The following is a 56,432-nucleotide window of genomic DNA, read 5'->3' as shown; positions in this document are numbered from 1 at the left end:
TGCCCGCCGTATAAAGTGCGCCACCCGCTACCAGCCACCTCAGGCCCGGTGCAGGCAGCGCGGCCGCCAGCGGCCCCATGGCAATCAGCACCAGCCAGCCCATCACCACGTAGATCAGCAGTGAGAACAAGCGGGTGCGGCGGCCGATCCAGAGTTCCTGTGCAATGCCGATGGCCGCCAGTGCCCAGTTGACCCCAAACAGCGCCCAGCCCCAGGGGCCGCGCAGCGTGACGAGCGCAAACGGGGTGTAGCTGCCGGCGATCAGCAGGTAGATGGCGCAATAGTCGAGTCGCTGGAAGATCGCCTTGGCCGGGCCGCGCAGGCTGTGATACAGCGTGGAGATTGTGTAGAGCAGGACCAATGTGGTGCCGTAGACCACGGAGCTGACCACCTTCCAGGCATCGTGGTGCAACGCTGACGAGGTCACCAGCACGGCCATGCCGGCGGCGGCAAGAATGGCGCCGGCCAGGTGGCTGACGCCGTTGAAACGTTCTCCGTGATACATGCACAGATCTCCGGGAAAGCTCGGTTGGCGTAGATCGGGACGAATGCAAGGCTCCATTCTTGCACGCGTTCGAACAGCTTGATCGCCGTGCGCCGCGATGTCACGGCCCGCTCTCTTACAATCCCCCAATGCCCGATACCGCCCTCAACGTCACGCCGCATCTGTCCATTCCGGAGTCGGAACTGGTCGAACGTTTTGTTCGCGCGAGCGGGCCGGGCGGGCAGAACATCAACAAGGTTTCAACGGCGGTGGAACTGCGTTTTGACGTTGCCCGATCGCCTTCTTTGCCGGAGCCGGTGCGAACCCGTCTGTTGGCAAAGCGCGATCGCCGTCTGACCGAGGAGGGGGTGCTCGTGATCGACGCACAGCGGTTCCGTACCCAGGACCGCAACCGGCAGGACGCGCGCGAACGCCTGGCCGCGTTTATCGCGACCGGGCTGCCTGTGCCCAAGTCGCGTATTGCCACCAAGCCAACGCGCGCTTCCAAGATTCGCCGTCTGGACGGCAAGCGCGCACGTAGCGACATCAAGCGTGGGCGCTCCGGTTCCCACTCCTGGGATTAAGCGCGCTCGGGCGTTTTGATATGCGAGGACTCACGTCCATCTCGCGTCGCGCGTCTCCCGCATGCAGAGCACGCCGATCAGGCTGACCACGGCCGCCGTCGACACATACATCCCCACCCAGCTCAGCCCGCCCTGGGCCGCCAGCACTTGCGCGATATACGGCGCAATCGACGCGCCCAGAATGCCGCCCAGGTTGTACGACACGCCGGCGCCGGTGTAGCGCACGTTGGTCGGGAACAGTTCGGGCAGCAGCGCACCCATCGGCGCGAAGGTCACGCCCATCAGGAACAGCTCGATGATGAGGAACAGCGCCACCAGCGGCGTCTGCCCACTACCCAGCAGCGGCGCCATCGTGAAGCCCGACAAGATGGCCGCGACGATGCCGACGATCAGCACCGGCTTGCGCCCAACGCGGTCCGAGGCCCACGCCGACAGTGGCGTCGCCAGCCCCATGAACACCACCGCCAGGCACAGCAGCCCCAAGAAGCTCGGGCGCGAGAAGTGCAGCGTGCCCACGCCGTACGACAGCGAGAACACCGTCGAGATATAGAACAGCGTGTAGCAGACGACCATGGCCAGCGCGCCGAGCAGTGTCGGCCACCAGTGGTGCGCCAGCAGTTCGGCCACGGGCACCTTCACGCGTTCCTGCCGATCGATGGCGGCTTGGAAGGCCGGGGTTTCGGCGATCTTCAATCGCACATACAGGCCCAGTGCCACCAGCACTGCGCTTACCAGGAAGGGCACGCGCCAGCCCCAGCTGCGGAACTGCTCGTCCGATAGCGCGATCGCCAGGCCGAAGAACAGCCCGTTCGATGCCAGGAAGCCCACCGATGGCCCCAACTGCGGAAACATGCCAAACCAGCCGCGCTTGCCCGCTGGCGCATTCTCGGTGGCCAGCAGCGCCGCGCCGCCCCATTCCCCGCCCAGGCCGATGCCCTGGCCAAAACGCAGCACGCACAGCAGGATCGGCGCAAGCGTGCCGATGCTGTCGTACCCCGGCACCAGCCCGATCAGCGTGGTCGAAATGCCCATTACCAGCAGCGATGCTACGAGCGTCGACTTGCGCCCGATCCGATCACCAAAGTGGCCGAACAGGAACGAGCCGATCGGTCGCGCAATAAACGCGATGCCGAACGTAACGAACGCCGACAGCGCCTGTGCCGTGGCAGACCCGTGCGGAAAGAACACCGGGCCGATGACCAGCGCCGCGGCTGTCGCATAGACATAGAAATCGTAAAACTCGATGGCCGTACCGATGAAGCTCGCAAAGACGATGCGCGAGCGGCTGGCGTCGGAGGCCGCACTGGGGGCGGAGGGCGCCATGGTTGGCGAAGTCGAAGAGGACATGCGGGTCTCCGGTGAGGTTCGCGTTGTTGTCGTTATGAAGCGCCGCGCGTTGCTGAGCTGTCGTCTGGCTGTCCGGCGGCGGGCTCGATCGCAGGAGCATAGCGCGCGGCCATGCAAAAAGGCACCCGAAGGTGCCTTCCTGCGCCCGCCAAGGAGAGGGGCGGCGGGCAAAAAACGCGGTGTGCGTCAGAACTTGTGGCGCACACCCACTGCCACGCCAACCTGGTTATCCGAGTTCGGCGTGATGAAGTACGTTTGCGATGCGGCCGGCAGATACCCAACCGATGTCTGCGCGCCCGTTGCCGGGTTGGTCACGTAGCCGATCGAATCCCAGTTCAGCGAGCCATTGCGCGAATACGCTGCCGTCAGGTACACGTCGGTGCGCTTCGAGAAGTTGTAGTCGGCAATGAAGTTCCACTGCTGCGGGTTGCGCGGGTTGATCGTGGCGCCGCCAATGGTCGCTTCCTTGATGTTGTCGTAGTAGTACGACAGCGTCAGGCCCAGGGCCGGGGTGGCCTGGTAGTTCACGCCCAGCCAGTAGAGGTCGTCGCGGTGCGGCGTCAGGGCTGCAGCGGCGCCGCTGCCAGGCGCTTCGGTGTTGCCGTAGCGGAAGCCGGCCATCACCTTGACCGGGCCCGTGGTGTAGCTGGCCGCAATGGCGGCGCGCTTGTCGCGGGCATATTCGTTGCCGCCCGACAGGCCCAGGGCTTCCGCAGCCGTCAGTACCTTCACTTCGTCATACGCGACGCCCAAGCCAAACGGGCCAGCGAAATAGTTCGCACCAACACCGTAGGCCGAGTTGGCCGTGTTGCTGCCCGTGCGCTCGCCAAACGCCCAGTGGCCTTCGACCGTCAGCGGACCGAACGCGCCGGTGTACTTGATCGCGTTGTCTTCGCGGAAGTTCGGGCCCAGCAGGCCGACCACCGGCTCCCACTGCGTGGCGTAACCGCTCGGCGAGAAGTTCGCCATCATGTCGAAGATCGTCGTGTACTGACGACCCAGCGTGATCTTGCCCCAGTTGCCCTGCAAGCCCACAAATGCTTGCCGGCCGAACAGGCGGCCACCTTGCTGCAGCGTGCCGGTGTCCATGCCGAAGCCCGATTCCAGTACGAACAGGCCCTTGAGGCCGCCACCGATGTCTTCAACGCCGCGCAAGCCCCAACGGTTGGAAGACAGCCCGCCTGCCTGCATTGCAAGGCGCGAACCGCTGCTGCCCGGAATGGCGACGCCTGCCGCCGTTACGTTTTGCTCGTGGTTGACGTATTCGACGTTCGCGTCGACCACGCCATACAGCGTCACACTCGACTGAGCCTGCGCAACACCCGCAAACGTGCCCAGCACTGCCAATGCCAGCAGCGATTTCTTCATCGGTCGGTCTCCAGATCCTTATTTATTGAGTTCGGTGGCAGGTAGACCCTCCGCTCTTGTCTTCCCGCCCCATGACTTTCAAACGAAGTCGCTGACTAATGTAGCAACGCGATACCGGGCTCGGTCGAAATTTGCGAACGAATGTTCGTAAACGCGCGTTTGCTGTCTGATCCCGGCAACAGGCTGTTTCCGAATTTGAAATAGATCGCGGATGAGTGCGGGCGATTCGTTGCGGTTTCTGATGCGATCCGCGCACCAACAGGGTTATCCCGTACAGTAGTGTTTGGTGCGTGGTCTTCTGATCGCGCGCAGGGTCTCGCCCGATGGCGGCCTTACAATGACGATTGCGCCGCACGCCATTGCCGACGGCGCCCGTATCCATGCTCGACCGCTTCCTCTCCGAATTCGACCGCGCCTTGCGCGCCGTGGCGGGCGTCACCCGCGCCAGCCGACCGAACCCTGCTGATGCCGTTATCGCGTCCACCTCCGTGGATACGGCCGATAATGCGACCAAGCTTTCCGAGGCTGACCGCCGCCATGCCGCCGGCCTGATGCGCGTGAACCATGTCGGCGAGGTCTGCGCCCAGGCCCTGTACCAGGGGCAAGCGCTGTTTGCCCGGGATCCGGCCATCCGGGCCCAGCTCGACGAAGCCGCACGCGAAGAAGAGGACCACCTCGCCTGGTGCGCCCAGCGCCTGCAGGAGTTGAACGACCGCCCGAGCCTGCTCAATCCGCTGTGGTATGCCGGCGCTTTCGCGATTGGCGCTGTGGCCGGGCGCCTTGGCGACAAGATCAGCCTCGGTTTCGTGGCGGAGACCGAGCGCCAGGTCGAGCATCACCTCGATGGCCATCTCGATGCATTGCCCGAACAGGACACCCGCTCGCGCGCGATCGTCGCCCAGATGCGCGACGACGAAATCCGCCACGGCGACAACGCGCGCGAGGCCGGCGGTATCGAACTCCCTGCGCCGATCCGCCAAGCCATGCGTGCCGCGTCACGCGTCATGACCACGGCCGCCTACCGCATCTGACGCGCGTATCGCGGCCCGAGGGCCCGACGACATACCGCCCGCTCCTCCATTTGCCCGACCTTTCCCGTCTGCGGTCTGTGCCCCCGCACCGCAGGCGGCGCTGCGTGCTGTTCTCTCACGTGGTTTCTACATAAACCACGCTATCTCCTTCATTTGATTGAGAAAAGTGACTCGCCTCCTCTGAGGGGGTGCGCTAAGTCATTGTTCTGATTGCAAATTTTCCGTCTCGCAGGCCCCCGCAAGCCTTGACCGCCTAAAGTCGTTCCTCTAAAGTGGGAAACAGTGTCAGAAAGTGTAGTTTTGTGGTGTAAAGAGGCCGTTTGCGGGCCAGTTGACGGCAAGGTGAGTGGCGATCGAGTCGCCACACGGAGAGAGAAACCAACGTGTTCCAGGGTGCGTCGGCGCTAACGCTGGATGCCAAAGGGCGGATGTCCATTCCGTCGCGGCACCGCGAAGCGCTCCAGCTGCAGGCCGAGGGTCGGGTGACTGTGACCAAGCACCCGGACGGTTGCCTCATGCTGTTTCCGCGCCCGGAGTGGGAACGCTTTCGCGAGCGAATCGCCGCGCTCCCGATGGAAGCCCACTGGTGGAAACGGATCTTCCTGGGCAGCGCCGCCGATGTCGAACTCGATACCGCCGGCCGCGTCCTCATCACCCCGGAACTGCGCACGGCCGCCAGCCTTGAACGCGACGTGATGCTGCTCGGCATGGGCAGCCACTTCGAAGTCTGGGACGCCGCCACGTACACCGCGAAGGAGCAAGCCGCCATGGCGCAAGGCATGCCCGACGCCCTCAAGAATTTCTCCTTTTGATGACGCACGATGACAACCCAAGCCAGTACGGGACTGCGCCATCAGACGGTGCTCTTAGACGAAGCAGTCGATGCGCTCATCTGGCGCGACGACGGCATCTATATCGATGGAACCTTCGGGAGAGGCGGGCACAGCCGGCTCATCCTGGAACGGCTGGGGCCCGGCGGCAGACTCGTCGCCTTCGACAAGGACCCGGCAGCAATCACCGAAGCGGGCACCGTAGAGGATGCCCGCTTCGCTATTGAGCATGACAGCTTCGCGCAGATGGCCCGGTGCCTGGACGCGCGTGGCGTGGAACGGGTGGCCGGCGTGCTGCTCGATCTCGGCATCAGCTCGCCGCAGATCGACGAAGGCGCACGCGGCTTTTCGTTCCGTATGGATGGCCCGCTCGACATGCGGATGGACACCACGCGCGGCATCACCGCAGCCCAATGGCTGGCCGAGGCTGATGAGCGCGACATTGCGAGGGTGATACGGGACTATGGGGAAGAACGGTTTGCTGTACAGATTGCAAAGGCGATTGTTGCTCGCCGGGGCCAATCCGGGGATCGAGGTCCTCTCGATCGCACATCCGAGCTTGCCGCGCTCGTGGCGCAAGCCGTCAAAACACGCGAGAAGGGCCAAGACCCTGCGACCCGCACCTTTCAAGCTTTACGGATTCACGTCAATCAAGAGCTTGCGGACCTCGAAACCGGTCTGAAGGCGGCCTTTGAACGCCTGGAACAGGGGGGACGTCTCGTCGTGATCAGCTTCCATTCGCTGGAAGACCGCATCGTCAAGCGCTTCATGCAGGCCCTGGCGCGCCCGGAGCAATCCGCCGCGCCGGAACTGCGTCGGGCGCCGCTGCGTGCACATGAACTGCCGGCGCCGCAGTTGCGCCTGCTTGGCCGTGTGAAGCCGTCGGAGGCCGAGGTGTCGGCCAACCCGCGTGCGCGCTCGGCCATCATGCGCGTGGCAGAGCGTTGCTGAGCCGACGGAGACGCATGCCATGAACCGCCTGAACATGTTCCTGCTGACCGCGCTGGTGCTGTGCGCGCTGTCGCTGGTCAACGCACAGCATCAGGCGCGGCAACTGTTTGTCGCGCTGGATCGCGCGCAGGCGGAAGAAAAGCAACTCAACACCGACTGGTCGCGCCTGCAATATGAGCAGAGCGCGCTGGGCAAGAGCGCTCGCATTGCTGATATCGCGAGCAAGCAATTGAAGATGTCGCCCGCGCAGGCGGGTCGCACGCAGTACCTGCAGGGGTTTGCCGATTTGCCGGCGGCCGGGATGCCCTCGGGGGCTTCCTCGGCGGCGGCCAGCGCGCCCACGGCTTCCGGAGTACAGCCATGAGCGGCGCACGCAAATCCAACGGCACCACGGCGCGCGCGCGCCTGGGCCAGTTTTCCGCCAGCCCGGTGCTGGGCCTGCGCTTGCCGATGTGGCGCTCGAAGCTGGTCGTGTTCCTGATGTTCGCGGCGTTCCTGGCGCTGATTGGCCGCGCGCTGTGGATTCAAGGTCCCGGCAACCGCTTCTATGAAGCCGAGGGCAAGAAGCGCTTCCAGCGCACGCTGGAGTTGCCGGCCACGCGCGGCAAGATTCTCGATCGCAATGGCCTGGTGCTGGCCACCAGCCTGCCGGTGAAGGCCATCTGGGCCGTGCCCGAAGACGTGCCCAACAACGTGCCTGGCGAAGACATGAAGAAGCTCGCCAAGCTGCTTGGCATGAACAACAAGGAGCTTTCGGGCAAGCTGGGCGAAGACAAGGGCTTCGTGTACCTCAAGCGCCAGGTGCTGCCCGAGGTGGCTGACCAGATTGCCGCGCTGAAGATCGAAGGCATCTACCAGACGCGAGAGTACAAACGCTTCTATCCGGAAGGCGAAGCGATGGCGCATATCGTTGGTTTCACCAACGTTGAGGACAAGGGCCAGGAAGGCATGGAGCTGGCGCGCGAGTCCGACCTCGCAGGCGCTGCGGGTCAGCGTCAAGTGATCAAGGATCGCCTGGGCCGCGTGGTGGAAGACGTGGGCGTGCTCAAGGCCCCGCGTGATGGGCATGACCAGACGCTGTCGATCGACGCCAAGATCCAGTATCTGACCTTCAATGAACTGAAGGCCGCCATTGAGCGTACCCACGCCAAGGCCGCCAGTGCCATCGTGCTGGATGCCCAGACCGGCGAGGTGCTGGCGCTTGCCAACTACCCGACCTACAACCCGAACGACCGCAGCCGCCTGTCGGGCGAGCAATTGCGCAACCGCGTGTTGACCGACACCTTCGAGCCCGGCTCGATGATGAAGCCGGTCACCATCAGCCTGGCGCTGCAGCTCAAGCGCGTGACGCCTACCACGCTGGTGCAGACCAACGGCAAATACAGCTTTGAAGGCGCAACCATTTCCGATACCGGCAACTACGGCACGCTCACGGTTGCGCAGGTGATCCAGCACTCCAGCAACATCGGTACGACCAAGATCGCGATGATGCTCAAGCCGCAGGAAATGTGGGATATGTTCACCAGCGTCGGCTTGGGTCAGGCGCCGAAGATCGGCTTTCCGGGCGCGGTGGCAGGGCGGCTGCGGCCGGCAAACAAATGGCGCCGCATCGAGCAGGCGACCATGTCGTACGGCTACGGCCTGTCGGTGTCGCTGTTCCAGATTGCACATGCGTACACCATCTTCGCGCACGATGGCGAGCTGATCCCGATCACCATGTACCGCACCGATGGCCAGCCGCCGCAGGGCGAGCGCGTGATCTCGCCGGAGGTGGCGCGGCAGGTCCGCCAGATGCTGGAGACGGTGACGGCGCCCGGCGGTACCGCGCCCCAGGCCCAGGTGATGGGCTATCGCGTGGGCGGCAAGACCGGCACGGCATGGAAGCACACCGGACGCGGCTATGACCGCTCCAAGTATCGCGCCTCGTTTATTGGCCTGGCGCCGATGTCGAACCCGCGCATCATCGTGGCGGTGAGCGTGGACGAGCCCACGGTGGGTAACCGCTATGGCGGCGGCGCGGCCGGCCCGGTGTTCTCCCAAATCGTGGGCGGCACCCTGCGCGCGTTGAACGTGCCACCGGATTCGCCGGTGCGCCAGCTCGTGATGACCCCGGACGTGCCGGAAGAGCCGGTGGGGGGCTTGCAATGACAGCCAAGCCCACCTCCGATCGTCCGACGATCGCTGCGCGCCTCGCGCCCGTCGTGGATTGGCTGCGCGCCCAGGCTCCGGCCGGTGCCGACCTCACCAGCGACACGCGCAAGCTCAAGACCGGCGATGTGTTCGTTGCCTACGTGCTCGGCAATGTGCGCCAGCGTGGCGATGGCCGTCCGCATATTCCGCAGGCCATCGAAGCTGGTGCTTCTGCCGTGCTGGCCGAAGCCCATGGCTACGCGATGCCCGCCGACGCGCCCGTGCGCATCCTGCCGGTGGACGGCCTGGCTGAACTGGCCGGACCGCTGGCCGCGCAGTGGTACGGCGTGCCGGGCCCGCAAGCGCTGCGTGTGATTGGCGTGACGGGCACCAACGGCAAGACATCGTGTTCGCAATGGATTGCGCAGGCCCTGACCAAGCACGGCGAGCGTTGCGCAGTGGTGGGTACGCTCGGCACTGGGTTTGTCGATGCGCTGGCCGCCACCGGCTTTACCACGCCGGACGCCATTCAACTCCAGCGCAGCCTTGCCGATCTGCACCGTGCAGGCGCCCGCGCCATTGCCATGGAGGTGTCGTCGCATGGCCTGGAGCAAGGCCGTGTGGATGGCACCTGCTTCGACGTCGCGGTGTTTACGAACCTGACGCAGGATCACCTCGACTACCACGGCACGATGGCCGAGTACGAACTCGCCAAGGCGCGCCTGTTCGGCTGGCCAGGCCTACGCGCAGCGGTCATCAACCGCGACGCCGCCGCCGGCGCCCGCTTGCTCCAGAACGCCCGCGCCGATGTCCAGACCATCGAATACGGCATTGACGGCGAAGCCGCTGCGCAGCACGGTGCCAGGCAATGGCTGCGAGCCAGCAACGTGCGCGCGCATCGCACCGGCACGACGTTCGAGGTGGATGGCAGCTTTGGTCATGCGACCGTCCATGCGCCGACCGTTGGTCTGTTCAACGTATCAAATCTCCTGGGTGTGCTGGGTGCACTGCTGGCGGCTGGCTTGCCGTGGCAGGACGCCATCGCGCGCCTGGAAAAGCTGCAACCCGTGAGCGGCCGCATGGAGCGTTTCGGCGGCGAAGACGGTCCGCTGGTGGTGGTCGATTACGCCCACACCCCCGACGCACTGGAGCAGACGCTGCGCGCACTCGCGCCGATTACCGAAGCGCGCGGCGGCAAGCTGTGGGCCGTGTTCGGCTGCGGTGGTGATCGCGACCCCGGCAAGCGTCCGCAAATGGGCGCCATCGCCGAGCGTCTGGCGCCGCACGTGGTGCTGACCTCCGACAACCCGCGCAGCGAAGATCCGCAGCACATCCTCGACGAGATCGCGGATGGCATGGACAACCCGCGTGGCGCCACCCAGATCGAAGACCGCGCGGCTGCCATCCTGCACGCTGTGCGGCATGCAGATGCGCATGACGTGATTGTCGTGGCTGGCAAGGGACATGAATCGACGCAGGAGATTGCCGGTCGCAAGCGACCGTTCTCCGATCAGGAACATGTGCGCCTGGCGCTCGCAGCCCGTGGGGTGAATGCATGAGCGCCCCGACCGTGATGATGCACGCGACCGACGCCGCTGCCTGGATGACCGGCGCCTATCTGGCCGGCCCCGACGCGGCCATCCTGCGCGTGACGACCGACAGTCGCGCCGTGCAGCCCGGCGACCTGTTCGTCGCGCTGATCGGCGAGCGTTTCGATGCGCACGATTTCCTGCCCGAAGTGGTGGCGCGCGGCGCTGCCGCCGTGCTGGTGTCGCGTGCACCGGCGGCCACGCTGGATGTGACCAACGTGGCCGTGCTGACCGTCGCCGATACGCGCATCGGGCTCGGCCAACTTGCCGCCGGATGGCGTCGCCAGTTCCCGATTCCGGTCGTCGCCGTGACGGGCAGCAACGGCAAGACCACGGTCAAGGAGATGATCTCCGCGATCTTCGCGCAGGCCGTGGGTGAAGACGCCCGCCTGGCGACCGCCGGCAACTTCAACAACGACATCGGCCTGCCACTCACGCTGTTCCGCTTGAACGCGCAACACAAGCTTGCCGTGCTTGAACTCGGCATGAACCATCCGGGCGAGACGGCCGTATTGGCCGCCATTGCCCAGCCGACCGTGGCGATGATCAACAACGCCCAGCGCGAGCACCAGGAATTCATGGTCAGCGTGGAAGCGGTTGCTGAAGAACATGCCGCTGTGCTGGCCGCGTTGCCGGCCGATGGCGTGGCGGTGTATCCGCGTGATGCGGCCAACGGCGGCGAGTATGCGCCGGTGTGGCAAGCCGCGGCGGGTTCGCGTCGCGTGCTCGATTTCGGTATCGAGGCCGGCGCCGTGACGGGCACGGTGGAGGACACTGCCGACGGGCAACGCATTGATGTGCAGGCCCCCGGCCAGCGCTTCGTCATTACGTTGCCGCTGCTGGGTTTGCACAACGCACGCAACGCGCTGGCCGCGACGGCATGTGCGCTGGCTGCCGGTGTTGCTCCCGAGGTGATCGCACAAGCGCTGGGCAACTTTGCGCCCGTCAAGGGGCGGTTGCAGCGCAAGCAGGGCACGCACGGCGGCCTCGTCATCGACGACACGTACAACGCGAACCCGGATTCGATGCGCGCGGCGATCGATGCGCTTGTCACGCTGCCGGCGCCGCGCTGGTTGGTGCTGGGTGACATGGGCGAGGTTGGCTCGCAGGGCCCGGCCTTCCACGAAGAGATCGGCGCCTATGCGCGCGAGCACGGCATCGACGCGGTGCTGGCAACCGGCGAGCTTGCGCGCCACACAGTCGATGCCTTCGGCGCGGGTGCCCAGCATTTTGCGTCGGCGGAAGACCTGATTGAGCACGGCGTGCCTGCCATTGCGCCGGCCGCGACGGTATTGGTGAAGGGCTCGCGCTTCATGCGGATGGAACGCATTGTGGAAGCGCTGGTCTTGAAAGACCCGGTAGCGGATTCGCCGGCCGGTTCCAGCACACAACAGCAGCATTAAGGGAAGCAAGAACCCATGTTATTGGCATTGGCGCAATGGTTGCAGAACGACTACGGCTTCCTGCGCGTCTTCAACTATCTGACGTTCCGCGCCGTGATGGCATCTCTCACGGCGCTGGTGATCGGCCTCGGGTTCGGGCCGTTTGTGATCCGTCGCCTGACGGAACTGAAAGTCGGCCAGGCCGTGCGCAGCTATGGTCCGCAGACGCATCTGGTCAAGGCCGGCACCCCTACCATGGGCGGTGTGCTGGTGCTCATCGGCATTGCCGTGTCGACGCTGCTGTGGGCGGACTGGGGCAACCGCTTCATCTGGATCGTGCTGCTGGTCACGCTCGGCTACGGTGCGGTCGGCTGGGTGGATGACTACCGCAAGGTCGTGCACCGTGATCCGAAGGGCATGTCTTCGCGCGAGAAGTTCTTCTGGCAGACCGTGATCGGCCTGTTTGCGGCTGCGTATCTGGCGTTCTCGGTGTCCGAGACGAGCAACATGCGCGTGCTCGAGCTGTTCATGGACTGGGTGCGCAGCGGCCTGTCACTGAACCTGCCGGCCAAGTCGCACCTGATCGTGCCGTTCTTCAAGGAAGTCAGCTACCCGCTGGGCGTGTTCGGCTTCATTGTGCTGACGTACCTCGTCATCGTCGGCTCCAGCAACGCGGTGAATCTGACCGATGGACTCGATGGCCTCGTCATCATGCCGGTCGTGCTGGTGGGCAGCGCGCTGGGCATCTTCGCCTACGTGATGGGCAGCGCCGTCTACAGCAAGTACCTGCTGTTCCCGCACATTCCGGGCGCGGGTGAGCTGCTGATCTTCTGCTCGGCGATGGCAGGGGCGGGGCTTGCCTTCCTGTGGTTCAACGCACACCCGGCGCAGGTCTTCATGGGTGACGTCGGCGCGCTGGCGCTGGGTGGCGCGCTCGGCACCATCGCCGTGATCGTGCGTCAGGAAATCGTGCTCTTCATCATGGGCGGCATCTTCGTGGCCGAGACCGTCTCGGTGATGCTGCAGGTGACGTGGTTCAAATTCACCAAGAAGCGTTATGGCGAAGGCCGGCGCCTGTTCCGCATGGCGCCGCTGCACCATCATTTCGAGTTGTCCGGCTGGAAAGAAACGCAAGTGGTCGTGCGCTTCTGGGTCATCACCATGATGCTGGTGCTGATCGGCCTGTCGACCCTGAAGCTGCGATGAGCACGGACATGATCGACATGACCGACCCCACCACCCCGGACGACGACATGGCCGCCACGCAGCCGGAAGCGGCCGTGGACGCCGTGGTCGCGACGCTCGATTCTGCCGAGCCGATGCCCGCTGCTGAAACCGCGCAGGCGCCGCGCATGTTCGGCGAGTTCGAGGCGCCGGTGGTGCTGGTGCTCGGCCTGGGTGAGTCTGGCCTGGCGATGGCGCGCTGGTGTGCCCGTCATGGCGCACGCGTGCGCGTGGCCGATACGCGCGAGGCACCGGCCAACCTGCCGACGCTGCGCTCGCACGTGCCGGACGCCGAATTCGTGAGCGGTCCGTTCGCCGTATCGCTGCTGGACGGTGTGACGCTGGTGGCGATCAGCCCCGGCCTGTCGCCGCTGGATGCCAACGTCGCGGCGCTGCTGAGCGCCGCCAATGCGCGCAGCGTGCCGGTGTGGGGCGAGATCGAATTGTTTGCCCGCGCGTTGGCGGGTCTGAAGGCCGCGCAAGGCTACTCGCCGCGCGTGCTGGCCATCACCGGCACCAACGGCAAGACGACCACCACGGCGCTTACGGGCGCCTTGGTCGAGCGCGCCGGCAAGACCGTCGGCGTGGCAGGCAACATCAGCCCGTCGGCGTTGGATAAGCTCGGCGAATGCGTTGACGCCGGCACCCTGCCCGACGTGTGGGTGCTGGAGCTTTCCAGTTTCCAGCTCGAAACCACGCACACGCTGGACGCAGATGCCGCCACCGTCCTGAACATCACGCAGGATCACCTTGACTGGCACGGCACGATGGACGCCTATGCCGCTGCCAAGGGCCGCATCTTCGGTGCCAAAACCGTGCGCGTGCTGAACCGTCAGGACGCCGGCGTGATGGCCTTCGCCAGCAAGAGCGGTGGCGATATCACCTTCGGGATCGACGAGCCGAGCACGCCCGATGCGCTTGGCTTGCTGCGCGAGGGCGGCATGCCCTGGATCGTATTGGCCGAAGCCGATGAGGACGATCTGCCGAAGCCCGCGCGCCGCAAGAAGGGTGACCCGGCGCCCGCCGCGCCGGTGCCGGTGCGCCTCAAGCGCCTGATGCCCGCCGACGCACTGCGCATCCGTGGCTTGCACAACGCGACCAACGCGATGGCCGCGCTGGCACTGTGCCGCGCGATCGGCCTGCCAGTGAGCGCACTGCTGCACGGCCTGCGCGATTACGCCGGCGAACCGCACCGCGTCGAGCTGATCGCCGCGTTTGACGACATCGAATTCTTCGACGACAGCAAGGGCACCAACGTCGGTGCGACCGTGGCCGCACTCTCGGGCTTGTCCAAGCATGTCGTGCTGATTGCGGGTGGCGATGGCAAGGGGCAGGACTTCTCGCCGCTGGCTGAGCCGGTCGCGCAATACGCACGTGCCGTGGTGCTCATCGGCCGCGATGCGCCGCTGATCCGCGAGGCGCTGACCAATACCGGCGTCAAGCTGGTCGACGCCCCGACGCTGGAAGCCGCCGTGCAGGAAGCCGCTGTGCACGCGCAACCCGGCGACGCCGTGCTGTTGTCTCCGGCGTGCGCCAGCTTTGACATGTTCCGCAACTACGAACACCGCGCCCAGGTGTTTCACGAGGCCGTGGCCGCATTGGCGGCAGACCGAGGAGTCCTCCTATGAGCGACACCCAGATCAAGCGCAGCGGCTTCATCGGCGCGACCATCGGCAACGCGTGGGATGGGCTGCGCGATGCCGTTTCGGGCGTCAAGCCCACGCGCTCCAAGATGATGGAGTACGACCAGCCGCTGATGTGGGTGGCGATCGTGCTGCTCGGCCTCGGGCTGGTGATGGTGTATTCGGCGTCGATCGCGTTGCCGGATTCGCCCAAGTACGCCAACTACAGCAACGGCCATTTTCTGATTCGCCACATCTTCTCACTGGTGATCGGGCTGGTCGGTGCGATCGTCGCATTCCAGATTCCGGTCAAGTTCTGGGACAAATACGCTCCCAAGCTCTTCATCATCGCCTTGGTGCTGCTGGTGCTCGTGCTCGTGCCGCACGTGGGCAAGGGCGTGAACGGCGCACGCCGCTGGCTGCCGCTGGGCATCATGAACTTCCAGCCGTCCGAGCTGATGAAGCTGGCGGTGGTGCTGTACGCCGCCAACTACACCGTGCGCAAGCAGGACTGGATGCAGAGCGTGCGCAAGGGCTTCCTGCCCATGGGTGTGGCCGTGGCGTTCGTCGGCTCGCTCCTGCTGTTGGAGCCGGACATGGGCGCGTTCCTGGTGATCGCGGCTGTGGCCATGGGCATCCTGTTCCTGGGCGGCGTGAACGGCAAGCTGTTCGGTGGGCTGGTGCTGACTGCGATTTCAACCTTCTCGCTGCTGATCGTGGCGTCGCCCTGGCGGCGCGAGCGGATCTTCGCGTACCTGAACCCGTGGCAAGAGGAATACGCACAGGGCAAGGCGTACCAATTGACGCACTCGCTCATCGCGTTTGGCCGTGGCGAGTGGACGGGCGTTGGCCTGGGCGGCAGCATCGAGAAGCTGCACTACCTGCCTGAAGCGCATACCGACTTCATCCTGGCGGTGATCGGCGAGGAGCTGGGCTTTGTCGGCGTGCTGATCGTGATCCTGCTGTTCTATTGGATGGTGCGCCGCGCGTTCGAGATCGGCCGCACCGCGCTGCAGCTCGACCGCACGTTCGCCGGCCTGGTTGCCAAGGGCCTGGGTATCTGGGTCGGCTGGCAGGCCTTCATCAACATGGGTGTGAACCTCGGCTTGCTGCCGACCAAGGGCCTGACGCTGCCGATGGTCAGCTACGGCGGCTCGGGCATCCTGATGAACTGCGTGGCGCTCGCGCTGCTGTTGCGTATCGATTATGAAAACCGCGTGCTGATGCGGGGGGGCAAGGTATGACGGCACGCAATTCGGCCGATCTGGCGCCGCGCACGCTCCTCGTCATGGCCGGTGGTACGGGGGGTCATATCTTCCCTGCATTGTCGGTAGCCAAGCTGTTGGCCGCGCGTGGCTGGAAGGTGGTGTGGCTCGGCAACGCGAACGGCATGGAAGGCCAGTTGGTGCCCAAGCACGGCTTCCCTCTGGAGTCGGTGCAGTTTGGTGGTTTGCGTGGCAAGGGCCTCGTCACCAAGTTGCTGCTGCCGCTCAATCTGCTGCGCGCGTTCTGGCAGAGCCTGGGCGTGGTGCGCCGTGTGCGTCCCAACGTGGTGCTGGGCATGGGCGGCTATATCACGTTCCCGGGCGGCATGATGAGCGTGCTGCTGGGGCGCCCGCTGGTGCTGCACGAACAGAATTCCATTGCAGGTCTAGCCAACCGCGTGCTCGCGCGCGTGGCCGATCGCGTGCTCTGCGCGTTTCCGAATGCGCTGTCCGGCGCCGAGTGGGTCGGCAATCCGATCCGCGCCGATCTGGCAATGCTGGCTTCGCCGCAAGCGCGCTACGCCGAGCGTACCGGCCCGCTGCGCGTGCTGGTCGTGGGCGGCAGCCTGGGCGCGGCGGCGCTCAACGATGTGGTGCCCAAGGCGCTGGCGTTGCTGCCAGCCGATACGCGCCCGATCGTCATCCACCAGGCCGGCGCCAAGCAGATCGACACGCTGCGCGCCAACTATGCCGCCGCCGGCATTGATGATGCCCACGCGCAGCCGGTGCCCTTCATCGACGACATGGCAGCCGCGTATGCGCACGCCGATCTCGTGATCTGCCGCGCGGGCGCAATGACTGTTTCAGAAGTGGCCGCGGCGGGTGTCGCGGCGCTGTTCGTGCCGTTCCCGCATGCCGTGGACGATCACCAGACCACCAACGCGCGCTTCCTCTCCGAACGCGGCGCGGCGCTGTTGGTGTCGCAGCAGGAACTGGGTCCGGCATCGCTGGCAGATACACTCGCGTCCCTGACGCGTGCGCAATTGGCCAATATGGCGGCTAAAGCACGTGAGCAGGCACGGCCCGCAGCGGCCGAGCGTGTTGCCGACGTGTGTGTAGCGGTGGCACGGGCATAGGGAATCGAATCGATATGAAGCACATCGTCAAGAACATCCATTTTGTAGGCATCGGCGGCGCCGGCATGAGCGGCATCGCCGAGGTGCTGCTTAACCTGGGCTACCGCGTGACAGGCTCCGATCTGGGCAGCAGCGCGACCACGCAGCGCCTGGCAACGCTTGGCGCGACGATCATGCAGGGCCATGCGCCGGAACATGTGATCGGCGCCAATGCCGTGGTGGTGTCCACCGCCGTGCGCGGCGACAATCCGGAAGTGCTGGCCGCGCGCGCCAAGCGCATCCCCATCGTGCCGCGTGCGGTGATGCTGGCCGAGCTGATGCGCCTGAAGCAGGGCATCGCCATTGCCGGCACGCACGGCAAGACGACGACCACCAGCCTGGTCGCATCCGTGCTGGCCGAGGGCGGCCTGGACCCGACCTTCGTGATCGGCGGGCGCCTGAACTCGGCCGGCGCCAACGCGCGGCTGGGCACGGGCGATTTCATCGTCGCCGAGGCCGACGAATCCGACGCGTCGTTCCTCAACCTGTTCCCCGTGATCGAGGTCATCACCAATATCGATGCCGATCACATGGATACCTACGGGCACGACTTCGCGCGCCTGAAGCAGGCGTTCATCGAGTTCACGCAGCGTCTGCCGTTCTACGGCATCGCCGTGCTGTGCGTGGATGACCCGAACGTGCGCGAAATTCTGCCGTTCGTCTCCAAGCCTGTCGTGCGCTACGGTTTTGCCGAAGATGCGCAGGTGCGTGCCGTCAATGCGCGCGCCGTCGATGGCCGCATGGAATTCACCGTGATCCGCCAGCTTGACGGCCATGCCGAGCCGCCGCTGTCGATCACGCTCAACCTGCCGGGCCTGCACAACGTGCAGAACGCGCTGGCTGCCATCGCCATCGCGACTGAACTGGAAGTGCCGGACGAGGCTATCGTCAAGGCGCTGGCCGAGTTCACCGGCGTGGGCCGCCGCTTCCAGCGCTACGGCGAAGTGCCGACCGCTGACGGCACGGGCCGCTTCACGCTCATCGACGACTACGGCCATCACCCCGTCGAGATGGCTGCAACGCTTGCCGCTGCGCGCGGTGCGTTCCCCGGTCGCCGCCTCGTGCTGTCGTTCCAGCCGCACCGCTTCACGCGCACGCGCGATTGCTTTGAAGATTTTGTGAAGGTGCTCGGCACTGTCGACGCGCTGCTGCTGGCCGAGGTGTACGCGGCCGGCGAGCCGCCCATCATCGCCGCCGACGGCCGTGCGCTTACGCGTGCGCTACGCGTGGCGAACAAGATCGAACCGGTATTCGTGGAACAGATCGAAGACATGCCGCAAGCGATCCTGGCTGCGGCGCAGGACGGCGACGTGGTCATCACCATGGGCGCTGGATCGATCGGACAGGTGCCCGGTCAGGTGGTTGCGTTGCAGGCTCAGGCGCGCACGGCAAACGTCGTGGATCTGAACGGAGGCGCCGCAGCATGACGACCGGTCCGTTTGTTCCACATCCGACGATTGATCCGAAGTCCCTCGGCAAGGTGGGCGTGCTCATGGGCGGTCGTTCCGCCGAGCGCGACATTTCGCTGATGTCCGGCAACGGCGTGCTGGCAGCGCTGCGCGCACGCGGCGTCGATGCGCACCCGTTCGATCCGGGCCAGCAGGCCGTGGCCGATCTGGCCAAGCAAGGGTTCGACCGCGTGGTGATCTCGCTGCACGGCCGCTTTGGCGAAGACGGCACGATCCAGGGCCTGCTCGAGCAATTCGGCATTCCTTACACCGGCAGCGGCGTACTCGCGTCTGCGCTGGCGATGGACAAGGAAGCCACCAAGCGCCAATGGCAGACCCACGGCCTGCCCACGCCCGATTTCGTGATGCTGCACGCCAGCGCTGACTGGCAAGCCGTGGCCGACCGTCTTGGCCTGCCCCTGATCGTCAAGCCGGCGCGCGAAGGCTCGTCGATCGGTCTGACCAAGGTCACGAGCGTCGCTGAACTGCCCGCCGCCTACGAAAAGGCCGCGCGCCTGGACCGCGACGTGATGGCCGAGCAGTTCATCGAAGGCGACGAGCTGACCTGCCCGATCATCGGCGAAGGCGAGAGCGCCACGGCATTGCCGCTCATCCGCATCGTCGCGCCGCAGGCCAACTACGACTACCAGAACAAGTACTTCACCGACGACACGCGTTACGAATGCCCGGCACCGATTCCCGCCGATGTGGCCGCGCGCGTGCAGGGGCTGGTGGTGCAGGCGTATCGCGGACTGGGCTGCCGTGGCTGGGGCCGCGCCGACATCATGCTGCGCAAGTCCGACAACGCGCCGTTCCTGCTGGAGATGAACACGTCGCCGGGCATGACCGGCCATTCGCTGGTGCCGATGGGCGCACGCGCTGCCGGCATCAGCTATGAAGACTTCGTGTTGCAACTGGCAGCGAGTGCATCGCTGGAGCTGCACGCGAGCACCGACTGGAAACCCGAGTAAGCGAAACCGGACTGCACAACGTTATGTGGCACAACACCCGTCTCCTCAACGCCGTCGCGAGTGCGCTGTACGCGCTGCTCGCGTTGGGCGCATTGGGCGTGGGGGCGGTCTGGCTGATGCAGCGACCGATGTTCCAGCTGCAGCAGGTGCGTGTGATGCCGATGGCCGGCAGCGAGTTGCGCCACGTGAATGTGCCCAGTCTGCGCGCCAACGCGCTGACCAAGCTGCGCGGCAATTTCTTCTCGCTGAATCTGGATGAGGCGCGTGCCGCGTTCGAATCGGTGCCGTGGGTGCGGCGTGCGAGCGTGCGCCGCGTTTGGCCAAACGGGCTGCTGGTGGAAGTGCAGGAACACGAAGCGCTTGGCACCTGGGGTGGTAATGAGTCCGGCAAGCTGGTCAACACGTATGGCGAAGTCTTCGTGGCCAACCTGGCCGAAGCCGAGGACGACACCGACCTGGTTGCGCTGGCCGGCCCCGAAGGTACCGAACAGGATGTGGTGGACAAGCTGGAGACCATGACCGAGTGGTTCAAGCCGATGAACGTCGAACCGCTGAGCGTGACGCTCACCGACCGCTACGCCTGGCGCGCGCGGTTGTCCAACGGCACGGTCATCGAGCTGGGCCGTGAACTGAATGACGATGACCGCACCGCGCTGGCCGCGCGTGCCCGCCGCTTTGTGCGTGCGTGGCCCGAGGTGACGAAGCGCTGGGGCGGTCAGATCGAATACGCCGATCTGCGGTATCCGAATGGGTTCGCAGTTCGGGCGGCGGGTGTGCGCTTCCTGACCGATGCGCAGGCTGCGGTGCTGGCCAAGGGGGGCAAGCTGCCCGGCACCGGCAATGCTGCAAAGCCGAAAGCAAATGCAGCGGCCAACAACAAAGCAACGCGAAGCACAGAGAAAACGCGATGAGCAAGGAATACAAGGATCTTCTGGTCGGGCTGGATATCGGCACCTCCAAGGTGGTGGCGGTGGTGGCCGAGCTGCGTCCTGACGGCGCCTACGAGGTCATCGGCATGGGCCAGACCGAATCGAAGGGGCTGAAGAAGGGCGTGGTCGTCAACATCGAGGCGACCGTCCAGTCGATCCAGAAGGCGCTCGAAGAAGCCGAACTGATGGCCGACTGCAAGATCAGCGAGGTCTTCACGGGCATTGCCGGCAGCCATATCCGCAGCTTCAACTCAAGCGGCATGGTGGCGATCAAGGACAAGGAGGTCACCTCCACCGATGTGGCCCGTGTGATCGAGACCGCCAAGGCCGTCAACATCCCGACCGATCAGCAGATCCTGCACATCCTCACGCAGGAATTCATCATCGACGGCCAGGAAGACGTGCGCGAGCCGATCGGCATGAGCGGCATCCGGCTTGAAGTGAAGGTGCACATCGTGACCGGCGCGGTGAGCGCGGCGCAGAACATCGTCAAGTGCGTGCGCCGTTGCGGGCTGGAAGTGCACGACCTGATCCTGCAGCCGCTCGCATCGAGCTTGGCCGTGCTGACCGAAGACGAAAAGGAACTCGGCGTGGTGCTAGTCGACATCGGCAGCGGCACGACCGACATCGCTATCTTCAGTGAGGGCGCGATCCGCCACACGGCCGTGATCCCCATCGCCGGTGACCAGATCACCAACGATATCGCCATGGCGCTGCGCACGCCAACGCCGGACGCTGAAGACATCAAGATCCAGTACGGGATCGCCAAGCAGGTGCTGGCCGATCCGGACGAGATGATCGATGTGCCGGGCGTCGGCGATCGTGGTCCGCGCACATTGAGCCGCCAGGCGCTGGCCGCTGTGATCGAGCCGCGCGTGGAAGAGCTGTTCTCGCTCGTGCATCAGGTGGTGCGCGAGTCCGGTTATGAGGAACTGCTCTCCAGCGGCGTGGTCCTCACCGGCGGTACCGCAATGATGCCGGGCATGGTCGAGCTGGGTGAAGACATGTTCTTGAAGCCCGTGCGTGTGGGCGTGCCCGAGTACCGCGGCAATCTGCACGAGGTGGTGAAGAGCCCGCGTTACGCCACGGTGATGGGCTTGCTGCAGGAAGGTCGCGTGCAGCGCGTGCGCGGGCGCAAGGTCGTGGTGCAGTCCGGGTCGGCCAAGCAGATCTGGACGCGCATGAAGGAATGGTTCATCGGCAACTTCTAAGCATGGGTGTGCTGGGCGTTGACGATGTGCTCCCTGGGGGGAGCAAGTTGAGTTTCTTGTTTTGATGTTTTTTGTTCAGGAACCAGGAGTTGCGGCGGGGAGGCTGCATCGTCTGGGACTGATCACTTCTGGAGGCAATGATGGACTTCGACATGATTGAAACGGAAATGCAGGACGGCACCATCATCAAGGTGGTCGGCGTCGGCGGCGCGGGCGGTAATGCCGTGCAGCACATGATCAACCGCGGCGTGCAAGGCGTGGAATTCATCTGCATGAACACCGATGCGCAGGCGCTCAAGCGCTCGACCGCATCGCGCGTGCTGCAACTGGGCAGCACCGGCCTGGGCGCGGGTGCCAAGCCGGAAGTGGGCAAGCACTGCGCAGAAGAAGCCCGTGAGCAGATCGCCGACGCACTGCGCGGCGCGCACATGGTCTTCATCACTGCCGGCATGGGCGGCGGTACGGGCACGGGCGCAGCACCGGTGGTTGCGCAGGTGGCCAAGGAAATGGGCATCCTGACCGTGGGCGTGGTCTCCAAGCCGTTCGACTTCGAAGGCGCACGCCGCTCGAAGGTTGGCGAACACGGCGCGAATGACCTCGAAGGCAACGTCGATTCGCTGATCGTGGTGCTCAACGAAAAGCTCTTCGAAGTCATGGGCGACGACGCCGAGATGGACAAGTGCTTCCAGTGCGCCGACGACGTGCTGCACAACGCGGTTGCCGGCATTGCGGAAATCATCAACGTCGACGGTCTGGTGAACGTCGACTTTGAAGACGTGAAGACCGTGATGGGCGAACAAGGCAAGGCGATGATGGGCACGGCTACCGTGTCCGGCGTCGACCGTGCACGCCTGGCGGCAGAACAAGCCGTGGCAAGCCCGTTGCTGGAAGGCGTGGACCTGTCGGGCGCGCGTGGCGTGCTAGTCAACATCACGGCCAGCCGCTCGCTCAAGCTGTCCGAGACCAAGGAAGTGATGAACACCATCCGCAGCTATGCCGCGGAAGATGCCACCGTCATCTTCGGTACGGTCTACGACGATGCCATGGGCGATGCACTGCGCGTGACCGTAGTTGCCACGGGCCTGGGACGCGCCGCGCGCAACAAGCAACAACAGCAGCAGACGATGACGCTGCTGAAGACCGGTACCGACAACCAGCCGGTGGCTTTCGGCGGTGGTGGCGGTCACTCGGTGGCAGCCGCGCCGGACTACAGCAACTTCGACACGCCGGCCGTGTGGCGCAGCTCGCGTGAGTCTGCATCGGCTCACGTGGCAGCACTGCAAGAGAAGGGCGTCGACACGTACGACATTCCGGCATTCCTGCGCAAGCAGGCGGACTGATCGGGCCTGCGTTGGTTCGATAGCGCTCGCGCACGTCTGACTGCCTGCGGCACCGCACGCCGCGCGCGGTTCACGGCTCCCCTCCCGTGATCGCCGTTGTGTGATGGCCCGCCGCTCGTCAGTCGACAGCGCTCGACGAACCGGACACAGTCGTTGCCGCCGGGCAGGTTGGCCTCTGGCCGCCTCCCCGGAAGGGTTCACCCCGCCCGGCGGGTGTATCCGTTCGTTGTGCCGCGCACGGTGCGTTCCGAGCCAAGCGGCCTGATCGTGTTGTCTCCCAAGACCGCCCGCGTGATTCGTTCACACGGGCGGTCTTGTTTTTACGAACCGGCTGCACGGACACTCAGCAGGTTCTATGATCGCGATATCCACGCAAACGCTCCTTTACGATCATGATCCAGCCTGGTCAACCGCTTCCCGACGCAACGCTCTACGAGTTCTTTGAAGTGGAAAAGGACGGCTGCGCGCTCGGCCCCAACGCTTTCTCCGTCCAGCATCTGGCCGAAGGCAAGACGATTGTCATCTTCGGCCTGCCTGGTGCGTTCACGCCGACCTGCTCCGCGCGGCATGTGCCCGGCTATCTCGCCCACTACGACGCGCTGCGCGCCAAGGGCATCGACGAGATCTGGTGTGTGTCCGTCAACGACGCCTTCGTGATGGGCGCCTGGGCCCGCACGCAGGGCACCGACGACAAAATCCGCATGCTGGGCGACGGCAGCGCAGAGTTCACCAGCAAGCTCGGCCTCGACCAGGACCTCTCCAAGCGTGGCATGGGCGTGCGTTCGCAGCGCTACGCGATGATCGTGAAGGACGGTGTGGTAACAGCGCTACAGGTCGAAGCGCCCGGACAGTTCACCGTCAGCAGCGCCGAATCGATCCTGGCGATACTCTGACGCCACGCCAGAACCTCCCCCGAATGGCGGAGTGCCGCCCGCTATCCCGCCCCGCCTCAAGGTTGACGAGACCGTGGCGCCGAATCTGCGTGCACTAAGGTTGAGCAGAGTGTGTGCACCCCTAACATCCCGATACAAAAGTCGTTTTGAAGGCAGGGATGTGAAAATGGTATGCTTAGGGTTATCACCTATGCAGACCGCATAGATAAAAACAATCGTACAAATTTTGTGAGTTGAGGGCGGCCATGTTGAAACAACGCACCATCAAGTCCCTCGTCAAGACCGTCGGCATCGGGTTGCACTCGGGCCGCAAGGTGACGTTGACGTTGCGCCCGGCAGCCGCAGGCACCGGCATCGTCTTCACGCGTGTTGACCTCGACCCGGCCGTCGAGATTCCCGCTACCGCCAGCGCCATCGGCGACACCCGCTTGGCGTCCGTCCTGCAAAAGGACGGTGCCCGCGTGTCGACCGTCGAACACTTGATGTCCGCTTGCGCAGGCCTCGGTATCGACAATCTCTATGTCGACGTCGACGCCGAAGAAATCCCCATCATGGACGGTAGCGCGGCCTCGTTCGTGTTTCTGCTGCAATCGGCAGGCATCGAAGAGCAGGGCGCAGCCAAGCGCTTCATCCGCGTGACCAAGCCTGTGGAAATCCGCGAGGGCGACAAACTTGCCCGCCTGGACCCTTACTTCGGCTTCAAGCTGTCATTCACGATCGAATTCCGCCATCCCGCCGTTGACAAGACCGGCCAGACGTTCGAAATCGACTTTGCCGACACCAGCTACACGCGCGAAATCGCCCGCGCCCGTACGTTCGGTTTCGCACACGAAGTTGAAATGCTGCGCGAGGTCGGTCTGGCACGCGGCGGCAGCCTCGACAACGCCATCGTGCTCGACGAGCATCGCATGCTGAACAACGACGAGCTGCGCTACGGCGATGAGTTCGTCCGTCACAAGATCCTCGACGCCATTGGTGACCTGTACGTGATTGGCCATCCACTGATTGCCGCATACACGGCGCACAAATCGGGGCACGGGCTGAACAATGCGCTGCTGCGCGCGCTGCTGGCCGATGAAACGGCCTACGAGATCGTGACGTTCGACAAGGTGGAAGAGGCGCCGCGCGCGTTCCTGCCACAACTGCAGCCCGCGTTTTCGTGATGGCCTGACGCGGTTGTCCGCATGAAAAAAGCGCCCAGCGGGGCGCTTTTCATTTGGGTCTGCCGGCAGGTGCAACATGCCGCGCGATCATTTCGGCCAAGGCCTGCCGGAGCGGCGAATCAGGCAGTTCGTTGGCGAGTGCAGCCAGGCTGTTGACACCAACTGCCGTCATCTTGGCGCGTTTAGGCGGCTTTTCGGTCTCTTGTGGCCATAAACTGTCGCTGCCACCCTGCGGTTGTACCCGTACACGAATTGCGGTAATCTGCGATCCCCGGCGCTGCAGACGCTCCAGCAAGGTGGGAACCACCTGCCGCAAGCGCGCCGCAGCCGCACTATGTGCGGCGAGCAACACCAGTGTCGCTTCCCGGCTGTCGCGCGCATCGTTCTTGATGCCGCCGATCGCCACCCCCCCGCCCAAGCCGGGCGGCAACAGCGACAACACCTCCGCTTCCAAAGACGCCAATTGCCTGGCCGCCTGCATCAGCGGGCCGACCGAACCGGCACCCGAGAGCCAGTCCTGGACGGGTTTTGCCACAGGCGTCTTGAGAGCGGGATGAACAAAGATTCGCATGCCGGCATTGTAGGGCGCTTCATCGCGCTTTCGTGCTGGTGGGCAGCTTTTTTGTCCGGAAAACGAGCGATGCAGATCATCCTGATTCACCCGCGCAAGGCCGGCGCGACACACCTGTCGCGACGCGGCGTCTTGGTGTCCATCGGCGCGGCGCTGCTGACCGTGGCGGCCCTGTCCGTCGGTGGCACGTGGCTGGCGGCCAAGCAGGGGCTGCTGCCGGGAGCGACCGCTTCCGCGGTTGCCGGCCCAGACCCGCGAGTTACCCGCGAAAACCTCAACCTGATGGCCGCGCGCATCGGCGAAATGCAGGCGCAGATCGCGCGCCTGGACGCGCTGGGCGCCCGTGTGTCGGGCCTGGCGGGTGTGCCGCCGCGCGAGTTCGACTTCAAATTGCAGCCGAGCCGGGGCGGCCCGGAAGGTGCGTTCTCGCGGCCGATGTCGATGCCGGAAATTCAATCCGAGCTGAACCGCCTGACGCGCTCGGCCGACCAGCGCAACGATTACCTCAGCGTGCTAGAGAGCACCCTGATGGATCGCCAGATCCACGCCAAGATGATGCCCACCGTGCGCCCCGTGGCTACGGGCTACGACTCCTCGGGCTTTGGCACGAGAATCGATCCGTTCACCGGCCGGCGCACGCAGCACGACGGCGTCGACTTTGTCGGCCCCGTTGGCACGCCCATCGTGGCGGCTGCCGGCGGCGTGGTGGTGGCCAGTGAATTCCACCACGAATACGGCAACATGATCGACATCGATCACGGCAACGGCCTGAAGACGCGCTATGCCCATGCGTCCAAGGTATTCGTGAAGGTCGGTGACATCGTGAAGGCGGGCGAGCGTATCGCGTTGATCGGCCGCACCGGCCGCGCCACCGGCCCCCACCTGCACTTCGAGGTGCATGTCAACGACGTCCCGCAGAATCCGGTGGCCTTCCTGGAGAACGCCGGCCAGCCCAAGATGGCGGCCAACAAGGCGCCGGCGCCGAAGGTCGCGGCGGCCGATATCGGCAAGAGCATGGCGGCTGCCGGCCATTGATCCGGCCTGGGTTGCAATCGGGGCGCCCGTCCCCAATTCAGCGTAAGTGTGCGGCCGCCCGGACGGCGTCCGGCGCGGCCCTGAAGTGCGGCGTTCCTGCCACATCCGGCGCGTCTGCTGCCATCAAGCGGGCGTTTTGCACATGCTAAACTCCCGCCTTTGCGCCAACCCTTTCCGGGCCGTTGTGCTGCCTGTGTTTCGCGGTCTCTCTCGACGCGCTCTCCGGGTGGCTCGCCGGCCCTAGCCATCGATGATCACCGGCCTTCTCAAGAAGATTTTCGGCAGCCGTAATGAACGGCTGATCAAACAATACCGCCGCAAGGTTGCGCAGATCAATGCGCTCGAACCCAGGTTCGAAGCGCTCTCCGATGCCGAGCTGCAGGCCAAGACCGAGGAGTTCCGCCAACGCTTTGCCAAGGGCGAGACGCTCGACGCGCTGCTGCCCGAAGCGTTCGCCGTGTGCCGGGAGGCCAGCAAGCGTGTGATGAAGATGCGGCACTTCGACGTGCAGCTTGTCGGCGGCATGGTTCTGCACGACGGCAAGATCGCCGAAATGCGTACGGGTGAAGGCAAGACGCTGACCGCTACGCTGGCCGTATACCTGAACGCCATCTCCGGCCAGGGCGTGCACGTCGTGACGGTCAACGATTACCTGGCGCAGCGCGATGCCGAGTGGATGGGCCGCCTGTACAACTGGCTGGGCCTGTCGGTGGGGGTCAACCTGACCACCATGGACCACGACCAGAAGCAGACCGCCTACGCGTCGGACATCACCTACGGAACCAACAACGAGTTCGGCTTCGACTATCTGCGCGACAACATGGTGTACGACGCCGGCCAGCGCGTGCAGCGTCCGCTGAACTACGCGATCGTCGATGAAGTGGATTCGATCCTGATCGACGAAGCGCGCACTCCGCTGATCATCTCCGGTCAGGCCGAAGACCACACCGACCTGTATCGCCGCATGAACGGCATCCCGGCGCAGCTGACGCGCCAGATCGGCGAAGAGAAGTCGGATGGCACGGGCGTTGAGAAACCGGGCGACTACTACGTCGACGAAAAATCGCACCAGGTCTACCTGACCGAATCGGGCCACGAGAAGGCCGAGCAGATCCTGCTGCAAGCCGGCTTGATCGGCGAGGGCGAATCGCTCTACGCGCCGCAGAACATCACGTTGATGCACCACCTGTACGCGGCCCTGCGCGCGCACAGCCTGTTCTTCCGCGATCAGCACTACGTGGTGCAGAACGGCGAAGTGGTGATCGTCGATGAATTCACGGGCCGCCTGATGTCGGGTCGCCGTTGGTCCGACGGTCTGCACCAGGCCGTGGAAGCCAAGGAAGGTGTGCAGATCCAGCAGGAAAACCAGACGCTGGCGACCATCACGTTCCAGAATTACTTCCGCATGTACAACAAGCTGTCGGGCATGACCGGTACAGCGGACACGGAAGCGTACGAATTCCAGGAGATCTACGGGCTGGAAACCGTGGTGATCCCGACCAACCGTCCGCCGCAGCGCAAGGACTTGCAGGATCAGATCTACAAGACCTCGAAGGAGCGCTACGACGCCGTCATTCGCGACATTCGCGATTGCTACGAGCGTGGCCAGCCGGTGCTGGTGGGCACGACGTCCATCGAAAACTCCGAACTGCTGTCGAACTTGCTGAACCAGGCCAAGCTGCCGCACCAGGTGCTCAACGCCAAGCAGCACGAGCGTGAAGCCGAGATCATCGCGCAGGCCGGTCGTCCCAAGATGATCACCATTGCCACCAACATGGCGGGCCGTGGTACCGACATCGTGCTGGGCGGCAATGTGGAGAAGCAGTCCGGCTTCGTGATGGCCGACGAGTCGCTCTCCGACGCAGAGAAGGCTTCGCGCGTAAAGACGCTGCAAGACGAATGGCAATCGCTGCACGAGCAGGTGAAGGCCGCGGGCGGTCTGCACATCGTTGGCACCGAGCGCCACGAATCGCGCCGGATCGACAACCAGTTGCGTGGCCGTGCGGGCCGTCAGGGCGATCCGGGTTCGTCGCGCTTCTATCTGTCGCTGGACGATCAGTTGCTGCGCATCTTCGCGGGCGACCGCGTACGCGCGATCATGGACCGCCTGAAGATGCCCGAAGGCGAACCGATCGAAGCCGGCATCGTCACACGTTCGATCGAATCGGCGCAGCGCAAGGTCGAGGGCCGCAACTTCGACATCCGCAAGCAACTGCTGCAATACGACGACGTCTCCAACGATCAGCGCAAGGAACTCTACAAGCTGCGTAACGAGATTCTCGAAGCGCAGGATGTGGGCGATCTGGTCAAGAACCTGCGCGAATCCGTGTTCACCGAGCTGTTCCGCACGTATGTGCCGGCCGAGACCATGGAAGAGCAGTGGGATGTCGCCGGTCTGGAGAAGACCCTGCGCGAGGACTGGGGTGTCGACCAGCCGCTGGTGGAGACGCTGGAAGACGCACAGTCGATCGAAGACGAAGATCTGCTCAAGATGGTGCTGGACGCCACTGAAGCGGTGTACGAAGGCAAGGTGGCGCAGGTTGGCCGCGAGTCCTTCGCCGGCTTCGAGCGTTCGGTGATGCTGCAAAGCCTCGACACGCATTGGCGTGAGCACCTGGCTGCGCTCGACATGCTGCGCCAGGGCATCCACCTGCGCGGCTATGCGCAGAAGGACCCGAAGCAGGAGTACAAGCGCGAGTCGTTCGAACTGTTCGGGCGCCTGCTCGATACCATCCGCAACGAAGTCACGCGCATTGTCTTCACGGTGCGCATCCAGTCGCAGGAAGAGCTGGAGCAGGCCTCCGAGCAGATCGAGGAAGATCTTTCCGCGCTGACCAACCTGCAGTACAAGCACGACGAGTTCAGCGAACTGGCCGAAGTGGCTGCTGGCGATGCGGAGATCCACGGCGCAACGCCGGCGATGGCCGCGCCGCGTTCGGCGGCATCTGCCGCCGCGGCCGCACTGGCTGGCGAAGTGCCAAAGGTTGGCCGCAACGATCCGTGCCCTTGCGGCTCGGGCAAGAAGTACAAGCAATGCCACGGCAAACTCGCCTGACGCTGCTTAAACCTGTTTTCTGTTGATTCACGATGCCCGCAATGCGGGCATCCTCATTTGAAAGGTGTGCTCCATGGCTGTGAATCTCGTCGCGCCCGCCGCTGACACCCTGTTGCCGATCGACGGCGTGGACCTCGGCTGGGCTGAGGCCGGTGTACGCAAGGCCAATCGCAAGGACGTGCTGCTCGTTCGCATCGCCGAGGGCTCGAGCGTGGCCGGTGTATTCACGCAGAACCGTTTCTGCGCGGCGCCTGTGCAGGTGTGCCGCGAGCATCTGGCGAGCGGCAAGGGCGCACGCGCGATCGTCGTGAACACGGGCAATGCGAATGCCGGCACCGGCGTGCCAGGCCTTGTGCATGCACGGCAGACGTGCGATGCCGTGGCCAAGCTGTTGGGCGTGTCGACGGAGCAGGTGCTGCCGTTCTCCACGGGCGTGATTCTGGAGCCGCTGCCGGTCGATCGTATCGTTGCAGGGCTGCCGGCCGCGCAGGCCAACGCCAAGCCCGACAACTGGCTGGCCGCCGCCGAGGCCATCATGACCACCGACACCGTACCCAAAGCGGCGTCCGCCACGTGCACGCTCTCGGGCAAAACCGTGCGCATGTCGGGCATCAGCAAGGGCGCGGGCATGATCCGTCCGAACATGGCGACCATGCTCGGCTTCATCGCCACCGATGCCAATGTGGATGAGGCGGTGCTTCAAGGCCTCGTGCGCCACGCTGCCGATCATTCATTCAACAGCGTGACGGTGGACGGCGATACGTCGACCAACGACTCGTTCGTTGTCATCGCCACGGGCCGTGCCGGCACCCCGCGCATCGATTCCGAATCGCATCCCGACTACGCAACGCTTCGCGACACGCTGACGGGCCTCGCACAGGAGCTTGCGCAGAAGATTGTGCGCGACGGCGAGGGCGCGACGAAGTTCATGGCCATCCAGGTTGAGGGCGGCCGCACCGTTGATGAGTGTCGCCTGATCGCCTATGCGGTCGCACACTCGCCGCTGGTCAAGACTGCGTTCTACGCTTCGGACCCCAACCTGGGGCGCATCCTGGCGGCCGTCGGCTACGCTGGCGTGACGGACCTCGACGTGAATGGCGTCAACCTGTGGCTCGACGACGTGTGGGTTGCGCGTGACGGTGGCCGCAACCCCGAGTACCGCGAAGAAGACGGCCAGCGCGTGATGAAGCAGGCGGAGATCACCGTGCGCATCTCGCTCGGCCGCGGCGACGCCTCCGCCACCGTGTGGACGTGTGACTTCTCGCACGACTACGTGTCGATCAATGCGGACTACCGTTCGTAATCCGGAGTCCGCCGCTATGTCGTCCGACCTTTCCGCACGGCTCGACCGCTTTCTCGGGCGGCTTGAGCAATGGCTGCCGCCTGAACTGACTGAAGCTGACTGGGACGAGGCCGTTGCTTTCCGCTGGCGCAAGCGCCAGAGCGTGTTCGGCAACATTGGCTATCTCGCGCCGATCCGCCAGCTGCCGCCGATCCATCTGAACGATCTGCACAACATCGAGCGCCAGAAAGACGCCATCGTCGCCAACACGCGCCAGTTCGTGCGCAAGTTGCCGGCCAACAATGTGCTGCTCACAGGCGCGCGGGGCACCGGCAAGTCTTCGCTCATCAAGGCGTGCCTGAACGCGTTCGTGAAGGAGGGCCTGCGCCTGGTCGAAGTCGACAAGGATGATCTGGCTGACCTGGGCGACATCGTCGAGCAACTTTCGACCCGCCCCGAGCGTTTCGCGATCTTCTGCGATGATCTCTCGTTCGAAGAGGGCGAGTCCGGCTACAAGGCTCTCAAGTCCGCGCTGGACGGCTCGGTGGCAACGCAGTCGGACAACGTGCTGATCTACGCGACGTCGAACCGGCGGCATCTGCTGCCGGAATACATGAAGGACAACGAGACCTATCAGCACACGTCGGACGGTGAAATCCATCCCGGTGAAGTGGTGGAGGAAAAGATCTCGCTGTCAGAGCGCTTTGGGCTGTGGCTGTCGTTCTACCCACCCAAGCAGGACGAATACCTGACCATCGTCGGCCACTGGCTCAAGCATTTCGGCTGCAGCGACGAGGACATCGCTGCCGCACGTGGCGATGCCCTGGTATGGGCGCTGGAGCGTGGTTCGCGTTCGGGCCGCGTGGCATGGCAATTCGCCCGCGACTGGGGCGGCAAGCATGGGCGGCAGCATGTCGACTGACAACCTGACGCAAGTGCCACCGACACACACGCCAGACGGCCGCAAGATCACCGAAGTGGCCGTCGGCGTGCTGGTGCAGCCGGACGGCCAGTTCTTGCTGGCCCAGCGTCCCGAGGGCAAGCCGTACGCGGGCTACTGGGAGTTCCCCGGCGGCAAGCTGGAAGTGGGCGAATCGGTGGAAGCCGCGCTCAGGCGTGAGTTGAAGGAAGAACTGGATGTCACGCTGCGCACCTGCGTGCCCTGGCACACCATCGAGCACGACTATCCGCACGCGTATGTGCGCTTGCACTTCTGCAAGGTAACGGCGTGGGATGGGACATTGCGCGCGCTGGAAGGCCAGGATTTCGCCTGGCAGACGCTGCCGATCAGCGTCGATCCAGTGCTGCCGGCTACGTTGCCCGTCTTCGAGTGGATGCGCGAGGAAGCGACGGCTAGTTGAGCTTGCCGGTCGTATCGCCGCCAGGTGCGTCGGGCAGGTCGTCTTCTTCGACCACGGGGATGGTGTACTGCTCGGCCGCCCAGGCGCCCAAATCGATCTGCTTGCAGCGCTCGGAGCAGAAGGGGCGGTAGCGGCTCTCAGGGACCCAAGGCACAGGCTTGCCGCAGCTAGGGCATTTGACGGTCTTCACATTCATGGTGCGGCTCAGAAGTTACAGAGCTTCAACTGGAACGGGATATCCGCGTCGACCGGCTTGGGTCGCAGGTCGCCATCCTGCTGGGTAAAGCGCACCCAGAGCATGTACTTGTTGGCGCTGATTTCGGGAATGAAGCCCAGCGCAGACTCATCCAGGCGCACCTGCATGAGCTGGTACACGCGGCCCGACAGCATCTGCTGGTAACTACCTGCGTTAGCAATCACCTTGCCACTCTGACCGGATTCGCGCAGCAGACGCAGCACGATCATCGTGGCGTCGCGCAGCGGCACCAGCGGTTGGGCCCATTTGATGATGTCGGCGCGGCGGCGCTCGGCGGGGTGATGCTGCCATGCAAAATACGCCGGCAGATCGAATTCACACGTACCACCTGGGATGATGGCGCGGCTCCGGATGCTCGTCAGCCACTCGTTGTCGGCGATGAGCTGGCCGGCCTTGCCGTGCGTGGCAGTGAGATTGCCGGAGGCAGTTTCCAGCTCGCTGATGACAGCATCGAGCGCGTCCTGGTCGATCTGCGGATTGGCGCGCAGCGCGGTGAGCGTCTGGCGCTGCCGATCGAGTTCTTTCAGCAGATCGGATTTGAGGTCGGCACGCCCGGCCACGTCAACCACTTCGAACAGCGTGGTCAGCGCCACGTGGTGCTGCAGCGGGTGGTCCTGCACGAGAAAGAAATCCAGCCGCTCGAACAGGTCTTCGAGGCGCAGCAGCGTCCGAATGCGTTCGTTGAAGGGATATTCGTACAGGATCAAAACTTGGGTGCCCGGTTTGCTGGCCTGCTGGCATATGAGGCCCCGAAGCCCATTTGGCCTCGATCTGCCCGCATTCTATGCGAGACCCTCGTTCATCACAATGCAAAGGGGTGTGACGGCCGCTTTCAGACCGTTTCAGTTCGACCGGTAGGTTGGGTCCAGACGGTCGATCTGCGGCAGGAGGTCGGCCAGCGTGCCGCTGTTGTCGATCACGTCGTCGGCCGCGGCAAGGCGGGCTTCGCGCGAGGCCTGACGCGCGATGATCGCTTCCACCTGCGCGCGCGGCAGCCCGTTACGGGCCATCACGCGCGCGATCTGCGTCTCAACTGGACAGTCGACCACCAGAATGCGGTCGACCAGCTTGCGCCAGCTGTGATGCCCGGCCAGGGATTCCACCAACAGCGGGACCACGTAGACGAGGTACGGATACGCGTTCGACGCCCGTGCGGCGGCTCCGCGCGACAGCGCAATCTCGCGGATGAGCGGATGCGTGATCTGCTCCAACCGCGATTTGGCCGTGGCATCGGAGAAGGCGAGGGCGCGCATGGCATCGCGGTCCATGGCGCCGTCCGCGCGCAGGATGCCGGCGCCGAATGTTTCTACCAGCTTGGGGATGGCAGCGCCCCCTGTGCCGGTGATCTCGTGGGCGATGGCGTCGGTGTCGACAATGGCGGCGCCGCGCTCTGCCAGGCGGTCCGCCACGTAGCTCTTGCCGCTGCCGATGCCACCGGTCAGGCCGATCACCCGCATGTTCGCCGGTCCCTTATGGCGCAAGCAGGGGGCCGAGGCCCACCGTCATGAGCAATTGAGGGCCGGCGAGCAGTGCGATCACGCCGGCGCCGGCAATGAACGGCCCGAACGAGAACGGGGATTCGCTTTTCGCGCCGCGCGCAATGCGCACGAGCCCGAACACCAATCCTACGACCGACGAGAGCAGCACCAGCAGCGGCAGCGCCTGCCAGCCGAACCATGCGCCGAGCGCGGCCATCAGCTTGAAGTCGCCGTAGCCCATGCCTTCACGGCCGCGCAGCAGCTTGTAGGCCCAGTAGATCGACCACAGGAACAGGTAGCCGGCCATCGCGCCGATCACCGCGTCCTGCAGGTGCGCGAACATGCCGAACAGGTTCACACCCAGCCCGAGCCAGAGCAGCGGCTGGGTGATGGCGTCGGGCAACAGTTGCGTGTCGGCGTCGATCATCGTGCCGGCGATCAGGAACCACAGCAGCACCGCCGATGCGACTGCCACCCATGTCGGCCCGAAGTGCCATAGACAGGCTGCGGTCAGCAGACCGGTGACCAGTTCGACCGCGGGATAGCGCCATGCGATCGACGTCTTGCAGGCACTGCACCGGCCGCGCAGCGCAAGCCAGCTCAACACGGGGATGTTCTCGATCGCCTTGATCTGATGCCCGCAAGACGGGCACGCCGAGCGCGGCACGATCAGGTTGTATGCGTCGGGGTGAGGCAGCGGCTCTTCGCGCAGCTCGGCGATGTAGTTGGCTTCCTCTCGCTCGATCATGCGCGGCAGGCGGTGGATCACCACATTCAGGAAGCTGCCGACCAGCAAGCCCACCAGGCCGCCGGCCGCAATCACAAACCACGCCGGCAGTTGCGCCAGCGTGGAGATGATGAACATCTCGGGCATTGCGTCAGACCACCGTACCAAGCTTGAAAATCGGCAGATACATCGCCACCACCATCCCGCCGATCAGCACGCCCAGGATCACAATGATGATTGGCTCGATCAAGGTCGAGATGTTCGCGACCGCATCGTCTACCTCGCGCTCGTAGAACTCGGCCACCTTGAGCAGCATGTTGTCCAGGGCACCAGACTCTTCACCGATCTGTGTCATCTGCAGGACCATGTTGTCGAACACGTGTGTGGCCTGCATGGCGTTGGTGAGACTTGTGCCGATACGTACGGCTTGCTGAACCTCTAGGGTCGCATCATGGTAGATCCAGTTGCCCGCTGCACCGGCGACCGATTCCATCGATTCCACCAACGGTGTGCCGGCTGCGAACATGGTGGCCAGCGTGCGCGTCCAGCGAGCGATGGTCGCCTTGCGAATGATGTCGCCAAAGATGGGGATTTTCAGGATAAAGCGATGCGTCGAGCGCTGGATGTTTTCAGATCGCTTGAATGCGCGCGAAAACAGTGCGATGCCTGCGATGGGTCCCAGCACGATCGGTATCCACCACTTGACGAAAAAGTCCGAGATCGCAATGACGAACAGGGTTGGAGCCGGCAGATCGGCGCCAAAACTGGAGAACACGCCCTTGAACGAGGGCACCACAAAGATCATCAGGACGACGGTCACGGCAAAGGCCACCGTCAGCACCGAGATCGGGTAGATCATCGCCGACTTGATCTGCGCCTTCAGCGCAATCGACTTTTCCATGTACAGCGATAGGCGCTCGAGCAGCGCATCAAGAATACCGCCTTGCTCACCAGCGTCGATCAGGTTGCAGTACAGCGTGTCGAAGTACTGCGGATGGCGTCGGAAGGCCTGCGCCATGCTGCTGCCCGACTCGATATCGAAACGGATTTCCGTCAGCAGTTGCGTGAAATTCGGATTGGCGTGGCCCTTTGCGATGATGTCGACCGACTGCAGCAGCGGCACGCCGGCCTTCAGCATGGTCGAGAGCTGGCGCGTGAAATAAGCCACGTCCTTCGGCGTGATCTTCTTGCCGCGGGCCGCGCGGCGGCGCTTGGACTTGGTGATCGACAGGCCTTGCTTGCGCAGGACGGCATTCACCTCGGTGATGCTCTCGGCACGCATCTCGCCCTTGAAGATCTTGCCTTTGCGATCTTTGCCTTCCCACTCGAAGATGTACTGCGTGGGCGCCTTTGTCTTGGCGGTCTTTCGTGCTGGCGCGGCGGCCGCGCGGTTTGCGGCAGGTGCTCGTGTGGCCATGGTTGGTTCCTACCCCCCGGTATGGGAACGATTGATCGAGAAGGTTATTGGTTCGTGGTGGCCAGCACTTCCTCAAGGGAAGTCAGCCCTTGCTTCACTTTCTTCAAGCCCGACTCACGCAGCGACAGCACCCCTTCCTTGCGTGCCTGCTCGGCGATCTGCAGCGCTGTGCCGTGCGTGAGAATGATCTCCTGGATCGCTTCGGTAATCGGCATGACCTGGTAGATACCGACCCGGCCCTTGTAGCCGCTGCCGTTGCAGGTTTCGCAGCCCACTGGGTGATACGGCTGCCAGGAGCGGTCAAGGTCGGCTTCGGCAAAGCCCGCGTCAAGCAGTGTTTCTTTGGGCAGCGGGCCGGGCTTCTTGCAGTCCTTGCAGAGCCGGCGCGCCAGACGCTGTGCCGTGATCATCAGCACCGACGACGCGATGTTGAAAGGCGCCACGCCCATGTTCATCAGGCGGGTCAGCGTGGTCGGTGCGTCGTTGGTGTGCAGCGTGGAAAACACCAAGTGGCCGGTCTGCGCCGCCTTGATCGAGATATCGGCTGTTTCCAGATCCCGGATTTCACCCACCATGATGATGTCCGGATCCTGCCGCAGGAACGACTTCAGCGCCGCCGCGAAGGTCAGCCCCGCCTTGTCGTTCACGTTGACCTGGTTGATGCCGGGCAACTGGATTTCCGCCGGGTCTTCGGCGGTCGAGATATTGATGTCGCCCTGGTTCAGCTTGTTCAGGAAGGTGTACAGCGACACCGTTTTGCCTGAGCCGGTCGGCCCCGTCACGAGCACCATGCCGTACGGGCGCTTGATCACGTCGAGCAGCAACTGCTTTTGCTCGGGCTCGTAGCCGAGCTGGTCGATATCGAGCCGCTCAGTGGACGACTCCAGAATCCGGATCACGATCTTCTCGCCGAACAGCGTCGGCAGCGTCGAGACCCGGAAGTCGATGGCGCGCTCGATGGTCTCTTTGTTGTCCTTGTCCTTGCGGTCTTTCGGGACGGTGATGAGCAGCTTCATGCGGCCGTCTTGCGGCACGCGCTTTTCCGAGATGTCGAGGCGCGAAAGCACCTTGATGCGGGTAGCGATCTTGTCGCGGATATCCAGCGGCGGCTGCGCGACCTGCGCGAGGATGCCGTCGATACGGAAACGCACGCGGTAAAACGTTTCAAAGGGCTCGAAATGCAAGTCCGAGGCGCCGCGCAACAGGGCCTCGGTAAAGAGCTTCTGAAGGAAGCGCACCACGGGGGCATCGTCGATGCCATCGGTGGTGGTGCGACGCGTGGCGGCAGCAGCGCCCGGGTCGTATTCGATCTGCGTGGCTTCCTGCTTGGGGAAGAGCGACTTGATCTCGGCCGGCGCCTCATTGGCGAGGCTCAGTTGGCGCACCAGCTTGTCGTGCTCGACGATGACCGTTTCGATGGCCACGTTCATCTTCTGGCGCAGCTCTTCGATCGGCTTGGGGTCGCTCGGGTCGGACGTGGCGAGTATGAGGCGGTTCTCGCGACGGCCGAGCGGCAACAGGCGCAACTGGGTGAAGTGCTTGTTGGCTGCCAGGACGGCCGGCACGGTGTCGAGCTTGTACTGCGCCAGGTCCAGCAGCGGCATCTGGTACTTGCCGGCAACAAACACGGCGAGGTCGTGCGCACTCATGATCCCGCTGCCCACCAGTTCGTCGATCAGTTGCGTGCGTTTTTCGCGCGCGCTCTGTTCGAGCTGCGTGAGTAACGTCGGCGCGATCCGCCGGCTCTGCGCTAGAGCGAGTCCGAGTGTCATGAGTCCAGTCCGTCAGGCTGAAGCTGACCATTTCAGCGCGCGCCGGGCCCCACCGCCTCCAGCGTGCGCTCGCCCCCCAAGGCGAGTTGTTTTATGTTCTGCAGCCGGTACCCCACCCATTCGTGGGGGGTGGTGCCCGGAACCGGGGCAGTTTGCCGACCGCCCCTGCATTTGTAAAGCGCACATCAAAGCGCAGCTTGCATTTGTGCCACATCGGCAGAAAACCGCTCCAACTGAAGCGTTTGCTCCGCCATGTGGCTTCAACTGCGCTTGGGCTGCGGCGGCTGATGCAGCCGCACCGTGCGGATCGATTGGTTATCCATCTGCACGATATCCATCACGCAACCGGCAATCTTCACGCTGACCGTCGCCTCGGGAATCTCTTCCAGCACTTCCAGGACCAGCCCGTTGAGCGTCTTGGGGCCGTCGGTCGGCAGGCTCAGGCCCAGGCGCCGGTTCAGATCTCGCAACGACATTCCCGCGTCCGCAAGATAAGTGCCTTCTTTGTCCCAGGCCAGTTTGCCGGCGTTGGGCAGCGTGGTGGTGAACTCGCCGATCATCTCTTCGATGATGTCTTCGAGCGTCACCAGCCCAAGCATGTCGCCGTACTCATTGACGATCAGGCCGAGGCGGCGGCGGTTCTCCTGAAAGTACTGTAGTTGGCGGAAAACGGGCGTGCCGCTCGGTACGAAATACGGTTCGGCCAGCAGGCTGCGGAAATTGTCGTGCGTGAGTTTGGTGTGCCCCAGCAGTGACAGCGCCTTGCGCACGTGCAGGATGCCGATCACCTGATCACTGTCCTGCTCGAACACGGGCAGTTTGTTGTGATAGCAGGTTTCGAGCTGCTGGATGACTTCTTCAATCGGGCGCGACAGGTCGAGCGATTCCACGCGCGCGCGCGGCGTCATCACATCGTCTACGGTGATCGCGTCCAGGTCGAACAGGTTGAGCAGGATGCTGCGGTGCTTGTGTGGGATGAAGTTGCCCGATTCCAGCACCAGCGTGCGCAATTCCTCGGTCGACATGCGGTGCTCTGGCGCCTTGCGCGTGTTGATGCGCACCAGCCCCAGCACACCCATGGCAAACGCGTTGACCACCGCGACCAGCGGCGTCGAGATCTGCATCAGCGGCTTGATGATGAAGCTGGCCGGGAACGCAACGCGCTCGGGGTAGGTCGCGCCCACGATCTTCGGGGCGATCTCGGCGAACACGATGATGAGAAACGCCACGATGGCCGTGGCGATCGACAGCGTCGTTCCGTTGTTGCCGAAGTAGTGGATCGCCAGGGTGGTGATCAGCACCGGCACGGCGGTATTGATCAGGTTGTTGCCGATCAGGATAAGCGAGAGCAGCTTGTCGGTCTGACCGAGCAACTGCTGTGTATTGCGCGCACCCGATACATTGGACTTGGCAAGATGGCGCAGGCGATGGCGGTTGAGCGCCATCATCGCGGTTTCGGAAATCGAGAAGAAGGCGGAGCAGCACAACAGCAGCACGACGGCGCCGATTTGTGCCCAGAGCGGCCAAGAGTCCAAAGCGGGAGAGGAGAGGCGGCGAAGCGCCCACTATAACAGAGGGGTTTGTCGCTTCTGCGCAGGCGGCCATGGGTCGCACGGACAGCGCAACATCCCGCCGGACAGAGCGGACGATGCGGAAAATGCCTGGGAATTGCTGTGCGGCGATGCTGAAAACCGTGCCGCAGGAATGACTTGAATACGAGAAACTGGTCGGGGTGAGAGGATTCGAACCTCCGGCCTCTACGTCCCGAACGTAGCGCTCTACCAGGCTAAGCTACACCCCGATGCTTCTTCGCAGATCTCGTGCGTGTCAGGACTGACGTTGCAGCGAGAAAGCACACAAGTCTATCAGCGTCTGACGGAAAAGGGAAGGGGGTAATGCGTTTGCTGCTGCTTCGGCTGCAGCGGCTTCGCGCTCGGCGGCCTGGCGCGTGTACTCCAGTGCGCCGGAAGTCTGGATGGCCGCGAAGATCGCGTCGAAATGTTCCGTGCCCCCTTGCTCGATAGCCTGGCGCACCAGTGTGCGCTGATCTTGCGTGCCGTTCGATAGCAGATGGATGAGCGGCAGGGTCGGTTTGCCTTCGCGCAGGTCGTCGCCAGCGTTCTTGCCCATCTGGTCCGCGGTGGAGGTGTAGTCGAGCAGGTCGTCGACGATCTGGAACGCGGTGCCGATGCGGCGGCCGTATTCGGCAGCGGCTTCTTCAGTAGCGGCGTCCGCGCCCGAGAGCACCGCGCCGATTTGTGCGGCGGCCTCGAACAGCTTGGCGGTCTTGTAGCGGATGACCTGCAGGTAGCGCTCTTCCGTCACGTCCGGGTCGTGCATGTTCAGCAGCTGCAGGACTTCGCCTTCGGAAATGATGTTCGTCGCGTCGGCCAGGATCTGCATGATGCGCATGCTGTTGGCCTGAACCATCATCTGGAAAGCGCGGGAATACAGGAAGTCACCCACCAGCACGCTGGCCGCATTGCCGAACACGGCGTTGGCGGTCTTGCGGCCGCGGCGCAGGTCGGATTCGTCGACCACATCGTCGTGCAACAGCGTGGCCGTGTGGATGAACTCGACCACGGCGGCCAGCTCGTGCTGATGCTCGCCCTTGTAGCCAAGCGCATTCGCCACCAGCAGCAGGATCACCGGGCGCAGGCGCTTGCCGCCGGCGCTGATGATGTATTCGCCAATTTGATTGATCAGCACCACCTCCGAGCCCAGGCGGCGGCGGATCACGGCATCGACGGCGCGCATGTCTTCAGCGACAGGGGCGAGCAGGACGGAGGCTGAGGTCTGGGTCAAGGCGGATTCCGGCAGAGGGCGAGAAGCTGATGGTCGACTTGCGCGCGATCGATGCTGCGCAAAAACCGCGAGATTATAGAGCAAGCAGGTGGTTTGCCCGAGGGCGGGGCGGCAGGCGCATCCCGTGGCTGCCTGTTGCGCGGGCGCAGCACACCCGTAACGCGATTCGCCTTTGATTTGCTTGGGTTTTTCCTGTATAGTTGCGAGCTCTCTGTGTCCGTTGCCTGCGCATGTGGGCGGCGGGTGGCACACGAGTCACGTTTTAGTTCTTTTATCGAGGTCCGACAATGTACGCGGTCGTAAAAACCGGCGGTAAGCAATACAAGGTTGCTGCTGGCGAAAAACTGAAAGTAGAACAGATACCGGCGGACGTTGGCGCAGAAATCACGCTTGACCAGGTGCTCGCAGTGGGCGCCGGCGACCAACTCAAGGTTGGTGCGCCGCTGGTGAGCGGGGCTGCCGTCAAAGCCACCGTCATCTCCCACGGTCGTCACGACAAAGTGCACATCTTCAAGATGCGCCGTCGTAAGCACTATCAAAAGCGCCAAGGGCATCGTCAAAATTACACCGAGTTGCGTATCGACTCGATCGTGGCCTAAGGCTGCGTCGTCTACGTAACCGGATAGGAGTTCAGTCATGGCACAGAAAAAAGGCGGCGGTTCCACACGGAACGGCCGCGATTCCGAGTCGAAGCGCCTGGGCGTGAAGGTGTACGGTGGTCAAGCCATCAACGCTGGTGGCATCATTGTCCGTCAACGCGGCACCCGCACGCACGCTGGCGTGAACGTGGGCATGGGCAAGGACCACACCCTCTTCGCGCTGGTCGATGGCCACGTGAAGTTCGCCAACCGTGGCGAAGGCAAGAAGCAGTTCGTCGACGTTGTTCCGGCGGCCTGATTCAGCCTTGTAGTAGAAAGGCCCCGCACCCGTGCGGGGCTTTTTCGTTTCTGGCCGCTAACAAAACGCGACCCTGATCCTGGGCGGTACGCTGCTGTTTGGCGCATGTTTCCAGGCGCGTTCTGTTAGCGATGGCGCGAGTGGCGCCGATTTATTTTTTATACCTGCCGTGCGCACCCCGCACGGGCGGAGACCTCCATGAAGTTCATCGACGAAGCCCGGATTGAAGTGATCGCTGGTGACGGCGGCAACGGCAGCGCCTCGATGCGCCGCGAGAAATTCGTCCCGTTCGGCGGACCCGACGGCGGCGACGGCGGACGTGGCGGCAGCGTGTGGGCGGTGGCTGACCGCAACATCAACACCCTGATCGACTACCGCTTCGCCAAGAAGCATCTCGCGCGCAACGGTGAAAACGGCCGTGGAGCCGACTGCTACGGCGCCGCTGGCGACGACATCACCCTGCGCATGCCTGTGGGCACTGCCATCTACGATGCCGACACGGAAGAGCTGATTGCCGACCTGACGATCGACGGCCAGCGCCTGTGCCTGGCGCAGGGCGGCGAGGGCGGGTGGGGCAACATCCACTTCAAGTCGAGCACCAACCGCGCACCGCGCCAGAAGACCGACGGCAAGGCCGGTGAGCGCCGTAACCTGCGTCTCGAGTTGAAGGTGTTGGCGGACGTAGGTCTGCTCGGCATGCCGAACGCCGGAAAGTCAACGCTGATCACCGCCATTTCCAACGCGCGCCCGAAGATTGCCGACTACCCGTTCACGACGCTGCACCCGAACCTGGGTGTCGTGCGGACAGGCCCATCGAAGTCGTTCGTGGTGGCGGACATTCCCGGCCTGATCGAAGGCGCGGCGGAAGGCGCCGGTTTGGGCCACCAGTTCTTGCGGCATCTGCAGCGCACGCGCGTGCTGCTGCACGTGGTGGATCTCGCCCCGTTCGACGAGAGCGTCGACCCGGTGGCCGAAGCCAAAGCGATTGTTGGCGAGCTGAAGAAATACGACGCTGAACTGTTCGATAAGCCGCGCTGGCTCGTGCTCAACAAGCTCGATATGGTGCCCGAGGACGAACGTGAAGCGCGCGTGAAGGACTTTGTGAAGCGCTTCAAGTGGAAGGGCCCGGTGCACCGCATTTCTGCGTTGACGCACGATGGCACGCAGGTGCTTGTCCACGCGATCCAGGAATACCTCGACGAGCTGCGCGCCGAAGAGGACGCCGCAGCGGCCGCGCCCGACCAGCGTCTGGACCCGACACTGCACAACGTCGACCACGACGATCAAGCCTAACCACAACAAACATCCTTCGGAGACACGCCCACCATGGCCCTGCATTCGCTGATTGCCGATGCGCGCCGCCTTGTCGTCAAGGTCGGTTCCAGCCTGGTTACCAACGATGGCCGTGGCCTCGACCAGGCCGCCATTGCGCGCTGGGCCGCGCAGATCGCGGCGTTACGGGCGGCGGGCAAGGAAGTCGTGTTGGTGAGCTCTGGCGCTATCGCCGAGGGCATGCAGCGGTTGGGCTGGGCTAAGCGTCCGAAGGAAATCCATGAGCTGCAGGCCGCTGCTGCCGTCGGGCAGATGGGGCTGGCGCAGGTGTACGAATCCGAGTTCGCGCGGCACAGCATCCGCACGGCGCAGGTGCTACTCACGCATGGCGATTTGGCTGACCGCGAGCGCTACCTCAACGCACGTTCTACGCTGCTCACGCTGCTGAGCCTCGGTGTCGTGCCGATCATCAACGAGAACGACACGGTCGTCACCGACGAAATCAAGTTCGGAGACAACGACACGCTCGGCGCGCTTGTCACCAACCTGATCGAAGGCGATGCGCTGATCATCCTGACAGACCAGCGTGGCCTGTACACGGCTGACCCGCGCAAGGACCCGGGTGCCCGCTTCGTCGACGAGGCGCAAGCCGGCACGCCCGACCTCGAGCAGATGGCCGGCGGCGCCGGTTCGAGCATCGGCAAGGGCGGCATGCTGACGAAGATTCTGGCGGCCAAGCGCGCGGCCAAATCGGGCGCGCACACCATCATTGCTTCCGGGCGCGAGGCTGATGTGCTTGCGCGGCTGGCAAGCGGCGAGGCCATCGGCACGCAACTCCGCGCGCCGACCGGGCGGATGGCGGCGCGCAAGCAGTGGATGATCGACCATCTGCAGTTGCGTGGTCGCGTGGTGCTCGATGCCGGTGCGGTGGAGAAACTCACTGCCGGTGGCAAGTCGTTGCTGCCGATTGGCGTGACGGAAGTGCAGGGCGAGTTCGCGCGCGGCGAGGTCATTTCTTGCGTGGACGCGGCGGGGCTGGAGGTCGCCCGCGGGCTGACGAACTATTCGTCGGCCGAGGCGCGGTTGATTGCGCGGAAATCGTCTTCGGAGATCGAGGCGGTGCTGGGGTACGTGAGCGCTGCGGAGTTGGTGCACCGGGACAATCTTGTGTTGCTCTGAGTTGGGGGATTGGTGGTTCGCTCTCCCTTTCGGCCCCGGCAGGGAGCGAAAGGAAACTGGACCACCAAGGCCCAATCAAAACCCCCAGGCTTTACGGCCCGAAATACCGCCCACTGTCCTTCAGCCGCCGCACCAGCGTAGAAGCCTTCCCATCTCCGGCCACTGAGCGCACGTCGCAGAAGTACGAGCGCATCAGCGCTGACGCATAGTCCGTCGGACCGCCATTGCCGACACGCTGCCAATCCGTGGCGGGCTTGTAGGCGTTCATGCTGGCGGACTCGGTATTCGCGGTTTCGTTCATATCGACCGCGCGGTTGCCGATCCACTGGTTGGTATCGTTGCGCAGCGTGGCATAGATGCGTCGCTCGGCCGTGTCGCAGCGCAGGCCTTCGTAGTTGATGTTGCGTGCGCCTGTTTTGCTGGTGATCAGCACGGTGTAGCGCACCACGTTGTCCTTGCCGATCGACACCGATTTCGGATCGATGGCAAAGCGCAGCGGCGATTCATTGCGGCCGCCCACATCGAACGGCACGGCATCACGGTCGACCGGCGGGGCCGGGAAAGTGACGGCTTCTTCCTTGAAGGGCTTGTCGATGAACGGGTCCATCAACAGCCTGTCTTCGAGGTCGCCGGTGCGGTTATGGCCACATGCCGTCAACGCCAGCGCAGCCGCCAGCGCGAGCGGCACGAGAGCGCGGCGCGCTCCACGTGTCGTCGTCATCAGATTCACGAATTGTCCTTAGGGGCCGTGTCGTCAGGGTTGGGAGGGGAGGGGTCTGGCGCCGATACACTCACCGTTTCGACGATGACCGTCGTGGTGGTGACCGTCAGGGTCGGCTGGGCGTACTGTTCGTTCCGGCCGCCCTGGCTGCCGGAACGTTCACGGTTATCACGCCCATCACGTCCATCGCGCTCACGGTGCTGCACACCGCGCCCGTAAGGCGAGAGCGGCGCGCGCGTCTGCCGCTGCACGAAGCGCGAAAGCTCCGACAGCGCCAGCTGATACACCTCGCGCTTGAACTCGATGACGGCCTCGAGCGGTACCCAGTACTGGCTCCACCGCCACGCATCGAATTCCGGATGCTCGGTGGCGCGCAGTTGGATGTCGCAGTCGCGACCGACCATGCGCAGGAGGAACCAGATCTGTTTCTGGCCCCGATAGTGACCGCGTATCTCGCGGCGGATGAACTTGTCCGGCACCTCATACCGCAGCCAGTCGCGCGTGCGACCGACGATCCGGACGTGTTCTGGCAACAGGCCGACTTCTTCGTGCAGTTCGCGGAACATCGCTTGTTCGGGCGTTTCGCCGTATTTGATGCCGCCTTGTGGAAACTGCCAGGAGTGCTCGCCAATGCGCTTGCCCCAGAACACCTCGTTTCTTGCGTTGATGAGGATGATGCCGACGTTCGGGCGGAAGCCTTCACGATCGAGCATGACTGCACCTCGAATACTTTAGAATTACGCCGATTATAGAGCGGCCCGTCGCTCGGCTGTCACAGAAGCCGAATGTTGCCGCTCACTCGCGCCTCCTGGGGGAGGGGTGTCGACTGCGCGAATGTGCGCCCGACGCCTCGTCTCATCTCCTGATTCCGGTGGCTTTTGCCCTTGTTCTCGCGGCTTTGGTTGGCCGCGTCATCCCTTATTGTCAGTCGCATGAAAGCGTCCCAATTCTTCATTTCCACGCTCAAGGAAGCGCCCGCTGACGCGGAGATCGTCTCTCACAAGTTGATGATGCGTGCCGGCATGATCAAGAAGCTTGGCGCGGGCCTCTATACGTATATGCCCGTGGGGCTGCGTGTGATCCGCAAGGTTGAGCAGATCGTGCGTGAGGAAATGAATGCCGCCGGCGCGGTGGAGGTGCTGATGCCGGTGGTGCAGCCGGGCGAGCTGTGGCAAGAGACCGGTCGCTGGGACAAGATGGGCGACGAACTGCTGCGCTTCAAGGATCGCCACGAGCGCGACTTCGTCATGCAGCCGACGTCGGAGGAGGTGGTGACCGACATTGCCCGCACCGAAATCCGCTCGTACAAGCAACTGCCGGTCAATTTCTACCAGATCCAGACCAAGTTCCGTGACGAGCGCCGCCCGCGTTTCGGCATCATGCGCGGCCGCGAATTCACGATGAAAGACGCGTACTCCTTCGACCGCGACGCCGAAGGCCTGAAGGTGTCGTACCAGAAGATGTACGACGCCTACTCGCGCATCTTCCAACGCTTCGGCTTGGAGTTCCGGGCCGTGGCGGCGGATAACGGCGCGATTGGCGGGTCCGGATCGCACGAATTCCACGTGATTGCCGAGACGGGCGAAGACGCCATCATCTATTGCCCGGATTCGGACTACGCCGCCAACATTGAGGCCGCCGAAGCCGTGGCCCCGGCCGCACCGCGTGGCGCAGCCACGGAGGCACTCACCAAGACGCACACGCCGGGCCGCGCCAAGTGCGAGGCCGTGGCCGAGCAACTGGGCATTGCGTTGCAGCGCACGATCAAATCCATCGTGCTGGCCACGGAAGTGGAGGGCGGCGAGCCCCAGATCTGGCTGCTGCTGCTGCGCGGCGATCATGAGCTCAACGAGGTCAAGGCATCAAAGGTTCCCGGCCTGGCGGACTTCCGCTTTGCCACCGAAGGCGAAATCCTGCGCGCGTTCGGTACGCGCCCGGGCTATCTCGGCCCGATCGGCACGAAGCTGCCGGTCAAGGTGGTGGCCGATCGCACGGCGGCGGCGATGAGCGATTTCGTGGTCGGCGCCAATGAAGAGGATTACCACTACACTGGGGCCAACTGGGGTCGCGATCTGCCCGAGCCCGAGGTCTACGACCTGCGCAACGTGGTGGCAGGCGACGCTTCGCCGGACGGCAAGGGCACGCTGGCGATCTGCCGCGGCATCGAAGTCGGTCACGTCTTCATGCTGGGCACGCGCTACTCCGAGGCGATGAACGCGACGTTCCTCGATGAAAACGGCAAGACGCAGCCGATGGTGATGGGTTGCTACGGCATCGGCATCACGCGGATCCTGGGTGCGGCCATCGAGCAGAATTACGATGCACGCGGGATTATCTGGCCGGCGTCCATCGCGCCGTTCCAGGTGGTGATCTGCCCGGTGGGCTACGACCGCTCCGACGCCGTGCGCGAGGAAGCCGACCGCCTGCACGCCGAACTGGTTGCCGCCGGCATCGACGTGATGCTGGACGACCGCGGCGAGCGCCCCGGCGCGATGTTCGCTGACTGGGAACTGATCGGCGTGCCGTTCCGTGTGGTGGTGGGCGACCGCGGCCTGAAGGAAGGCAAGCTGGAATTCCAGGGTCGCCGCGACGAAGCCGCCACCGCGGTGGCGCCGGCCGACGTGCTCGCTACGCTGAAGGCGCGTCTCGCGCAATAACCCGACAACCGTCCCGACCCGCATGCGCCGCTTGTTTTCCGCCCGCCTGATCGCCACTGCGTTGTGCGCTGGGACGTTGCTCGCGGGCACGCAGGCAGCCTGGGCTGGCGCCCAGAAAGAGGAATATCTGGCGGACTCCGTGCGCAGCGCGCTGTCTGCCGCGGTGGCCGACAGCCGCCCGCTGCGCCCCGTGTTTGCCAGCAATGACGAGCAACTCGGCTACCTGCGCTGGCTGGCGGAGATGTCGGTGCGCATGTCGAGCAAGATTCCGCAGGCGTCGGTACGTGTCGAACTGATCGAGACGGCGTATTACGAAGCCAAGCGCGCAGGCCTGGACCCGGCGCTGGTGCTCGGGCTCATCCAGGTGGAAAGCGGCTTTCGCAAGTACGCCATCAGCAGTGCGGGTGCGATGGGCCTGATGCAGGTGATGCCGTTCTGGACGCGTAGCATTGGCGACAACGACGCGCGCAAGCTCTTTCATCTGCAGAGCAACCTGCGCTATGGCTGCACGATCCTGCGTCATTACCTCGACATGGAAGGCGGCAATCTTTATCTGGCATTGGGGCGCTACAACGGCAGCCGGGGCCAGCCGCAATATCCGAATGCCGTGCTGGCGGCCTGGAAGCGCTGGCAGTATCAGGAGTCGAGCGCGATGACGGTGTCGGCGCCCGTTCCGGCCGAGCCCGCCGTGCCCACTCCGCGTGCCAAGGCATTGCCGGAAGTGCCGGCGCGCAATCCGTTCTCGCCGCTGCGTATTGCTGGCGGTCCGGCTGGCGGTTCGTGATCTTCCGTCGGCGAGCGGTCGGCCTACAATAGCGCCATCTCTCGCTCGCCCGCATCTCCATCCCGCATGTCCACCACCCAACCGTACGCGACGATGTCTGACGCGCTGCGCGACTGGCTGCAGCGTCACGTGACCGAAGGTTTCGAGGCCGAATCACTGGTGGCTTCGATGGTGCAATCCGGTTACGACCGCGCCTTCGCGCGCCGTGTCGTCGATGAGGCGCTGACCGCCCGCGCTCCTGCCCCGATCGTGGCGCCCGCGCCCACACCCGTCGCCGATCAGGCGGTCGAAAACAGCAATGCGGTGCATACCGCCGATGGCGACATCCCCATCCTGTTTGCAATCGAAACGCCGCGCATCGTGCTGTTCCAACACTTTCTGTCGGACCAGGAGTGTGACGAGCTGATCGCGATCGGGCGCAACCGCCTCAAGCGTTCACCCGTGGTGAACCCCGATACCGGCGAGGAGAATCTGATCTCGGCCCGCACCAGCCAGGGGGGGATGTTCCAGGTGGGCGAGCATCCGTTGATCGCCAAGATCGAAGCGCGCATCGCGCAGGCCGTGGGCGTGCCGGTTGAACACGGCGAAGGCTTCCAGGTGCTGAACTACCAGCCCGGCGGCGAATACCAGCCGCACTTCGATTTCTTCAATCCGGGCCGCAGCGGCGAGGCGCGTCAGCTCGAAGTCGGCGGCCAGCGCGTGGCCACCATGGTCATCTACCTGAACAGCGTGCAGGCTGGCGGCGCGACGGGCTTTCCGAAGCTCGGGCTGGAGGTGGCCCCGGTCAAGGGCAACGCCGTCTTCTTCGTCTACAAGCGCCCCGATGGCACGCTGGACGAAGACACGCTGCATGCCGGTCTGCCGGTCGAGCGCGGCGAGAAGTGGATCGCCACCAAATGGCTGCGTGAACGCCCCTATCGTCGCGGCGCCTGATCGACGTTAGGCGATGGAATACACATTCCTCTCCGCGACCGTCCTGCTGGTGCTGATCACCGATCCGCTCGGCAACATTCCCATCTTCATCTCGGCGCTGCGGCCGGTGGCGCCCGAGCGTCGCAACCGCGTCGTGCTGCGCGAGGTCGGCATTGCGTTCGTGCTGCTGCTCGTCTTCATGTTCTTCGGCGAGAGCTTTCTGCGCATGATGAGCCTGACCGACATGTCGCTACAGATTGCGGGTGGCATCGTGTTGTTCCTGATCGCGCTGCGGATGATCTTTCCACGTGAGGGTGCTGCCGAGTCGCAGCCTGCCGGCGAGCCCTTCATCGTGCCGCTGGCGATTCCCGCCGTCGCGGGGCCGTCGGCCATGGCCACGGTGATGCTGCTGGTATCGCAGGCGCCTGGGCGCATGTGGACGTGGGTCGGCTCGCTATGTGCGACGATGGCCGTGTGCGCCGTGGTGCTGCTGAGCGCCACGCACATCCAGCGTCTCGTGGGTGAGCGCACGGTGATGGCGTTCGAGCGGCTGATGGGGCTGATCCTGGTGGCGATCTCGGTGGAGATGCTGCTCAAGGGCATCCGCACGTTCGCGCATCAACTCTGAAACCATGCGCGGGCAACAAAAAAGGGCGACTGATAGGTCGCCCTTCTTGTTTGCAGCGGTGCCGCCTCAGGTGTTCTTGAGCGCGCGGATGGCCGGCAGGTTGCGCCAGTAGCCCTTGGCGTCCATGCCACAGCCAAACACGTAGCGGTCCGGCACGCTGAAGCCGCAGAAGTCTGGATACAGCGGTTTGGACTTGGTGAGCGTCTTCTCGCACAGCACGGCGGAGTAGAACTCGGCGGCCCCCATGTCGATGATGCGCGAGCGGATGGCGGCCATCGTTTCGCCTTCGTCGAGGATGTCGTCGAGCACCAGCACCGTGCGGCCCTTGACCGACTCGCGCGGCGCCACGCGCCACTGCATCTCGCCGCCCACCGTCTTGTTGTTGTAGCGCGAGAGGTGGATGTAGTCGAACTCCAGCGGGAAGGCCAGCTTGGGCAGCAGCATGCCGGTAAAGACGGCCGCGCCGCCCATCACGGACAGCACCATCGGGAAGGTGTCGCCGATCTTCTCGGTGATCTGTTCGGCCATGCGGTCCAGCGAGCCGCGCACGGCGTCTTCGCTGACGATTTCTTCGGAGTTGGCCCAGAGTTCGCGGGCCTGTTCTGCGCTCAGCATCGTGTCAGTCTAGTAAACGGTTGGGGAAGGCAGGGATTGATCGGGTGCCTATAAGGGGCTCAGGGGTCCGTCGCGAGCGGCTCGAAGCTGGCCTGAGAAGCGCAACCGTACGCGTGTACGGTCAGCATCGCAAGGCCAAGACCGGGCCGCGCCGCGGGGCCATGCGTCCGTTATCGGCCGAGCAAGCCTTTCATGCCGCCTTTCATGCCGCCCATGGCGCGCATCATCTTCATCATGCCGCCGCCTTTGAGCTTCTTCATCATGGATTGCATCTGCTCGAATTGGTTGAGCAGACGGTTGACTTCCTGCACCTGCACGCCCGCACCAGCAGCAATGCGGCGCTTGCGGCTCGCCTTGATGAGTTCGGGCTTGGCACGCTCGGCTGCCGTCATGCTGTTGATGATGCCTTCCATGCGCCGCACCTGCTTTTCGGCCTGGTCCATGTTGGCACCCTGCGCCTGTTGCGCGAATTGCGCAGGCAGCTTGTCCATCAGACCGCCCAGGCCGCCCATCTTCTTCATCTGGCCGATCTGCGCCTTGAAGTCTTCGAGGTCGAAGCCGCCGGTCTTCTTGATCTTGGCGGCAAGCTTCTGCGCCTCTTCCATGTCGACACCGCGCTGGGCTTCCTCCACCAGCGCGAGGATGTCGCCCATGCCCAGAATGCGCTGGGCCATGCGGTCGGGGTAGAACGGCTCCAGCCCGTCGAGCTTTTCCGCCACACCGACGAACTTGATCGGCTTGCCCGTGATGTGACGCACCGACAGCGCCGCGCCACCGCGCGCATCGCCGTCGAGCTTGGTCAGCACCACGCCGGTCAGCGGCAGGGTGTCGTTGAAGGCCTTGGCGGTGTTGACGGCATCCTGGCCGAGCATCGCGTCGACCACGAACAGCGTTTCGGCCGGCTTGAGCCTGGCGTGCAGCGCAGCGATCTCTTGCATCATCGCCTCGTCGATACCGAGGCGGCCGGCCGTGTCGACGATCAGCACGTCGTGGTAGTGCTTCTTGGCCCAGTCGAGTGCGGCGGCGGCAATGTCCACCGGCTTCTGGTCGGGCTGCGAGGGGAAGAAATCTGCGCCGACCTGTTCGGAAACGGTCTTCAACTGCGCGATGGCGGCGGGGCGATACACGTCGCACGACACCGTCAGCACCTTCTTCTTCTTGTTCTCTTTGAGCCACTTCGCGAGCTTGCCGACCGTGGTGGTCTTACCCGCGCCTTGCAGACCGGCCATCAGGATGATCGCGGGCGGCGTGACGTTGAGGTTCAACTCCGCCGCGCGGCCGCCCATGATGTTGCTGCCGACGCCTTCCAGCGCTTCCTGGCCGCCGATGATGGCCGTCAGCTCGCGCTGCACGATGCCAACCAGCGCCTGGCCCGGCGAGAGGCTGGTGATGACGTCTTCGCCGAGCGCCTTTTCCTTGACGCGGGCAATGAACTCGCGCACGACCGGCAGCGCCACGTCGGCTTCGAGCAGTGCCAGGCGGACTTCGCGCAGCATCTCGGCGGTATTGGCTTCGGTCAGGCGCGCTTCGCCGCGCATGGTCTTGACCACGCGCGCAAGCCGTTGGGTCAGGTTATCCAGCATGACAGTGACAGGGATCCGGAATTGGGGACGGGATGAAGATGAGGCCGGCGCGCGTTTGGCTTGCACCGGCAAGGAATGTGCTTAATGCGCGCATGTTGCGTTGCCGCCCGTCAAGGCTTTCGGCGGGGGGCGGGCCCCAGCCAAAACTGGGGTGCGCTGCGGTAAACTGTGTAAATGGCAATTGTACTGTATGCGCTGACGGCGCTTCTCTACGGCATCCTCGCTTCGGTAGCGTGGGCGCGACGCGGTGGTCTGGGTGCCCAGGCACCGGCGGGAGCCATGGCGGCAGGTGGTCAGTCGCCGGGTGCCACGGTGCTCGTTCCGCCGCCTCCGGGCGGCGCCGATACCGTCCCGGCCTGGTGGCGCTGGGGTTTGCTGGCCGCCTTGATCGCGCACGGGTTCCTGCTGCACGAGACGATTTTCCCTGCCGGTGCCATGGTGTTCGGCTTTGCCTATGCGCTGTCGGCCATGCTGTGGCTGGGCGTGGGCATTTTCTGGATCGAAAGCCTCTTCTTCTCGCTGGCCGGCCTTGGGCTGCTCGTGATGCCGGTGGCGCTGGCCGGCAGCCTGTTGCCGGTGGCCTTCCCGGGCACGCAAATTCTCGGCTATGCGGCCAGCCCGCTGTTCAAGCTGCACTTCGCCATTGCCAATGTCGCCTACGGGCTGTTCACGCTGGCGGCGTTCCACGCGATCCTCATGCTGGCTGCGGAGCGCCGCCTGCACACCATCAACCGCCCCACCGAGGCAAGCTGGTTCAGTCGCTGGCTGGATCTGCTGCCGCCGTTGCTCACGCTGGAGAAGCTGCTGTTCCGCCTGATCGGCGCGGGCTTCGTGCTCTTGACGCTGACGATCGCATCGGGCGTGCTGTTCTCCGAACAACTGTTCCACAGCGCCTTCCATTTCGATCACAAGAACATCTTTGCGGTGCTGTCGTGGGCGATGTTCGGCGGCATCCTGATCGGTCGGCGTTTTCGCGGCTGGCGCGGACGAGTGGCACTGCGCTGGGTGATGGCGGCCTTTGCGATCCTGCTGCTGGCGTATGTGGGCAGCCGCTTCGTACTCGAAGTCATCCTGCATCGCGCCTAGCGCGTTCCTGGCGCCTGCGCCGTTACTTGTCCCTGTCTGTTCTCCATGTCCCGTCCTGTCTTGCTGATCCTGATGCTGCTCGCCGGCTGGTGGTGGTTGAGCCGCCTGGGGACGCGTTCGTCCCGCGCTTCGGGGCAGGGCCAGGCCGCCTCACGTGGACAGGGTTCGGGCAAGCGCACGCCTGAGCCCCAGGCTTCCCAGCCCATCGAGCAATGTGCCGTGTGTGGCGTACATGCGCCGCGCACCGGCATGATCGCGCTGCCCGGCGGCCGCTATCGCTGTCCCGAGCATGCTGACCGAGGCAACACATGACGCCCGCTGCGCCGGGTGCCGCGCGTAACCTGCTCTCGCGCCTGAACGCCTTGCGCGCGCTCCGATCAGTCTGGCTCGAGCCCGATCCGCCGGAGTTCCAGTGGCGCCTGCTGCGCTATTTCGCCTTCAGTCGCGCAGCGGTGGCGCTGGTGCTGTTGCTCTTCGTGATGGTGCCGCGCGAGCACAACGAGGCAGTCGGCCTGCCCAATACCGACGCGCTGCTCAGCGTGACGCTGCCTTATCTGGCGATGGCCCTGTTGATCCTGGCGGCGGCCGGCTGGTGGCGCACGCGATTCCAATTCCGCGTGCGGCTGGATGTGGTGCTCGATCTGCTGTTCCTGGGGCTGGCGTATGCCACGCTGTCGCGCCTGTCGGCGAGCGTGGCGATGGTGTTGCTGATGCCGGTGCTGGCCGCCGGTGCGCTCACCAGCCTGCTGTTTGCGCTGTTCACGGCGGCAGTGGCGTCGATCGTGGTGCTGGCCGATCCGTTTCTGCAGATGCTGAGCGACGGAGTGATTGCGCCGGGGCTGGCATCCGCCGGTCTGTACGGCCTGGTCTACATGATGGCCGCGTCGATGATGTACGGCCTGTCGCACCGCCAGATCGCGCAGGAACGTTTGACGATGGCCCGCGAGCGCGAGCTGCGCCTGCAACAGCTCGTCAACCGCCTGATGGTCTACGACATGCAGGACGGCGTGATGCTGGTGCGTGCCGACGGCCGCGTCGTTGCCGCCAACCCGGCCGCAGCCATGCTGTTGGGCGTGCCGCAGAGCGCGTTTGTCGGCAGCGGTGCGATGTTGTTTGACTTGAAAGACCTGCCGCACCTGCGCCCGCTGCTCGAAACGCTGCGCCACTGGCTGCGCCGCAAGAGCCGTCCCACCGATGGCAGCGGTGACGACGATGCACCGCGCATCCTCGACCTGCTGCCCATCGCCTCGGGTGGCCGCACCGGCCGCGCCATGTTGAGCGCCCGCCTGCGCCTGCGCTTCATCCTGCCGAGCCTGGCCAACCTGCGCAGCGTCTACATGGATAGCCTTGTCAGCTCGATCGGCCTGGGCCTGCTGGGCGAGGGCGGTGAGATGCGTCCGCGCATTCCATCGTCCGAGGCCATCACGCAGGGCTGGTCGGTGGACGACGAAGCGTTTCTGCGTCACGAGTTGCATGACACCGTGCTGGTCCACGTGGAAAGCTGGGAGCGCGTGGCGGAGCAGGCGCAGCAGGAAAAGCTGGCCTCGATGGGGCGGCTGGTGGCCAGCGTCGCGCACCAGATCCGCAACCCGCTGGCCGCGATCAGCCAGGCCGCTGAACTGTTGGACGATCCGGGCGACGGCCATGATGGCAGCGCACACGTGCGCCCGGAGAGCACTGGCGTGGAGACGCGCCTGCTGCGCATCATCCGTGACAACGTGCGCCGGCTCGACCAGGTGGTCGCCGACGTGCTGATGCTCTCGCGCCGCCCGCGTGGCGAACGCGTGCGCGTGCAGCTTGCACAGGTGCTGCCGGAGGTCGTCGAGCGCTGGCGTGCCGAGGCCCTACGCCGCGCAGGCGAAGCAACCGCGATCAACCCGAACCTCGTGCGCGTGGCGGTCGACCTGGACAAGCCCGTGCTATTCGACCCGGCCCAGTTGCAGCAGGTGGTGGGCAACATGCTCGACAACGCGTTGCGCTATTGCCGCCGCGTGCCGGGTTCGATCCAGCTGGCGGCCTACGCGCTGGACGATACCCACGCCGAACTGGTGATCTGGAACGACGGCCCGGAAGTGCCCACCGAGCAGCAGCGCAGCCTGTTCGAGCCGTTCTTCACGAATGACGCCCAAGGCACTGGCCTGGGCCTCTACATGGCGCGCGAGTTGTGTAGCGCCAACGATGCGCAGATCCGTTACGGCGCCATCGCACTGGAATCCTTGCTGGATCGCACCGGAGCGTTGACCATGGAGGCGCGCGACACGTTGCCGCGCCGCGCCTTCGTCATCACCCTGATGTTTGACCAACCTGCCTTGGCCGTAGCGGATTGATCCGCTGGCCGCGAATTTCTGCCGATCTTCAGCTGATCCATGTCCAAAGCCGCCATCGTTCGCGAACCCATTCTCGTCGTCGATGACGAAGCCGACCTGCGCGAGCTGCTGGAAATTTCCCTGCGCCGCATGGGACACGACGTCGTGCTCGCCAGCGGGCTGGCCGAGGCGCGCGAGGCACTCTCCCGTCAGCGCTTTGCACTCGTGCTGACCGACATGCGCCTGGGCGATGGCCTGGGCATTGAACTCGTGCGCCAGCTCTCGGCCACGGCCGACCGCACTCCGGTGGCCGTCATCACCGCCTATGGCAGCGCCGAGAACGCGGTCGAAGCACTCAAGGCCGGTGCGTTCGATTACATCGCCAAGCCGCTCTCGCTCGACCAGTTGCGCAGCCTCGTGCTCAACGCGCTCGGGCGCCAGCAGCGCGATCCCGATCCCGGTAATGCCGATTTGGCTGAACGCACCAACGACCTGCTGCCCGGCCATTCCGCCGCGATGCAGGAAGTGCGCCGCTCGCTGATGCGCCTGGCGCGCAGCATGGCGCCGGTGGTGATCAGCGGGGAGTCCGGCAGCGGCAAGGAGCGAGCGGCGCGCGCCGTGCATGCGCTGTCTGCGCGTGCATCGCGGCCGTTCGTGGCGGTCAACTGTGGCGCGATTCCCGAGAACCTGATGGAAGCCGAGTTTTTTGGCTACGTGAAGGGCGCTTTTACCGGCGCCGACAGCGATCGCCAGGGCTTCTTCCAGGCGGCCAACGGCGGCACGCTCATGCTCGATGAGGTGGCCGACCTGCCGCTCACGATGCAGGTGAAATTGCTGCGTGCGTTGCAGGAGCGCCGCGTGCGCAAGATCGGCGAGAGCCGCGAAGACCCCGTCGACGTGCGTGTTGTGTGCGCGAGCCACCAGAACCTGGCGCGCCTGGTGGCCGCGGGCCGGTTCCGCGAAGACTTGTTCTACCGCCTGAACGTGCTGGAACTGCGCATGCCCACGCTGCGCGAGCGCGCCGAAGACGTGCCCGTGCTGGCCGGCGTGCTGCTCGAACAGCTCGCCAGCCGCTACGGTGATCCCCGCCCCAAGCGCTTGACGCGCCCGGCGCTGCAGCAACTGTGCGCCTACCCGTTCCCGGGCAACGTGCGCG

At 64.4% G+C, this 56,432-nt stretch carries 53 protein-coding genes and 1 tRNA gene (2 of these 54 only partly in view); 37 read left to right on the top strand and 17 right to left on the bottom strand.

The window, feature by feature from the left end; translation table 11 throughout:
- A protein-coding gene (gene trhA, locus R2N16_RS22475) for a PAQR family membrane homeostasis protein TrhA (protein ID WP_316668737.1) crosses the window boundary here: on the bottom strand, positions 1-505 show its 5' portion. Its footprint begins 113 nt before the window's first position; the window shows 505 of its 618 coding nt (coding positions 1-505); its start codon is at positions 503-505; its stop codon lies off the left edge, out of view.
- Positions 506-633: 128 nt separating this feature from the next.
- Here trhA and arfB point away from each other — a divergent pair, with 128 nt between their 5' ends.
- Positions 634-1,068 carry an alternative ribosome rescue aminoacyl-tRNA hydrolase ArfB gene (arfB, locus tag R2N16_RS22470; RefSeq protein WP_316668735.1) on the top strand — a complete coding sequence of 145 codons (435 nt, stop codon included), beginning with the start codon at positions 634-636 and terminating at the stop codon, positions 1,066-1,068.
- A gap of 30 nt (positions 1,069-1,098) precedes the next feature.
- On the opposite strand, the gene R2N16_RS22465 is transcribed toward arfB, so the two are convergent.
- Entirely contained in the window at positions 1,099-2,415 is a 1,317-nt protein-coding gene (locus R2N16_RS22465; RefSeq protein ID WP_316668733.1) for an MFS transporter, read from the bottom strand.
- Between the two features lie 186 nt (positions 2,416-2,601).
- Complete coding sequence (locus R2N16_RS22460; RefSeq protein WP_316668730.1) at positions 2,602-3,783, bottom strand: porin; 1,182 nt, start codon at positions 3,781-3,783, stop codon at positions 2,602-2,604.
- Positions 3,784-4,163: 380 nt separating this feature from the next.
- On the opposite strand from R2N16_RS22460, the gene coq7 reads away from it, so the two are divergent.
- From coq7 to lpxC, 18 genes are all read left to right on the top strand, one after another.
- Entirely contained in the window at positions 4,164-4,814 is a 651-nt protein-coding gene (coq7, locus tag R2N16_RS22455; RefSeq protein ID WP_316668728.1) for a 2-polyprenyl-3-methyl-6-methoxy-1,4-benzoquinone monooxygenase, read from the top strand.
- A 383-nt stretch (positions 4,815-5,197) separates the two neighbouring features.
- Complete coding sequence (mraZ, locus tag R2N16_RS22450) at positions 5,198-5,626, top strand: division/cell wall cluster transcriptional repressor MraZ (protein ID WP_024979191.1); 429 nt, start codon at positions 5,198-5,200, stop codon at positions 5,624-5,626.
- A 9-nt stretch (positions 5,627-5,635) separates the two neighbouring features.
- Positions 5,636-6,595 (top strand): 16S rRNA (cytosine(1402)-N(4))-methyltransferase RsmH, encoded by a 960-nt coding sequence (gene rsmH, locus R2N16_RS22445; protein WP_316668725.1) that lies wholly within the window; start codon positions 5,636-5,638, stop codon positions 6,593-6,595.
- A gap of 19 nt (positions 6,596-6,614) precedes the next feature.
- On the top strand, positions 6,615-6,959 hold the full coding sequence (gene ftsL / locus R2N16_RS22440; RefSeq protein ID WP_316668723.1) for a cell division protein FtsL: 345 nt from the start codon (positions 6,615-6,617) through the stop codon (positions 6,957-6,959).
- The gene (locus R2N16_RS22435) at positions 6,956-8,743 is read left to right on the top strand and encodes a peptidoglycan D,D-transpeptidase FtsI family protein (RefSeq protein ID WP_316668721.1); all 1,788 of its coding nucleotides are present in this window, start codon (positions 6,956-6,958) and stop codon (positions 8,741-8,743) included. The genes ftsL and R2N16_RS22435 overlap by 4 nt, the downstream gene beginning before the upstream one ends.
- Positions 8,740-10,284 (top strand): UDP-N-acetylmuramoyl-L-alanyl-D-glutamate--2,6-diaminopimelate ligase, encoded by a 1,545-nt coding sequence (locus R2N16_RS22430; protein ID WP_316668719.1) that lies wholly within the window; start codon positions 8,740-8,742, stop codon positions 10,282-10,284. Before R2N16_RS22435 ends, R2N16_RS22430 begins: the two co-directional genes overlap by 4 nt.
- Positions 10,281-11,717 (top strand): UDP-N-acetylmuramoyl-tripeptide--D-alanyl-D-alanine ligase, encoded by a 1,437-nt coding sequence (locus R2N16_RS22425; protein WP_316668717.1) that lies wholly within the window; start codon positions 10,281-10,283, stop codon positions 11,715-11,717. Before R2N16_RS22430 ends, R2N16_RS22425 begins: the two co-directional genes overlap by 4 nt.
- 15 nt (positions 11,718-11,732) lie before the next feature.
- On the top strand, positions 11,733-12,902 hold the full coding sequence (gene mraY, locus R2N16_RS22420; RefSeq protein WP_316668715.1) for a phospho-N-acetylmuramoyl-pentapeptide-transferase: 1,170 nt from the start codon (positions 11,733-11,735) through the stop codon (positions 12,900-12,902).
- A 146-nt stretch (positions 12,903-13,048) separates the two neighbouring features.
- Positions 13,049-14,548 carry a UDP-N-acetylmuramoyl-L-alanine--D-glutamate ligase gene (gene murD / locus R2N16_RS22415; protein WP_316668760.1) on the top strand — a complete coding sequence of 500 codons (1,500 nt, stop codon included), beginning with the start codon at positions 13,049-13,051 and terminating at the stop codon, positions 14,546-14,548.
- A complete protein-coding gene (ftsW, locus tag R2N16_RS22410) occupies positions 14,545-15,786 on the top strand; it encodes a putative lipid II flippase FtsW (protein WP_316668713.1) in 1,242 nt (413 codons plus the stop codon). The genes murD and ftsW overlap by 4 nt, the downstream gene beginning before the upstream one ends.
- A complete protein-coding gene (gene murG, locus R2N16_RS22405; protein WP_316668711.1) occupies positions 15,783-16,883 on the top strand; it encodes an undecaprenyldiphospho-muramoylpentapeptide beta-N-acetylglucosaminyltransferase in 1,101 nt (366 codons plus the stop codon). Before ftsW ends, murG begins: the two co-directional genes overlap by 4 nt.
- A gap of 14 nt (positions 16,884-16,897) precedes the next feature.
- On the top strand, positions 16,898-18,349 hold the full coding sequence (gene murC, locus R2N16_RS22400; protein WP_316668709.1) for a UDP-N-acetylmuramate--L-alanine ligase: 1,452 nt from the start codon (positions 16,898-16,900) through the stop codon (positions 18,347-18,349).
- Complete coding sequence (locus R2N16_RS22395) at positions 18,346-19,341, top strand: D-alanine--D-alanine ligase (RefSeq protein ID WP_316668707.1); 996 nt, start codon at positions 18,346-18,348, stop codon at positions 19,339-19,341. Before murC ends, R2N16_RS22395 begins: the two co-directional genes overlap by 4 nt.
- A gap of 23 nt (positions 19,342-19,364) precedes the next feature.
- Complete coding sequence (locus R2N16_RS22390; protein WP_316668705.1) at positions 19,365-20,252, top strand: cell division protein FtsQ/DivIB; 888 nt, start codon at positions 19,365-19,367, stop codon at positions 20,250-20,252.
- Entirely contained in the window at positions 20,249-21,481 is a 1,233-nt protein-coding gene (ftsA, locus tag R2N16_RS22385) for a cell division protein FtsA (protein WP_024979178.1), read from the top strand. Before R2N16_RS22390 ends, ftsA begins: the two co-directional genes overlap by 4 nt.
- 140 nt (positions 21,482-21,621) lie before the next feature.
- Positions 21,622-22,821, top strand: a complete 1,200-nt coding sequence (gene ftsZ, locus R2N16_RS22380; RefSeq protein WP_316668758.1) for a cell division protein FtsZ — start codon at positions 21,622-21,624, stop codon at positions 22,819-22,821.
- A 392-nt stretch (positions 22,822-23,213) separates the two neighbouring features.
- Entirely contained in the window at positions 23,214-23,714 is a 501-nt protein-coding gene (locus R2N16_RS22375; protein ID WP_316668702.1) for a peroxiredoxin, read from the top strand.
- Positions 23,715-23,959: 245 nt separating this feature from the next.
- A complete protein-coding gene (lpxC, locus tag R2N16_RS22370; RefSeq protein ID WP_316668701.1) occupies positions 23,960-24,877 on the top strand; it encodes a UDP-3-O-acyl-N-acetylglucosamine deacetylase in 918 nt (305 codons plus the stop codon).
- Between the two features lie 49 nt (positions 24,878-24,926).
- Here the strand turns inward: lpxC and R2N16_RS22365 are convergent, their stop codons facing one another.
- Positions 24,927-25,448, bottom strand: coding sequence for a DciA family protein (locus R2N16_RS22365; RefSeq protein WP_316668756.1), 522 nt, complete (start codon positions 25,446-25,448; stop codon positions 24,927-24,929).
- 69 nt (positions 25,449-25,517) lie between these two features.
- On the opposite strand from R2N16_RS22365, the gene R2N16_RS22360 reads away from it, so the two are divergent.
- The 5 genes from R2N16_RS22360 to R2N16_RS22340 all read left to right on the top strand — a co-directional run bounded on the left by R2N16_RS22360 (position 25,518) and on the right by R2N16_RS22340 (position 32,181).
- Positions 25,518-26,483 (top strand): M23 family metallopeptidase, encoded by a 966-nt coding sequence (locus R2N16_RS22360; protein WP_316668699.1) that lies wholly within the window; start codon positions 25,518-25,520, stop codon positions 26,481-26,483.
- A 250-nt stretch (positions 26,484-26,733) separates the two neighbouring features.
- Complete coding sequence (gene secA, locus R2N16_RS22355; protein ID WP_316668697.1) at positions 26,734-29,538, top strand: preprotein translocase subunit SecA; 2,805 nt, start codon at positions 26,734-26,736, stop codon at positions 29,536-29,538.
- A gap of 73 nt (positions 29,539-29,611) precedes the next feature.
- Positions 29,612-30,841 carry a bifunctional glutamate N-acetyltransferase/amino-acid acetyltransferase ArgJ gene (gene argJ / locus R2N16_RS22350; RefSeq protein WP_316668695.1) on the top strand — a complete coding sequence of 410 codons (1,230 nt, stop codon included), beginning with the start codon at positions 29,612-29,614 and terminating at the stop codon, positions 30,839-30,841.
- A 16-nt stretch (positions 30,842-30,857) separates the two neighbouring features.
- On the top strand, positions 30,858-31,742 hold the full coding sequence (locus R2N16_RS22345) for an ATP-binding protein (RefSeq protein WP_316668693.1): 885 nt from the start codon (positions 30,858-30,860) through the stop codon (positions 31,740-31,742).
- A complete protein-coding gene (locus R2N16_RS22340) occupies positions 31,732-32,181 on the top strand; it encodes an NUDIX domain-containing protein (protein ID WP_316668691.1) in 450 nt (149 codons plus the stop codon). The genes R2N16_RS22345 and R2N16_RS22340 overlap by 11 nt, the downstream gene beginning before the upstream one ends.
- Here R2N16_RS22340 and R2N16_RS22335 read toward each other — a convergent pair.
- The 7 genes from R2N16_RS22335 to R2N16_RS22305 form a co-directional block, all read right to left on the bottom strand.
- Positions 32,174-32,377 (bottom strand): DNA gyrase inhibitor YacG, encoded by a 204-nt coding sequence (locus tag R2N16_RS22335; protein WP_232041073.1) that lies wholly within the window; start codon positions 32,375-32,377, stop codon positions 32,174-32,176. The two genes, R2N16_RS22340 and R2N16_RS22335, sit on opposite strands and share 8 nt — an antisense overlap.
- 8 nt (positions 32,378-32,385) lie before the next feature.
- Positions 32,386-33,144: a cell division protein ZapD gene (zapD, locus tag R2N16_RS22330; protein ID WP_316668689.1), complete on the bottom strand. Its 759-nt coding sequence runs from the start codon at positions 33,142-33,144 to the stop codon at positions 32,386-32,388.
- Between the two features lie 135 nt (positions 33,145-33,279).
- Positions 33,280-33,894, bottom strand: coding sequence for a dephospho-CoA kinase (gene coaE, locus R2N16_RS22325; protein WP_316668687.1), 615 nt, complete (start codon positions 33,892-33,894; stop codon positions 33,280-33,282).
- 13 nt (positions 33,895-33,907) lie between these two features.
- Positions 33,908-34,789, bottom strand: coding sequence for a prepilin peptidase (locus R2N16_RS22320; protein WP_316668685.1), 882 nt, complete (start codon positions 34,787-34,789; stop codon positions 33,908-33,910).
- 4 nt (positions 34,790-34,793) lie between these two features.
- Complete coding sequence (locus R2N16_RS22315) at positions 34,794-36,059, bottom strand: type II secretion system F family protein (RefSeq protein ID WP_316668683.1); 1,266 nt, start codon at positions 36,057-36,059, stop codon at positions 34,794-34,796.
- A 44-nt stretch (positions 36,060-36,103) separates the two neighbouring features.
- Positions 36,104-37,831: a type IV-A pilus assembly ATPase PilB gene (gene pilB, locus R2N16_RS22310; RefSeq protein WP_316668681.1), complete on the bottom strand. Its 1,728-nt coding sequence runs from the start codon at positions 37,829-37,831 to the stop codon at positions 36,104-36,106.
- Between the two features lie 260 nt (positions 37,832-38,091).
- Positions 38,092-39,366 (bottom strand): HlyC/CorC family transporter, encoded by a 1,275-nt coding sequence (locus tag R2N16_RS22305; protein WP_316668680.1) that lies wholly within the window; start codon positions 39,364-39,366, stop codon positions 38,092-38,094.
- Between R2N16_RS22305 and R2N16_RS22300 the strand changes: the two genes are divergently transcribed.
- Positions 39,266-39,544 (top strand): hypothetical protein, encoded by a 279-nt coding sequence (locus tag R2N16_RS22300; protein WP_316668761.1) that lies wholly within the window; start codon positions 39,266-39,268, stop codon positions 39,542-39,544. The two genes, R2N16_RS22305 and R2N16_RS22300, sit on opposite strands and share 101 nt — an antisense overlap.
- An 11-nt stretch (positions 39,545-39,555) precedes the next feature.
- On the opposite strand, the gene R2N16_RS22295 is transcribed toward R2N16_RS22300, so the two are convergent.
- Positions 39,556-39,632 (bottom strand) — tRNA-Pro (locus R2N16_RS22295).
- 26 nt (positions 39,633-39,658) lie between these two features.
- Positions 39,659-40,588, bottom strand: coding sequence for an octaprenyl diphosphate synthase (ispB, locus tag R2N16_RS22290; RefSeq protein WP_316668754.1), 930 nt, complete (start codon positions 40,586-40,588; stop codon positions 39,659-39,661).
- Positions 40,589-40,923: 335 nt separating this feature from the next.
- Between ispB and rplU the strand changes: the two genes are divergently transcribed.
- The 4 genes from rplU (at position 40,924) to proB (ending at position 43,984) form a co-directional block, all read left to right on the top strand.
- Complete coding sequence (rplU, locus tag R2N16_RS22285; protein ID WP_004633023.1) at positions 40,924-41,235, top strand: 50S ribosomal protein L21; 312 nt, start codon at positions 40,924-40,926, stop codon at positions 41,233-41,235.
- Between the two features lie 37 nt (positions 41,236-41,272).
- Positions 41,273-41,533, top strand: a complete 261-nt coding sequence (rpmA, locus tag R2N16_RS22280; protein WP_004633021.1) for a 50S ribosomal protein L27 — start codon at positions 41,273-41,275, stop codon at positions 41,531-41,533.
- Positions 41,534-41,731: 198 nt separating this feature from the next.
- Positions 41,732-42,826, top strand: a complete 1,095-nt coding sequence (gene obgE / locus R2N16_RS22275) for a GTPase ObgE (protein ID WP_316668678.1) — start codon at positions 41,732-41,734, stop codon at positions 42,824-42,826.
- Positions 42,827-42,859: 33 nt separating this feature from the next.
- Positions 42,860-43,984, top strand: coding sequence for a glutamate 5-kinase (gene proB, locus R2N16_RS22270; RefSeq protein WP_175537137.1), 1,125 nt, complete (start codon positions 42,860-42,862; stop codon positions 43,982-43,984).
- 91 nt (positions 43,985-44,075) lie between these two features.
- On the opposite strand, the gene R2N16_RS22265 is transcribed toward proB, so the two are convergent.
- Complete coding sequence (locus R2N16_RS22265) at positions 44,076-44,705, bottom strand: CNP1-like family protein (RefSeq protein WP_316668673.1); 630 nt, start codon at positions 44,703-44,705, stop codon at positions 44,076-44,078.
- Positions 44,706-44,710: 5 nt separating this feature from the next.
- Entirely contained in the window at positions 44,711-45,418 is a 708-nt protein-coding gene (locus tag R2N16_RS22260; RefSeq protein ID WP_316668671.1) for an RNA pyrophosphohydrolase, read from the bottom strand.
- A 219-nt stretch (positions 45,419-45,637) separates the two neighbouring features.
- On the opposite strand from R2N16_RS22260, the gene R2N16_RS22255 reads away from it, so the two are divergent.
- From R2N16_RS22255 to R2N16_RS22240, 4 genes are all read left to right on the top strand, one after another.
- The gene (locus tag R2N16_RS22255; protein WP_316668669.1) at positions 45,638-47,362 is read left to right on the top strand and encodes a proline--tRNA ligase; all 1,725 of its coding nucleotides are present in this window, start codon (positions 45,638-45,640) and stop codon (positions 47,360-47,362) included.
- 22 nt (positions 47,363-47,384) lie between these two features.
- Entirely contained in the window at positions 47,385-48,146 is a 762-nt protein-coding gene (locus R2N16_RS22250) for a lytic transglycosylase domain-containing protein (protein ID WP_316668667.1), read from the top strand.
- 66 nt (positions 48,147-48,212) lie between these two features.
- Positions 48,213-49,079 carry a 2OG-Fe(II) oxygenase gene (locus tag R2N16_RS22245; RefSeq protein ID WP_316668665.1) on the top strand — a complete coding sequence of 289 codons (867 nt, stop codon included), beginning with the start codon at positions 48,213-48,215 and terminating at the stop codon, positions 49,077-49,079.
- Positions 49,080-49,092: 13 nt separating this feature from the next.
- Positions 49,093-49,686 carry a MarC family protein gene (locus R2N16_RS22240; protein ID WP_316668663.1) on the top strand — a complete coding sequence of 198 codons (594 nt, stop codon included), beginning with the start codon at positions 49,093-49,095 and terminating at the stop codon, positions 49,684-49,686.
- Positions 49,687-49,752: 66 nt separating this feature from the next.
- On the opposite strand, the gene R2N16_RS22235 is transcribed toward R2N16_RS22240, so the two are convergent.
- Positions 49,753-50,301: a hypoxanthine-guanine phosphoribosyltransferase gene (locus tag R2N16_RS22235; RefSeq protein WP_316668661.1), complete on the bottom strand. Its 549-nt coding sequence runs from the start codon at positions 50,299-50,301 to the stop codon at positions 49,753-49,755.
- A gap of 170 nt (positions 50,302-50,471) precedes the next feature.
- The gene (gene ffh / locus R2N16_RS22230) at positions 50,472-51,884 is read right to left on the bottom strand and encodes a signal recognition particle protein (protein WP_316668659.1); all 1,413 of its coding nucleotides are present in this window, start codon (positions 51,882-51,884) and stop codon (positions 50,472-50,474) included.
- Between the two features lie 174 nt (positions 51,885-52,058).
- Between ffh and R2N16_RS22225 the strand changes: the two genes are divergently transcribed.
- The 4 genes in view from R2N16_RS22225 to R2N16_RS22210 are tightly spaced (at most 45 nt apart) and all read left to right on the top strand, a layout consistent with a single transcriptional unit that may run on beyond the window.
- Positions 52,059-52,970 (top strand): cytochrome C assembly family protein, encoded by a 912-nt coding sequence (locus R2N16_RS22225; protein WP_316668656.1) that lies wholly within the window; start codon positions 52,059-52,061, stop codon positions 52,968-52,970.
- Between the two features lie 45 nt (positions 52,971-53,015).
- Positions 53,016-53,282 (top strand): hypothetical protein, encoded by a 267-nt coding sequence (locus R2N16_RS22220; RefSeq protein WP_316668654.1) that lies wholly within the window; start codon positions 53,016-53,018, stop codon positions 53,280-53,282.
- Positions 53,279-55,297 carry an ATP-binding protein gene (locus R2N16_RS22215; protein WP_316668652.1) on the top strand — a complete coding sequence of 673 codons (2,019 nt, stop codon included), beginning with the start codon at positions 53,279-53,281 and terminating at the stop codon, positions 55,295-55,297. The genes R2N16_RS22220 and R2N16_RS22215 overlap by 4 nt, the downstream gene beginning before the upstream one ends.
- Before the next feature lie 39 nt (positions 55,298-55,336).
- Positions 55,337-56,432: the 5' portion of a sigma-54-dependent transcriptional regulator gene (locus R2N16_RS22210; RefSeq protein WP_316668650.1), read on the top strand. Its footprint extends 530 nt past the window's final position; only the first 1,096 of its 1,626 coding nucleotides appear in the window; it begins with the start codon at positions 55,337-55,339; its stop codon lies off the right edge, out of view.

This window comes from Ralstonia psammae, assembly GCF_958405935.1.
Lineage (GTDB): Bacteria > Pseudomonadota > Gammaproteobacteria > Burkholderiales > Burkholderiaceae > Ralstonia > Ralstonia psammae.
Note: the sequence above shows the minus strand (reverse complement) of the source record. Positions and strands in the feature narration are given on the sequence as shown.

Bases quoted from the DNA above. Each gene is read 5' to 3' on its own strand.
- R2N16_RS22340 (WP_316668691.1), top strand. From the start codon at position 31,732: ATGTCGACTGACAACCTGACGCAAGTGCCACCGACACACACGCCAGAC.
- R2N16_RS22465 (WP_316668733.1), bottom strand. From the start codon at position 2,415: ATGTCCTCTTCGACTTCGCCAACCATGGCGCCCTCCGCCCCCAGTGCG.
- R2N16_RS22250 (WP_316668667.1), top strand. From the start codon at position 47,385: ATGCGCCGCTTGTTTTCCGCCCGCCTGATCGCCACTGCGTTGTGCGCT.
- R2N16_RS22255 (WP_316668669.1), top strand. From the start codon at position 45,638: ATGAAAGCGTCCCAATTCTTCATTTCCACGCTCAAGGAAGCGCCCGCT.
- R2N16_RS22430 (WP_316668719.1), top strand. From the start codon at position 8,740: ATGACAGCCAAGCCCACCTCCGATCGTCCGACGATCGCTGCGCGCCTC.
- coq7 (WP_316668728.1), top strand. From the start codon at position 4,164: ATGCTCGACCGCTTCCTCTCCGAATTCGACCGCGCCTTGCGCGCCGTG.
- R2N16_RS22320 (WP_316668685.1), bottom strand. From the start codon at position 34,789: ATGCCCGAGATGTTCATCATCTCCACGCTGGCGCAACTGCCGGCGTGG.
- pilB (WP_316668681.1), bottom strand. From the start codon at position 37,831: ATGACACTCGGACTCGCTCTAGCGCAGAGCCGGCGGATCGCGCCGACG.
- R2N16_RS22375 (WP_316668702.1), top strand. From the start codon at position 23,214: ATGATCCAGCCTGGTCAACCGCTTCCCGACGCAACGCTCTACGAGTTC.
- R2N16_RS22245 (WP_316668665.1), top strand. From the start codon at position 48,213: ATGTCCACCACCCAACCGTACGCGACGATGTCTGACGCGCTGCGCGAC.
- murG (WP_316668711.1), top strand. From the start codon at position 15,783: ATGACGGCACGCAATTCGGCCGATCTGGCGCCGCGCACGCTCCTCGTC.
- secA (WP_316668697.1), top strand. From the start codon at position 26,734: ATGATCACCGGCCTTCTCAAGAAGATTTTCGGCAGCCGTAATGAACGG.
- R2N16_RS22395 (WP_316668707.1), top strand. From the start codon at position 18,346: ATGACGACCGGTCCGTTTGTTCCACATCCGACGATTGATCCGAAGTCC.
- R2N16_RS22335 (WP_232041073.1), bottom strand. From the start codon at position 32,377: ATGAATGTGAAGACCGTCAAATGCCCTAGCTGCGGCAAGCCTGTGCCT.
- arfB (WP_316668735.1), top strand. From the start codon at position 634: ATGCCCGATACCGCCCTCAACGTCACGCCGCATCTGTCCATTCCGGAG.
- R2N16_RS22315 (WP_316668683.1), bottom strand. From the start codon at position 36,059: ATGGCCACACGAGCACCTGCCGCAAACCGCGCGGCCGCCGCGCCAGCA.
- R2N16_RS22460 (WP_316668730.1), bottom strand. From the start codon at position 3,783: ATGAAGAAATCGCTGCTGGCATTGGCAGTGCTGGGCACGTTTGCGGGT.
- proB (WP_175537137.1), top strand. From the start codon at position 42,860: ATGGCCCTGCATTCGCTGATTGCCGATGCGCGCCGCCTTGTCGTCAAG.
- R2N16_RS22235 (WP_316668661.1), bottom strand. From the start codon at position 50,301: ATGCTGAGCGCAGAACAGGCCCGCGAACTCTGGGCCAACTCCGAAGAA.
- R2N16_RS22265 (WP_316668673.1), bottom strand. From the start codon at position 44,705: ATGACGACGACACGTGGAGCGCGCCGCGCTCTCGTGCCGCTCGCGCTG.
- R2N16_RS22390 (WP_316668705.1), top strand. From the start codon at position 19,365: ATGTGGCACAACACCCGTCTCCTCAACGCCGTCGCGAGTGCGCTGTAC.
- ispB (WP_316668754.1), bottom strand. From the start codon at position 40,588: ATGCGCGCCGTCGATGCCGTGATCCGCCGCCGCCTGGGCTCGGAGGTG.
- R2N16_RS22360 (WP_316668699.1), top strand. From the start codon at position 25,518: ATGCAGATCATCCTGATTCACCCGCGCAAGGCCGGCGCGACACACCTG.
- R2N16_RS22345 (WP_316668693.1), top strand. From the start codon at position 30,858: ATGTCGTCCGACCTTTCCGCACGGCTCGACCGCTTTCTCGGGCGGCTT.
- ftsA (WP_024979178.1), top strand. From the start codon at position 20,249: ATGAGCAAGGAATACAAGGATCTTCTGGTCGGGCTGGATATCGGCACC.
- rsmH (WP_316668725.1), top strand. From the start codon at position 5,636: ATGACAACCCAAGCCAGTACGGGACTGCGCCATCAGACGGTGCTCTTA.
- R2N16_RS22220 (WP_316668654.1), top strand. From the start codon at position 53,016: ATGTCCCGTCCTGTCTTGCTGATCCTGATGCTGCTCGCCGGCTGGTGG.
- rplU (WP_004633023.1), top strand. From the start codon at position 40,924: ATGTACGCGGTCGTAAAAACCGGCGGTAAGCAATACAAGGTTGCTGCT.
- R2N16_RS22225 (WP_316668656.1), top strand. From the start codon at position 52,059: ATGGCAATTGTACTGTATGCGCTGACGGCGCTTCTCTACGGCATCCTC.
- mraY (WP_316668715.1), top strand. From the start codon at position 11,733: ATGTTATTGGCATTGGCGCAATGGTTGCAGAACGACTACGGCTTCCTG.
- argJ (WP_316668695.1), top strand. From the start codon at position 29,612: ATGGCTGTGAATCTCGTCGCGCCCGCCGCTGACACCCTGTTGCCGATC.
- obgE (WP_316668678.1), top strand. From the start codon at position 41,732: ATGAAGTTCATCGACGAAGCCCGGATTGAAGTGATCGCTGGTGACGGC.
- R2N16_RS22365 (WP_316668756.1), bottom strand. From the start codon at position 25,448: ATGCGAATCTTTGTTCATCCCGCTCTCAAGACGCCTGTGGCAAAACCC.
- ftsW (WP_316668713.1), top strand. From the start codon at position 14,545: ATGAGCGACACCCAGATCAAGCGCAGCGGCTTCATCGGCGCGACCATC.
- murD (WP_316668760.1), top strand. From the start codon at position 13,049: ATGTTCGGCGAGTTCGAGGCGCCGGTGGTGCTGGTGCTCGGCCTGGGT.
- R2N16_RS22435 (WP_316668721.1), top strand. From the start codon at position 6,956: ATGAGCGGCGCACGCAAATCCAACGGCACCACGGCGCGCGCGCGCCTG.
- R2N16_RS22215 (WP_316668652.1), top strand. From the start codon at position 53,279: ATGACGCCCGCTGCGCCGGGTGCCGCGCGTAACCTGCTCTCGCGCCTG.
- ftsZ (WP_316668758.1), top strand. From the start codon at position 21,622: ATGGACTTCGACATGATTGAAACGGAAATGCAGGACGGCACCATCATC.
- R2N16_RS22240 (WP_316668663.1), top strand. From the start codon at position 49,093: ATGGAATACACATTCCTCTCCGCGACCGTCCTGCTGGTGCTGATCACC.
- lpxC (WP_316668701.1), top strand. From the start codon at position 23,960: ATGTTGAAACAACGCACCATCAAGTCCCTCGTCAAGACCGTCGGCATC.
- murC (WP_316668709.1), top strand. From the start codon at position 16,898: ATGAAGCACATCGTCAAGAACATCCATTTTGTAGGCATCGGCGGCGCC.
- rpmA (WP_004633021.1), top strand. From the start codon at position 41,273: ATGGCACAGAAAAAAGGCGGCGGTTCCACACGGAACGGCCGCGATTCC.
- ftsL (WP_316668723.1), top strand. From the start codon at position 6,615: ATGAACCGCCTGAACATGTTCCTGCTGACCGCGCTGGTGCTGTGCGCG.
- coaE (WP_316668687.1), bottom strand. From the start codon at position 33,894: ATGCGGGTGATCGGCCTGACCGGTGGCATCGGCAGCGGCAAGAGCTAC.
- R2N16_RS22260 (WP_316668671.1), bottom strand. From the start codon at position 45,418: ATGCTCGATCGTGAAGGCTTCCGCCCGAACGTCGGCATCATCCTCATC.
- R2N16_RS22425 (WP_316668717.1), top strand. From the start codon at position 10,281: ATGAGCGCCCCGACCGTGATGATGCACGCGACCGACGCCGCTGCCTGG.
- ffh (WP_316668659.1), bottom strand. From the start codon at position 51,884: ATGCTGGATAACCTGACCCAACGGCTTGCGCGCGTGGTCAAGACCATG.